The sequence below is a fragment of the Nitrosospira sp. Nsp13 genome, from assembly GCF_900101945.1.
GTDB classification, from domain to species: Bacteria; Pseudomonadota; Gammaproteobacteria; order Burkholderiales; family Nitrosomonadaceae; genus Nitrosospira; species Nitrosospira multiformis_D.
Genome location: NZ_FMVD01000001.1, coordinates 461056 through 518512 on the forward strand (window position 1 = coordinate 461056; position 57457 = coordinate 518512).

Here is a 57457-nt window from a genome sequence, read left to right on the forward strand (position 1 = left end):
GCGCCTCGATCCCCAGCACGGCATTGATGGTCGGCTTGATCAGATTCGAATCCTGCGGTGGAATACCCGCCTCTTTCAGGCGCCGGATTACCTCGACGCTGGTCTGCGCGCCGTCGTAATAATCGCAATCCGTATCCGAATCCAGACGCCACTTCGGCTGATTGCGAATATCCCGGCAGATCCCGCTGTATGCCTCGACCGATATGTCCGCCGCTATCTCCGCCGTATCCACCCTGCCAGTATCCAGGATCATGCGCGCCAGCCTTTCATGCTGATGCCGCGCACACTACCGGCCGGCTTGTCGTCTTCGGTGGACACGGCAAAGTAGCGGAATGCGTCCGCGGCATGGCTATGGTGATCGTGCAGCGGCCTGCCACTGAGCTGCCTTGTGGCCGGATCGACATCGAACCGGTAATGCCGCAGGCTCTGCAGTCCTTCCGCACACTTCGCTTCATCGAAATAACAACGGTTGAATATCGTTCTGGCAGCGTTGATGCCATCGGAAATCGAGAGATTCGGCACTATCCTCACCTTGCGCCCGGCCGCGATCATGATTTCCTCCACGCTTCGACCCGTGGCCAGTGTTTTGGCCCTGGCATCATGCGGCAGCCAATCCATGCCATATAAATATCCCCTATCCTGCAGCACATTGATGTAGTGTTGTATTGGCATCTGATTGTTGCTGTAATAATCGATTAATCTGAGTTCGCCGCCGACAGTTTGCGCAAACCATATGCTGGTGTTGTCCGCCCAGCCCAGATCGAAGAAGGTATGCACCGGTTTTGCGGCGTCGTAAGGTACATGCCTGATACGGCCTTCTTCCTGGGCCAGCCTCAACTCCCTGGCGTAAATCGCGCCGTCCAGCGTCACACGGCAATGACCCTCCCAGACATTCAGGTACGCGTCGGGATCCCTGATTTTCAAGTCGTCCTTCTCGCGCAGCAACGTATCCGGAAACCACGGATTGTCATTCCAGTTGATCTTTACAACAACTGCTCCCGCCGGCGGATTGATAACAAACCGCTGATGCGTTTCGTCGGTCTCCAGCTCCGGGTTGTAGGTCACCCAGATTTCCGAACCTTGCTTGCGGACAGTGGGAACAAGCGTGTCCCAGCTTGGCTTGCTTACCGCCTGAGCTTCTTCCACCCAGACCCGGTCAATGCCCTCGAACGACTTTATCCGGGTGATGTTGTTACGCAACCCGGCAAACAAGAATTCGGAGCCGTTTCTACCCAGAATGATGTTGTTCTGCACCTCGTAAAATGATTCCAGGCCGATTTCAACAATCTGGGACTGCAACAAGTGATGCACCGACTCGATGATTGAATTCTGAAACTCACGTGCGCAGAGTATGCGCAGCGGTGCGGCGGCGGCTTGTATCAGCAATGCTCTGGCAACACTCCATGACTTTGCGCCGCCACGGCCGCCATATAAAATCTTGTACCTTGCCGCTTCGAACAGAAACCGGAGTTTTTCAGGAAATTCCGCCTTGTGCGCGGTCATGCCGCTATCGAATAGTCAGGAATCATGAGACCCAATACCTGGCTACTTGCCGGCAGCAAGCATTGCGACAAAGGCTACTTCGACCTTGTGCACGATCGGCTTGCCCGTATCGCCGTCTTCTCGCGTATTCAGCAATTTGTCACCGTATTTCTTGGGCGCGAGCCTCGCCGCATACCACTTGCGTGCGTCGATGCGGAGCTGGGAGCGTGCGATAACCTCGCGGTTCATCACTTCTTTTCCCTTCTCATCGGTATAGGTATCTTTTGATCCGTCATCCGAAATTTCTATGATTTCTTCGGCATAGGCATCCACGCAAAGCTCCTTCGCACGCAGGTATTGCTGCATGAGCACCGCATCGCTCGCCAGCCAGTTCCATAAGACCCGTTGACTGATACCAGTCTCCACACACATCGCCCGTGCCGATTTTCCCAGCGAAATACCGGTACAGATTGCGTCCACCAGTTCACGGGTTTTTATGGTCGGAGCCCCTCTTTTGCTGTTTGGGGCAGCATTTACCGGTTGCTTCGCTTTTTTCTGGAGTCTATGCTCATTCATGATCTGATTCTTTTAGCGGCAGACTGTTGCACCCCTTTACCGCCGCAAGCAATTTAATCTCGCATGCCCAGCGTTCTTCTATTTCGGCACGCAGCGCACGATTAATAGTCAAGGAGTCGTCCTTTGCGGATATGCGATCAACCGCGTAAGCTGATTTGCACTCTGCCGGTGTTTCAACCTGGCATAAAACGGCAACCGGCTTTTCGACCACCTGTGTCTGAATGACAGGTTTGCCTGCGCAACCACTCACCATTAATGCAAATAATGGCAGCGCCACGAGGCTAATGTGATAAGTCATGGCGTTGGCGGCTTTGCACATACTGTATTTGTTCCGTATTTATCATCTCGCATTGTTTGCCAGGTGTCGCTGCCGGAACTGGCCGAAGAGAGCGTATTTTTTTTGCGTTGCCGGTGTGTGTTGCCGCAGCGATTGCGGCTCCGCGCATCGCCTTGATCGCATCTTTTTCTCTTTTAGCGGTGGCTACTGTCAGTGCCTCCAGCGCCATGCGTACGGACTGAATATCAGTAGCGCATCTATCATTTGCCGCCGATAACATTGCATTGTTGGTATTAAGCCGCTGTATCTGTGCTGCCGCTCGCCAGTCACTAAATGCGAACCCGCCACCGAAGGCAAGCGCGGCAAGGACGGCAATCACTATTGCTGTAATCGCTGGACTAATCATTTACGTTACCTATGAAAAGAACCCCGCTCTGGGGCAGAAATAAAAAACCCGCGCATGGCGGGGCAGATAAGGAAAACCGCACGAAGCGGTTTCTGGATACAAGGCAAAAAAATACCCGCATAAGCGGGTTTGGGTACTACATAAACGCCCACACGGGGCAGGCAACAAAAAGCCCGTTTTGAACGGGCGGATAAGTGAATAAGCGGAAAATAAAAAACTCGCCTGAAGCGAGCTTTAAATATTGTGTTTGGACACAGAAATCCACAATATAGGTACGTATTATATAGCGTTACCGGCATTTGTCAAGCTATTTGTTGCCAAGATTTACGGTATTAATCCCATTCTGTTCAAAAATTGATTTTTCCCTCATCAATGCTATAAATAGCTGTATGTGAGCAGGCTAAGCTATAATTATTTGAAGTTATCTCATGGTTTTGAAATTCCTGAGTATTTTTAATACTTGAGCAATCCTGTGATCAAACATTTTGCGAAATATCTCGTGACCGTACTCGGTGTGGTCTATTCGAGCTATCCAGGCTACACAGCGGCGCAGGAAGCAAGCGGCATGGACGCGAATATGGGCGCATTTCCGGCGGAGATGCACCAGGGCATGGTTCAGAACAGTCCATTCATCTCCCCGGGAACCCTCCCGAATCACAATCCCTATACTGACAATCGTGTCCCTGGCGGCCCCACCCGCGGCGCTCCGCCCGGCACTCCGTTAATACTATTGCCGGTACCAGCCAATAGTATGTCCGGGATCAACACTCCGTACGGAACCCAGTTTCCCGGCAGTTACATGCCTGGTGGCACCCCCCTCCATCGATACAATGGTTATGTGGTGTGCGATCCTCCAGACCTGAACAAGGGGACAGCCACCGGGGCAGCGACGGGTGCAACGGCACAGCGTATCGTCAAGATTACGACAACAAGGTCTCCCTCTGCCCCCGGTCATCAGCAGCCTTGTCCTGTCTATACGGTAAATGGCGAGATCCAGCCGCCAAAAGGCTACACAACTACGACTACCGCTACACCATCGATTCGAAGTGTGCCCTAATAAAAAATAATTGACTCATCAAGGAGTGCGGGAATGGTTTTCATGACGATGACAATTTCCGGAATAATAAAAAATGCCTGCTTCACATGTGTTGCCCCCCACAGCACAAGTAGCCTTTTGGTCTTGTCCGCCGCAAGCTTCATCCCACAACATTGTCGTGCTCTCGACGATGCCACTGTACAGGTGCCTTCATGACACGCCTCTCCATTCCGCTTGAGAATTTGAAACCCCATTACGATGTTGTCGTCGTTGGTTCCGGCTACGGCGGTGCGATAACGGCCTCCCGTCTTGCACGTGCTGGAAAGCATGTTTGTCTGCTGGAACGTGGCAAGGAGTTTCAGCCGGGTGAATATCCCGATACACCCGTTGAGGCTGCTGCTGAAGTTCAGATGGATTTGCCCGGCAAGCATATAGGTAACGTGACGGGCCTGTATGATTTTCGTATCAACAGCGACATGAACGTTTTCATGGGCTGCGGTCTCGGGGGAACCTCGCTCGTTAACGCCAATGTATCGTTGCCGCCGGAGCCTCGTGTCATGCAGGATACCGCCTGGCCGCTGGCGCTTCGCACGGATGCCGATGAGCTGTTAGAGAAGGGTTTCGATCTTGCGCGCGAGATGCTGAAGCCGGTGCCCTACCCTGCGGATTTCCCGCCGCTCGCCAAGCTGGACGCGCTCGAAAAATCCGCGAATTCGTTTCTTCAGAATACGCCCAACGCTAAATTTTACCGTCCTCCCATCAATGTGAATTTCGACATCGACGGAATAAATCACGTGGGTGTTGAACAACATCCTTGCAAGCTCTGCGGCGACTGTGTCTCGGGTTGCAACTACAGCGCAAAGAATACGATTCTGATGAATTATCTACCCGATGCGCGCAATTTTGGTACGGACATTTTCTGTGAATGTGCCGTACGATGGGTGAAGCGCGCCGGCGATAAATGGATCGTCCATTTCGACTCGATCGGCGACGGCCGTGAAAAATTTGACGCTCCGACGCTGATAGTCAGCGCGGATGTGGTAGTAATTTCCGCCGGGACGCTGGGCTCCAATGAAATTCTGCTGCGTTCGCGCGAAAAGGGTCTGAAGGTTTCCAATCGGCTGGGTGATCGCTTTACGGCCAATGGGGACGTGATGGCTTTTGGCTACAACGGCGACACGGATATCAATGGGATCGGCTACGGCCCCCTGAAGCCGGAAGGCCGCGATCCGGTGGGACCATGCATCACCGGCATCATTGATCTGCGTGAGCAATCCCTGCTACAGGAGGGCATGGTGATCGAAGAAGGCGCCATTCCCGGCGCATTGGCATCATTGATCCCGGCTGCACTTTCTACAGCTGCGAAAGCGCTCGGTAGGGACACCGACACCGGCATCGCCGACAAAATCCGCGAGGAAGCGAGAAAGAGTAGAAGTCTCATACTGGGCGCCTATCATGGCGCGACCTGCAATACCCAGACCTATCTCGTGATGGCGCATGACGACAGTGCGGGGCGGCTGGAACTGGAGGATGATCGCGTGCGTGTGGTGTGGCCCGGGGCAGGAAAACAGCCCGGCCTGAAGAAGATCAACGATAATCTTGACGAGTGCACTCAGGCAAATGGCGGGACGTTGGTGCCAAACCCTATCTGGAGCAAGCTGTTCGGCCACGATTTAATCACCGTGCATCCGCTTGGCGGCTGCGTATTGGCCGACGACGCGGCTGAAGGCGTTGTGAATGAGCGTGGGCTGGTGTTCGCGGACACACACGGTACAGCCATCCATAAAGGATTATATGTCTCGGATGGATCGGTGATCCCGCTGCCGCTCGGAGTCAATCCGTTATTGACCATTTCAGCGGTGGCCGAGCGCTGCGCTGCGCTGATTGCAAAAGATTACGGCTGGCAAATTGATTACAGGCTACCGTCCATACCACCGGCGGCTGGCCCGGCACCCGCCGTCGGCGTGCAATTTACTGAAACCATGCGCGGTTTCTTCTCGGTGGAGGAGAAGAATGACTACCTGCGTGCCGAGGAACAAGGACGCAAGAACAACACGCCATTCGAGTTCACGCTCACGGTCACGGCGGATGACATCGACTTGCTGGTGACGGACGACCGCCATCCGGCCCGCATGGTTGGCACCGTGACGGCCCCCGTGCTGTCGGAGCAACCGCTTACGGTCACGAATGGGCAGTTTTCGTTACTGACCATAGACCCGGATCAGGTCAATGCGCACAAGATGAGCTATCGCATGAACATGACAACGGAGTCTGGAAAAACCTTTCTTTTTCTTGGCTTCAAGCAGGTTCACGATGAGAAAGAGCTGGATATTTGGCCCGACACCACGACGCTTTACATCACGGTATATGATGGCGCGGAGGATACCGCACCGGTGCTGGGGAAGGGCATCCTGCACATTCTGCCAGCGGATTTTGCCAGGCAAATCGCCACAATACGCGTGTTGAATGCACCTGACACAAAAGCGCGTTTCAAGGCATTGGCAAAGTTTGCCAAATATTTTGTGGGGGTCCTGGCCGATACATATGGCGGCATTGCTGCGCGCGATAGCGTATTCGATCCCGGCGCCCCGCCGCGCAAAAAGCGTCCGTTGCGTGTGAATGAGCCTGAGGTCCACTTTTTCAATACTGACGATGGCGTGACGCTGAAGCTCACGCGCTATCGTGGCGGCGATAAAGGCCCTGTGATCCTCGCACACGGGCTGGGTGTGAGCAGCCTGATTTTCAGCATCGATACCATCGAGACCAATCTCCTGGAATTCCTTTTTAGTCACGGGTATGACGTATGGCTACTGGATTTTCGGGCGAGTATCGATCTGGTTTCAGCCAAGACCCAGTTCACAGGGGATGATATCGCTTTGCATGACTATCCCGCCGCTGTTGCGAAGGTACGGCAACTCAGCGGCGCGCCGAGCGTGCAAATGGTGGTCCATTGCTTCGGTTCGACCACATTCTTCATGGCAATGCTTGCGGGCTTGCAGGGTGTGCGCTCGGTAGTCGCATCGCAAATTGCCGCCCACACTGTCGTCACCGGCATAAACAAGTTGAAAACGGGCCTCTATCTACCGGATCTTCTGGACAACCTGGGTATAAAGTCGCTCAACGCATACGTGGATAGTAATGCCGACTGGCAGGACAAGCTATTCAATGCGGTACTGAAACTATATCCGGTGGAGTTCGAGGAGCGTTCCCGCAGCCCGGTGGATAGGCGGATCATGTTCATGTATGGCGTGCTGTATGAGCATGACCAGTTGAATAGGGCAACATTCGACGCATTGCATGAGATGTTCGGCATCGCCAACATGAGTTCATTCGATCACCTCGCACGTATCGCCCGCGCCGGTCATCTGGTCAATGCAAATGGCGACGAAGTTTACCTGGGGCATTTCGATCGACTCGCACTTCCCATCACGTTCATCCATGGCGCCGAGAATGAGACGTTCCTGCCAAAAAGTACGGAATTAACCTATAACGCACTGCGTGAAGCGAACGATCCTGACGGAGGCAAGAAGCTCTACAAACGCCATGTCATTCCGAACTATGGGCATATCGACTGTATCTTTGGTAAAAACGCGGTTGATGATGTATATCCGCTTATTCTTGATCATCTGGAATCCAATTGAACCGGAATGGGAGACAAGGGAGAAGTCAGTACAAAGTAATTTCTGGGGGAAGACCATAATGAATGCCGCAACGACGACAAGTAGCCGCAGTAGTTTTCGCTCCACCTGTCTTGCTGCCTGCATGGCCGGATTTCTGGCCTTGTCTGGCTGCGCCAGTTTTCAGATCACCATACCGGATTCCGATCCCATCAAGCCCAAGGGCCATACCGAGGGGTATCTGAAGAAGACCATGCACGCCTACTTCTGGGGACTGGTGCTTGATCCGCAGGTTCTCTCGGCGGAATGCGAGGGCCAGGGCATCAATGACGTTATTGTCTACCGCTCATTGGCGCATGACCTGGCAGGTGTTGTTACCCTGGGTTTATGGATGCCAACAGAGGTTTATTACCGTTGCAAGGCTCCTCCAACGAGGCCCGGGGTGTTGCCATCGCCGTCGAAGCGATCGAAATCACGGCAGCTTTCCTTCTTGAAGCAGATCATTGAAAGCAAAGAAAGAATAGGAGAAATAAATCATGCCCAATGGACACGGACGCAGTTTCTTCAGGCCGCAGACGCTCGAAACGGGACGGCATCAATCTTATGAACAAACGCTCGAGGGAGAATACGCTTTTAACATAGACCGGGGCGGCAAGCCACCCTTCGAAACCTACAACGATGCGACCAGGGAATTGCAGGATATCATCCAGGCCTGTCTTCAGGATGGGGCGTCACTACGGGCGCATGGCAGTCTCTGGTCGTTGAGCACGGTCGCTGTCACGGATGGCCGCCTGATCGATACCACAGCCCTGCGGCTGGCGTTCGAAGTGCCCAAGGACCTGACGAATCCCGCTTATAAGGGCGATGCAGCGAAATTGCGCTTCGTCGAGTGCGGCAACTCGGTTGCCGCATTGAACGACTATCTCTTTGCCGCTGGTTTGTCGATCAAGGGCTGCGGCTCCAACAATGGCCAGACCATTGCCGGTGCCCTGTCAACGGGAACGCATGGCGGCGCCTATAAGTTTGGCGCCATGCAGGAGATGGTTGTCGGCTTGCACCTCATCACCGGGCCGGACAAGCACGTTTACCTGGAACGGAAATCCTTCCCTGTCATGCAATCCGCCTTTGCCGAAAGCATCGGTGCCGATTTCATCCAGGACGATACGTTGTTCAATGCCGCGCTGGTTAGCTTTGGCTCATTCGGAATCATACACGGTATCATGATCGAGACGCGCGAGTTGTTCCTCCTCAATGCCGTGCGCTTCCGGCACCCTTACGATGCCACACTCAAAGCGGCGATCGCTGCTTGCGATCCGACACACATTCCCCTGCCGGCGGAAGCCGATGCCGCCCCCAGGGACAAACCCTATCATTTCGAGATCTTCTTCAACCCCAACGAAGGCACGCCCCCTGACGAGGCCATCGTTCTCATCATGTATGAGGGAATTTACGACCCGGACAACTACAATCCGCCGGAATGGAACGAGGGTGAGCCCGGTTTGGGCGCATCGGGATTGGATATCATGGGAGCGGTGGTGGGCATGATACCCAGCCCGCTCAATAAATTGGCCCTGCCATTGCTGAACAGTCAGGTGAACCAGCAGTTCGCGCCTTACTTTAAGCAGGCGCTCATTCGCGACCTCTTCCGTGGCGAAAAAACGCTGGGCAAGACCCTTGCCTGCGGCGTCGGCATGCCGGTGGCGCGCGCAGTCGAGGCAATGGAAATTGCCTTCAATGCCTATAAGGATTCAAACGCTGTTTTGCCGGTCATCCTCTCGCACCGTTTCGTCAAGGGCACCAAGGCGTTGCTTGGATTCACCCGCTTTGACACCACCGCGATCATGGAACTGGATGCGGTCAATACGCCGGAAACCCGCGCGTTCTACAACCGGATCTGGAACGAACTGGACGCGGCAGGCATCCCCTTTACGCTGCACTGGGGTAAATACAATGACTTCCTTACCCCTGATCGCGTGCGCAACCGCTATGGTAATGCCGCCGTCGATCAGTGGATCGCCAGTCGCGGAACCCTGCTGGAAAATGCGGCAGTGCGGCAGATCTTCAACAACAGTTTCACCACCCGCGTGGGGTTGGCGACCTGATTCTCAATCCCGTTTCACGGCAATCCAGGAAGTGACATCACCCGCCTTGGCCCGGCCATTGCTGTGGGGAACCGTGCGTACCACGGAACCTGTTATGGTAGGACGCTGATTGATTCCATTGGACCACATCGGAGTAAAGAAACCCACATAGTCATAAACCTGCCCATAAGAATCCTTGGTATCGCCGATCCCCCGGAATCTTACCGTGCAAGGCAAAACGAAGGTCGTCCAGCCCGATAACCGGAATTGATAAGTATCGCCGAAGGACAGGCGCCCCGCAAACACTTCTGGAGCAAATTCTTCGATGATGAGTTCTCCCCTGCCGAACTCAAGCGCATTGAAGTCCTTCGAAACGTCGGGCTCGTTGATAAAACTTCTGTACGTCCAGCTTCCCAGGATTGAATGTGGAGGCAAAATACAGTTTTGCATGGTCATGGTTCGAACCTCTTGATTTTGGTTGTAAAGCTCACTGGCGTTTTTCCCGCTGGTGAGACCGAAGGAGTTGTACCCTGCGAGTATGCTCTAAGCGCCTGATATCCCAATGAGCGCAATAACTATGGCAAAAGTAGTGGCCCATGGCGCTAGCGCATCCCCGGTGATGCCGGCAGTGGCGGATAGGGAATCAGAAACGGTGGCGGTGGCGGAAACGGGGGCATAGGTGGATAGGGGATCAACTCCGGTTCCTCGTACGGATGACATGGCTGCTCTGGTTGATCCGGTTGACTGGGCTGCCCTGGTTGATCCGGTTGACTGGGCTGCCCTGGTTGACCCGGTTGACTGGGCTGACTCGGCTGATTCGGCTGACTCGGCTGATTCGGCTGATTCGGCTGATTCGGTTGACTGGGCTGACCTGGTTGACTGGGCTGACCCGGTTGACTGGGCTGACCCGGTTGACTGGGCTGACCCGGTTGGGTCGGTTGGGTCGATTGGGTGGGCTGACCTGCTTGCGTGCCCATGCTCACATCAAGGGCAGCAAGGACAGCGGCTATAGGATTAGCCAAGCCGTAAGGGTCTTGCGGATCACCGGCAAAGTAGAGAGCGACGGCCTCATTGGCCTCATTGAGTATTACAGAGCCAGAATCGCCGTTGTCGCCGAACTTCACATTCCGGGTTGGGTCGGGCTTAATCCCGATTTGATTGGTTAGCTGGATCTGGCCAATACCATGCCCAAAGTCGAGATTTACGCTGAGTTCGTCCGTATCAACAATGCCGTATGTAAGCCCCGTGGTCCGTCCGCGCTTCCGCACGGTCTCACCGATGGTTGCCTTATTGGTACCTGATATTCTCCCGATATCGATGATCTCTCCATCCGTCTCGCGGGCCAGAACCTCCGCCACGGCACAATCAACCTGGTCGCCGAATACTCCCCGCTTCAACACCGCCACTTCCGACTGGGGGCATGTGGCGCCATCAATTCGGGAGGGTTGCGCAATAGAGTCGCCGACGGACCACGACTTGTCGATGCACAAGACATGGAAGTTGCTCAGGATCATGGGCTTCCCGGTCGCATTATCCGAGACTATGGCTCCCAGCGTCCCACCCCAGGTCATTCTATCCACCAGGCGGCACGGGCCGATGCTAATCCCACCCTTTAAAACAGGATACTCCTTCATATCTGCCTCCAGCACAAGATCAAGAGCATTCACGGCCAGAGGATGCAATACGAACCTGCGTTCGATCACGTCGGTGGGAAATCCCTCAATGGCTTGGGGAATAGCGTCTGCGGGCGCAACATCCCGCTTCTTCTCGACAAGCACACGAATCGCCAACGTACTCGTGGGCCGGCCTCCGATTTCCTTATAACCTATGTCTACTCCAGTGACACCCGGACGATTCAATAGGCTTTTTTCCACGGCTGCCTTAGCCTGTTTTAGTTTAGGATCAATCTCTGCCATAGCTGTGCCTCCAGTATTGGTCCGCAAAAATGGTTTTTTCACAGGCCATTCTAATCAATGATGAATCGGCTGCCGCTCGAATGAATCTCAATTAAGATCAATGAGCCCTACGCGGGTGTGCCTCCGGATGCAATGCCTCGTCCGATGGTCAGAAGCAGTTTTTCAGTCTCTGCGGCGTGCGTGTCGGCAACCGCTGGATCCTCTAGTCTCTCGTGGAGACCGGCAGGCGCTCCTTCCCCTGCGTTTGGCATCTTCCCCATCCATCTGCCCTTCCAGAAATCGTTCCCGAAAACACCATGAACCACTTTCCAGTTCTCAACCCGGTCGTCGACCCAACCGTAGAATTTCCAGTACACGGGATTTATCTGCATCGAATAAAAGTCGGGGAGATAGTCGTACATCGGGTCATCCCACTCGACTGGAATTGTCTCGACCTCGGGACCGGGATCGGGACGCCTACCACCGGGTACAGCTGACCATCTCCGCTTTACGGTGTCATGTACCGTAGAGTGGATAAGCGAGCCCAGCGTGCCCAGACTTATATCCTTCAAAAAACCGGGGTCTGTAAACAGGCTCTCCCACGGCTTGAGGTACTTCTCGAAGGTAAGATCTGTCTTGGATCGCGTCATGAATTGGGTGACTACCGGGAACTCTCCGGGATCAAACCACGGTGCTGGAACAGGAAAGTCTGCATCACCAGGAGACGGTATCTCCAGCCAGCCTTCTATACGCGGGTAATCTGGATCGCCGGCCTGCGTCAGTATCTTGTTCGCGTATCGGATAGCCTGACGGTGCATATACAGGTAGTCCTCGCCAGAGTCATTGTTTACGAACGGTTCTCCACTTTCATCCCGGGCTGGCCGGGGCGGCTCCCACCCAGCCGTGCGCAGCTCCTCCTGCAGATCCTTTGGATAATTTACCCAGTTATCGCGCACCTCATGCCAAAGGTAGTTATGCATTCGGCGTGCGCGGACCGCCATCGTATCGACAAGCTGCTTCGGAATGGGTGGGTTCACCGTATCTTCCCCTGATTTAACAAGCGCTCTCAGAAAATGTGTAGAGAGCGTGTAAAGGATACCAATCCTGATTACCAGCAACCATGCTGGGCTTCCAGGGCTGGATAGCCGCCATAGCCGCGCTGTGCCTCCAGGGCGGGGTAGCCACCATAACCGCGCTGTGCCTCCAGGGCCGGGTAACCACCGTAGCCGCGTGTCGCCTCCAGGGCTGGGTAACCGCCATAGCCGCGCTGTGCCTCCAGGGCTGGGTAACCACCGTAGCCGCGTTGCGCCTCCAGGGCCGGGTAACCACCGTAGCCGCGTTGCGCCTCCAGGGCCGGGTAACCGCCGTAGCCGCGTGTCGCCTCCAGGGCTGGGTAACCGCCATAGCCACGCTGTGCCTCCAGGGCGGGGTAACCGCCATAGCCGCGCTGTGCCTCCAGGGCTGGGTAACCACCGTAGCCGCGTTGCGCCTCCAGGGCTGGGTAACCACCGTAGCCACGTTGCGCCTCCAGGGCGGGGTAGCCACCATAACCGCGCTGTGCCTCCAGGGCCGGGTAACCGCCGTAGCCGCGTGCCGCCTGGGGATTGCCTTCCATCTGTGGGTAACCGTTCATAAGAATCTCCTTCATTTATGATAAATTGATGTTTAAAAAATTTTCCTCATTGTCAATTCCGCAAGCCTCCTTCATGCGTTGCAAAAATAAGCGTGAAGCGCCACTCCATCTACCAAGACTCCATAGAAAACTGTGGCATGAATGGATTACGCTGAAAAACACCAGTCTGGGCAATTAGATTGGCGACCTGCTGCGATTCGGCCATGGGAGAAACCTCATGCCCTGCAATTCCGTGCAATGCATGGGGAGCGGCCATCTCCTCGTGGCCGGGCATCTTCCCTGTCCATGTCCCCTTCCAGAAGTTATTTCCAAACACACCATTGGCGAGCTTCCAGCCCTCAACCCGGTCATCGATCCAGCCATGCAGCTTCCAGAATATCGGGTTAACGTGGCTGGAGTAGGTATCTCCCAGAAAATTGTACCGGGGGTCATCCCATTCCATGCCGATCACTTCGCCTTTCAGGGGATCGATTTCTCCCGTGGATTGCAGTGGATCGGGGCGAACAGAACCGGATGAAGCCGCCCACCTCATATGCATCGCGTTATGGATTGTCATCTCCATTATTACGCCGAGTTTGCCAAGGGTCACGCTACGCAGGAATACGGGATCAATGAACGTTTTTTGCCAGAAGCGAAAGCGTTTCTCGTAAAAGACATTGGATTTAATCCGGTCGATATTCGCGAACTGAGCTTGTCCGCTTGTCGGGTCAAACCAGGCGGGCGGCACGGGGTAACTTGGGTCATCGGGTGGAGGTGCCTCCAGCCAACCCTGCACTCGCGGATAATTTGGATCACCAACCTGCTTCAGGATAGCATTGACGTCCGCGATCATTTGCCGGTGCATATAAAGAAAATCCTCGCCGGAATCGTTTTCGAGATTCGGATTACCGCTTTCATCCATTACCGGCCGGGGCGGTCTCCAGCCCAAGTCATCGATCTTCTGTTGGATATCGCGCGGGTACCGGTGCCAGTTGTTCCGAACTTCGTGCCAAAGCCAGTGGTGCATGCGGTGCTCGCGACTCGCCATCATTTCGCTGACTTCTTTCGGAAGCGGATGATCGTTGCGACCCGCTACACAAGCCGGGCATTCCGCAGTATGTTGATGATTATGCTGATGCCCCCCTGAATGAACATGGCTGGGAGCTATATGGTGCGGTTGAGCATCAGGAGTGGCGGCGCTCATATGATGCAGTTGAGGATGCAAATTGGCGGCACTCACGGCTTTCCCTTTGAATTCATAGTAATGCCATAAACATGATAGTTCGTCATCACCGATTCTCCGTTAGCCAAAATCCCTTATTTCATCTACGGGCGACATGTACACCACTCGCTATAATTAAAAAACAGGAACGAATATTAGAAATCCGGCCAGGCTTCTTCTGTGCGGTAGCACACAGTCAGAAAATTCTTTTGATAGGATGAGTGACAGGCCTGAAATCTGCTTCTGATAAATACTTCTCAGCGGAAAAATTCTAGAGCTCTGCCTTATGACAAACGGGATGTTATTAGCATATTAAATCCGGAACACCAAAAAAATCGCTGGAAGCAATCGGGGAGCTGGAATGGGAGAGTAGTACAGATGAGTATATTTTAAGAACAAAACCCGAAAATTCTTCGGGTAGTTTCTTTACATTGTGGAGGAACCAAACACCATCTCCCCCACATAACTCAAAATAAAAAAAATTGGCAAGCGAATAAAAAAATGGGGAGAAGTTATGCCGCCAATAAAAACTAAAAAAAAACGGCGCAACACGACAAAAGAAGCAAAACATGGAACCGCTAAACCTAAATCCGGTAGTTGACCCCTCATTTAATAGATCAGTGTTATGATTAATAACAATATTTCGTATTATTTGACTTTCATCTTCTGGGAGAGGCCCGCTACGGGGTTAAAAAAACGGCCTGATAAGAGAGAATCAGCAAAGGCTTTTGAGCTCCTCAGCTAATGGGTCCCTATCATGTTGACGAGGTGAGCACCTCGTCAATCTGTAGCAGCTTGAAACAGAAAGAAATACGATTACTGCACGGGCGTAAGCCGTATTACCCGCGGGTCGTCGGCAAACTCCAGCAGCATGCGCCGCACGCGCTCCTGCCATGCTTCGGCGAAGGCGGCACGCTGGGAATCGTCAGCGTTGTCCTGCAGGATGGCGGCTAAACGCCCCCCCTGAGCCGGATCGCTCGGTACCAGCGAAACATCCAGGCTCACCGCCACGCTGGTGCCGGTATCGAGGCGCTTGAAGGTAATCGCATCACCTTCGCGGTGATCGGCGAAACTGAGCAATCCTCTGCGTTTAAAACGTCCCTGGATACCATGAAAGCCGTTATCGGCGGCCGCGCCGGTGAGCAAAGTCAGCACTTGCGCGACGACACCGGTGGTACCTTCCTTTTCCGGTGCGGGCATATGCACGGCAATGGCACCACGCTCGGCAGGTTCGTCCGGATAAAGCGCCGCCAGCGCCGCACGTCCCATCAGAAACGCACCGGCGACGGTGGGGCAGGAATGGCCAGCCAGACGTACCGCATCCTCATAGTGATATTCGAGCACGCCATCACGGGAGGCGCCCAGCGTAGCGGCAAATGGATCGTGGGTAAGCACCACCGGCGCCTGTTCATAGAAATCGGGAAAATTCATGCGGATCTCCTTGCTGAGTTGGTTGAATAAGTTGAAGTTGATCGGAAACGCCGCTTAAGGATCGGCATCGGTAACAACATCGGTAATACAGGGATGGGACTGCAATTGTGGAAAAAGCGTGCGTTCCTCATAGCGCACGTGTGCGCTGATAAGGTCAGCGAAGCGCCGCAGGCGCGCAGCAGGTTCAAGCGCGCACGGACCAGCGGCAAGTATACGCAGTTCGGCATGTTCAGCGAGCACACGCGTTACCGCCTGGGGATCGAGTGTATCCTGCGCGATTCGTATCAGCCGTTCCTCCTTCTCGAAATGCGCGGCCATCAGTGTATGCCAATGAGCCTCGATGGAGGCCATTGCCGCGGTCATCGCGACCGCACGGGCCATCGCGTCGTTCTCGTTTTCATTAGCCGCGCGCCGTGCGGTACGCGCCATGACCAGCGAGGTATGATGTTCGCGCGACAACGAAAGCAAGGCACCAGTCCGGGGCATTCAGAAATTAACCACAATGAAAGGATTCGCGGATCGGACGACTCATTCCCTCATGGTTTTCAGCGCCTGCGCCCATTTGTACAACTCATTCAGCAACGTCGCACCTGAATTCTTGTGATGCTCGCCCGGCAGAAAATTTTCGTTGTCATCGAGGTGGCTGGAAACATTCTGCACCGTGACAGCCTCCACCATCGGCATCATTTTCAACGTGGTCAAAGTGAGTTTTTCTATCAGTGCGGAACGCATGCCGCCCGAGACTCCACCATAACTGACAATCCCGGCCGGCTTGTAGTTCCATTCCTTGTAGACGTAATTCAGTGCATTCAAAAGCGAAGGTGGCGGTCCGAAGTTGTATTCCGGCGTCACGAACACATAGGCATCGGCGGCATTGACGCTGGCGGCCCATTTCTTGGTATGCGCGTGGTGGTAGTTCTGGCGGATGGGATGTTCCGGTTCATCGTATACCGGAAGATTGAATTCGGCGAGGTCGACCAGCACGGCGTCAAACTTGCCATCCAGCACTGCGAGTTCGTGAAACCAGTTGGCGACGGGAGGTCCGACACGGCCCGGCCGCGTGCTGCAGATGATGGTATGAAGTTTAAGAGTCATGATTTTCCTTATTAAACCTGAATCCGGCAGTTGACCGCTCATTTATGAGTTTAGTTCTATGATTCATAAAGATTTTATGCATCATTTGAGACCCACCTTTTGGGTGAGTCCGCTACAGGGTGATTGGTTTAACCCGCTAAATTGTTTTCACCCAGTCATTTTTTCGCTTTGATTAACCCCGGAATACCATATTGAATTCTGCCACCATGAAATCGGGCTCCTCCGGTGCTGGCGGGCTCAGTTTTACGATCAACGCTTCCGGATTGGACGCACTCTGAAGGAATGGGTCCGTCTTGTGGTAGGGATCTCCCTCGAAATACATTTATGTTATCAATTCATCATGGCGGCCCCTGACATCGAAATGAATGTGTGCCGGCCTCCTTCTGGTGGGGGTGACGGGATAGGGGGGCGGTTTTATGGTCTTGAACTGGTAACGGCCATCGGTGCCAGTGGTCACCGCGCCGAAACCGTCGAAATTGGGATCGAGCGGTGCCGGGTTCGTATCGTCGGGGTGGGCATAGCGCCCCACCGCGTTGGCTTGCCAGATTTCGACATCCGCTCCCGCGACGGGCTTACCAGCGGGGTCGATCACGCGGCCCTTGACGATGAGAAGCTGTCCCTTGGCGCGCCCCGACCCGCCGGGTACGCGCGTCAGGTCTCCGGTGCGATTGGGCTTGCTCATAATGGGATAAAAAGGCCCAAGGATCTGGTCTGCGTCCGGTTCAGAGCCATTTGCGTAAAAGCGGAACCAGCCAGTGGCAGTATGCCCGCAGCGAGCAATGCTGCTGATGCTTTCAGAATAGTGCGGCGACCATGCATTGGTCTATCAGACTTCATATTGAGACTCTCTTTTTAGAATCAACCATAATATATATAATTTATTCATAAATAAAATGTTACTAATATAATCCGAGATTCTACATTAAGAATTTGAATAGATCACCGCCCAATGGTAATACCGGCGGAGCCGGACTGTGCTCAGGACTCCACCTGGGATATTCCCCCTTGCTTGCCGGGACGCCATGTGCCGCTAATATATTGCCCATTGAAACCCGAGTATGGGGGGCCGCTTCCATTTGTTGCCGCGCTAGATTCGTTTGCCATCGTTGCTCCCGCTGTTGTTTGGTAAAAAATGAAATCGGAGAATCAAACAAAATCCCTGTTGTAACGCCATGAGCCGAAAAAAATGAAGGGAGCAGGCGTTGCCCGCTCATCCGCCTAATGAATAAATTTGAATCCGGCGTTGGTGCCGTTGCCCAGAACGTATCCAAGCTGGATATGAAAATATCCTAACGCCTCAAGCTGACGAGCGTTGGCAAGGGGACCTGCATCGACCGCATCGAATCCGATTGCCCTGCCAAAATCCAGCGCCATGCTACGGGCTTGCTGGTCATCGCTTGCGGCAAACAGAGTGAGCTGCTGCCCCAACACGCTGCCTGTATCCATATGTTGTGCAAAGACGGTATTGAAGGCTTTGACGACGCGTGCCTTCGGGGCTTTCCTTTGGAGCGCTTCAGCGCCGCTGGTTGAAAAACCCAGTGCCAGTCGCATGTCTTGAGTCAATGCATTGGTCACATCCACAACCACTTTCCCGTCAATTGCATCTGCCAGCTCATGCAGCACGGTGTCGATTGCAGTGTAGGGAACCGCGATCATCACGGCCTCGCCCCAGTTTGCGGTTTCCTTTACCGTTTCCTTGCGGCTGTTACGAACCTCATAGCCGGCCCGGGCCAGGCCCCGGTTAAGTGCGCCGCCAACATTTCCACTTCCTATAATCGCAATTTTCTGCACCATATCATCCTCCTTATTGTCCGAATACGATCTGACTTGCCGTCCGGCGGCCGGGCTAGACGCCGACTCTCGTCGCCAATTCCATTGCAAGCTTCCTGAGCGTTTGGCCTTCTTCCAGGCCGTCGAGGAAGCGCTGGGGAATGCCAGCCAGCCCGGTTTGGGCTCCGGCTAACGCTCCGGTCAAAATGGTGCGCGCCTGGTTTTGCCCTCCGCCATTCAGGGCGTGCAGCACAGCCGATTCAAAGTCTTGAGGGAAGCGGGCAGCCAGGTAGTAGGCTGCGGGAAGCTGGTGATAGATGGCGCAAGGCATGCCGTATACGAGGGACACCTTCCACGCGGGTTCTATTGCGATGGCGGGATCTGTCGCGGCGGTGGAAACATACGATGGCGTCAGCAATGCGTCAGGTGACGCAAACCTTCCCGCGCGAGGAGGATCCGGATCGCCGGGGCGGGGCGGTTGCAGATCCGAGTGCGTCACTGCGTGAAAAGGCAGTTGACCCGATTTCACCAATTGCATCATGGTACCGGAGAGGTTCTTGTCGAGCTTTTGTCCCTGGACCAGAAGGCCGAGCACGGCTCCGTAAGCGACTGTCATCGATAGCACAACATCGTCGACTTGGGTAAGGCGGGCATTATTCGAAATAACGGTGGCCAGCTCGTGGGGCTGCATCGCGTAGCGAACCGCCAGGGCGAGCGTGCGTTCGATGGCTTCGGTTGTATCGGCATTGCCGCCTGTTTGTCCCCAGGGCAGTTTCTCCTGGACGCGCTTGCGCCAGGCGTTGCGGATGGATTGGCTGGTGTATCCGCCGGGTCCGTTCGCTGGAGTGCCGTCAAGCAAGGGAAAGAGCTCTTCGTCCATCCGCCTGCAGAAATCCGCTTCGTCATAACCACCTTGATCGACGAGCGAGCGGAGCATAAGCCTGAGAATAATGCCTGCCTGCGACAACTGGCCTGCTTTCAGGCCTTCATGGTAACGGCCGGGCTTGGGATCCGTATATGTTGTGATCCAGTCACCATAGTCGCGGTGAAGCTCATCCAGGTCATAATACCAGTGAGGTCCAACGCCCAGGGCGTCTCCGATAAAGGCGCCCATGATGGCGCCGGCAGCACGATCTTGAAGGGCGGCATCGGTCATTTTCAGATCCTCCCAGGCAGCGCGCTTGTCACCCGCAAGACACCGGTCCACCCAGCCTTGCAGGAATATTTTGCTGCGCCCATTTCCGATATTTCCAGCTTCATCATAACGACTCTCCTAAGTTGGGGGTGATTGCAGTGCCTTAATACGTATGCACGTATGCAGACTGAAGGCATTCGAGATCGATGTTCCTGATGGGACGTATTCCAGCCAGCGCCCGGTTAGTCCGGTTTCAAGGCGAATCGGCCGCTGCCCAGAAATATGATTGCTAGCCCTGACAAAAGGAAAAACCCCTGCAACTCCAATGCCCAGCCACCCATATTTGTAAGCGTGAATATCTGCGCCCGGTGAGCCAATGCTAGCGCAAATAGCATGTTGCCGGCAATGAGCAAACCCCCAATCCGTGAATAGATTCCAAGGATAACCATCAGGGCGCCCACTACCTCGCCAAAATAAACGCCATAGGCCAGCAACGACGGCAAGCTGATGGATGCGAGCATGTTGCGGATTGAGTCGAGAGATCCGGGATTCAGTATCTTGTGTACACCATGAAGCAGCATCAGGACGCCGACCATCATGCGTACGATCAGCTTACCTATATCATCAAAGCGGGATTGATTAAGCATGGAATTTCACCTCTCTTGGTTCAGTTATAGGGAGCAAGATTGCATCCCCTTCAATATGTAACCTTCGCACCCGTTACTTCTGATCCACCACCAATACGTCATGCCGGTCGGTACCTGTCACCAGTCCCGGCGCGTTCCGAATCAGTCAGTGGTAGATATATGCAAGGTCTCGGACGACCAAATGCGCGTCCGGCTCGCTCGCGCGCCACGTGGCGACAAACTGATCGGCGAGCTGACTGGATTGGTCACCGGAAGGAAAGATGCTTGAATTGAGTTGCAGGGTTCTCATGGAATTTCTCTCCATCAATGAAAGTAATGATATTTAACTTCTTATCTATCAGATAAAAAAGTACAATAATCTGGTATAGATCATCTATTTATTAGATAGGTTATGATGGCGCCTCATATCACCCTGGAGCAATGGCGATCATTGATCGCGGTCGTGGACGCTGGCGGATACGCCCAAGCAGCGGAAACGCTGTTCAAAAGTCAATCCGCCGTTACCTATGCGGTGCAAAAAATAGAATCCCTGCTTGGGGTGAAGGCGTTCGAGATTCAAGGGCGCAAGGCGATCCTCACGCCGACCGGACAGATGCTCTACCGGCGTGCGCTGGCGCTGGTGGATGAGGCAAATGATCTGGAGCGGGCGGCCCACACGCTGTCGGCCGGCTGGGAAGCGGTCATACACATCGCCGCTGAAATCCTCTTTCCCTCTCGCCTGCTATTGGCTTGTCTGGAGCGTTTTGGTCAGGAAAGCCCCCGTACGCGGGTCGAGCTGATCGAATCCGTGATTGGCGGCACTTCGGATGCGCTACTCAATGGGGAGGCGGATCTGGCGATTCTGCCGCAGCTGCCACCCGGATTTCTTGGCGATCTCTTGATGCGGATACGATTGCTCGCGGTGGCTCATGCCGATCATCCCTTGCATCATCATGGCCGGGAATTGACCTATCGGGACCTGCGCGCCTATCGCCATCTGGTAGTACGGGATTCGGGTGCCAAGCGCGATCAACGTGCGGTAACCGTCGAGGTGGATCAGCGCTGGACGGTGGGTCAGGTCGCCACGTCGATTCAGGCAGTCTGCATGGGATATGGCTTTGCCTGGCTGCCGGAGGAGCATATTCGCGAAGAATTGCGGACAGGGATGCTCCGACCACTGCCGTTGCGGGAAGGTGGAACGCGCGAGGTACCGCTCTACTTGGTTCTGGCCAATCCGGACTTTGCCGGTCCCGGGGCAAGACGTCTGGTGGAGATCATCAGAAAGTCGGTAGAAGAGGAATACGTATCTGAAGAATCAGAATCTTCAGTTCAATTGTACAGAGGTCTTTTCTCGAAATAATTCTTATAAATATTCAAGCTGAATATGAGTTTCGAGAAGGAAACTAGGGCGTTTGGCACCTGTGATAGAAGATTATTGACCGCTTTCCCATAACCCCAAGTAATGCAGTAAGGATTTTTTGTTGCTGCTATGTTCCATAGAAAACCTCCATCTTTCTTCAATACAGCGCCATCATTCAACCGAGCCCTCATATGGAAAAGGCTAAGGGAATAAGATCACCACCCAATGGTAATTCCCGGTGAAGCCGGACTGTGCTCAGGGCTCCACCTGGGATTCCAGCCGGATAATCGGTTTGATCGTGCCTCCCTTCTCGCTGTCTTCAGCCGCCTGATTGATCTGCTCCAGCGTATAGAATTTCACCAGTTTGTCGAACGGAAAACGTCCCTGCGTATAAAGCGCGACCAGAGCGGGGATAAAGAGATCCGGCTTACCGTCGCCCTCGATGATCCCGATAATACGCTTGCCTGTCGTCATTACGCCATTCACATCGAAACTCGCCTCGGTCCCCAGGGCTGGCGCCCCCACGATGCCGCAGGTGCCACGTATGGCGAGCGCATCGATGGCCTGGCGCAGTACCGCCGGGCGGCCGCTCGATTCGAGCGTAAAATCGGCGCCGCCGCCAGTTATTTCCCGCACGGCTTCAACCGGATCGGTCTCGCGGCTATTTACGGTATGGGTCGCCCCAAGTTCCATGGCCAGCGCCAGGCGAGACGGCACCACATCCACCGCGATAATGATAGCGGCACCCGCCACGCGTGCGGCCATCACGGCGCTCAATCCCACCGCGCCGCCGCCGAACGCCGCGAAACTGCTGCCTGGATTGACTTTAAGCGCGTTCATCACGGCTCCCGCGCCGGTTTGAATACCGCAGCCAAGCGGGCCGAGCAGTTCCAGCGGAGCATCCTTTGGCACCTTGATGACGTTGCGCTCGTGGATCAGCGCAAAAGTGCCAAACGATGACTGTCCGAAGAAATGGTCGTGGATCGGCCCGCCCGCATCTCGGGTAGCCGTGCTGCCGTCTTCACGGGTGCCGCCGAAATTAAGCGCATAGAAGTTTTCGCAATAGGTCAGATCGCCGCGCAAGCAGGGTTTGCAGTGGCCGCACCACATATAGGTCAGCACGACGTGATCGCCTACCGTCACTTTCTTCACGCCGCCGCCGACCTGCTCCACCACGCCTGAGCCTTCGTGTCCGAGTACGATGGGCAGAGGCACGTCATAGAGCTGGTCGCGTGCCACCATGTCCGTGTGGCACATGCCGGCTGCAACCACCCGTACCAGCACCTCGTCAGGGCGCGGCTCATCCAGACTGAGCGTCTCGATCTGGAAAGGACCGCCCTTCCGGCGTATCGTTGCCGCCTTGATTTCTCTCATCCCTGGCCTCCGATATTCATTATTTGATTACTTCCTGAAAAATGATCTCTGGCGCGGCGCGGTCATGAGCCGTGGTACCCAATAGCGGTACTCACTGGCAACAGTCCGGCGTCACCCCGAGTAAAGGAAAACGCGATAGGCGTGCGCCCCCTCTAAACCTCCAGCGGCTAAATTTCTACAGCCGAATGCCCGATTTCCCCGGAGCGAGGATTCCGTTGGGGTCCAACGCCTTTTTAAGAATCTTGTTGACGTTGCGCTGCACCGGGCCGTAGGTATCAGCCACCTTGTCCATGAACGCAGTATTGACCCGGTAGATTCCGTATCCCTGCGCTGAAAACGTCGTCACCAGCTCGTCGAAGCACTGGTAGGCCGCCTTCACCTGTTCCGGGTTGGTCTTATCGTACAAGACATCGACGACATGATGCATGTCACGCATGCCGACAATGAATTCGCCGGAATAATCCAGTCCGTACTTGCCGAGAATCTGCTTGGTCAGGGACATCTGCTTGAGCGTCTCGCTGCCGCGCGCCTGGGAAACCGGCGCGAACCACATCGAGCCGCCGCCGCCGCGCCAGTTGTAGAGGGAAAATTCCGTCAGCGTCATATCCCCGCGCATGAGCTTGGCGCGGTAAACAAATGCGGGGTCCTCAGCCGCCTCTTTCTCGGTCAGGATCTTTGCCTTGCCGGATTTGCTGAATGCCTGCGTCACGATCTTCCAGTTCACGTCGATCTGTTCCTGTGTGCCGTAAAGCGCCGCATACACGTTCCAGATTCCCAGTTTGTGGTCCTTGGTGATCTTGCGCACCGCCTCGTCCGTAATCGATCCGGGCCCGGTCACATAGTCGCTGCGCCGCGCCTTCACCGGCGCTTCGTATAACGCATGGGCGATGACGACGGCGTTGGGTATCACGCCGTTGATGCGCAGCGGCCGGATGATTTCCACGATCTCCACAATGTCCTCTTCATGCTCGTACTGGATAACAAACGGCTTGAAAGCGGGTGGAGCGGGCATGAGCCAGAAGCCGAATTTGGTGACAATGCCATAGTTGGACTGGGTGAAGATTCCATCCAGATAAGGACCGTAGCCCCACTTGAATACCTGCCAGGTGTTGGAGTTCGGCATCGATCCCATGCCGGTGCGCAGCACTTCGCCATTCGCCAGCACCACTTCCATGCCGCAGGCAAACATGAAATGCTCGCCATAGGGCGTATAGCCTACCCCCCGGTCCAGCGTATTGCCGACCGGCCCTGCAATCGCCGAGGGAGCCGGCATGGATAGCCATAAGCCCAGCTTGTGTTCGGCGATATGGTCGTAGAGCTGTTTATAGGTGACCCCGGGCTCGACCAGGGCGTAGGCCAGGTCTTTGTCGACTTCGAGAATGCGGTTCATGCGCTTGAGGTCGAGTACGACCTGGCCGCGTTCAGCCGGCGCCGCGGAGCCGTAGCCCAGATTTTTGCCGGTTGAGATAGGCCAGACAGGTACTTTGTACTGGTTGCAGATACCCACAATCTTCTGGATCTGCTCCACCGTTGTGGCCATGAGCGCCGCGGAAGGGGCATGTTCGGAGTCCGGCACCGGCATCATGGTTTTGATGTAAGGTGCAAGCTGTTCCGCGCTGGTGAGAACGGATGCCTCGCCAAGAACACCGCGAAATGCCTTGATGGCGGCATCAAAGGTTTGTTCGGATACCCCCTTGGGCAGTGCAATATATTTACCGGCCATTGTTTGTTCTCCTTGGTGCTACGCTAAATGTCGATTACGAATGAGGTGAACCGCTCCCCCGGGCCGGTTGGTCCACTGTGCCCATTCGCTTTATCCTTACTTGGCCGGTGCACGAACGCGCGGCTGGAGCAGGATTCCTGAAGCGCACTCGTGCCTAGCGCCGCAGCCATGACGGCATAACCCACCGATTCCACCCAGCCAGCAGATTGAGGTTGCCCAGCCCCCCTCCTTGCGCCTGCTTCGTGGGTGGATACCTGCCGGGAAACAGGTGTCCATCCTCCCGCTGTGTTCCAGCCAAGCGATTCGCATCCGTCCGAAGGCGAAAGGCCGGAACAATGGAGATGGATGGCATCCGGTCCATCGAGCCGGTAAGCCAGGAAGCCTGGCCGATAGGTAAAAGAACCGGGGTTAGGCCCGCTTGCCGCTATGCTATCCGCCCGCATCTGCGTGGAAGAATGCTCTGCGGAAAGAAAATTCTCTACGATGGAAAAACTGCCCTGATTCTCGATGAGCCGGGAGGCAAGAATACCTCCCGCGCTGTGCATCGGCGATGCGGCGGCCCATACGTGGCGAAGCTCGGGAATACCGGGGGAAATACCGTGCATGAAGGCGTCATCACCGGAAGACGCGTGTGAACCCAGCAAGATCAGCCTGGCACCGGCATTGCGCGCCAGTTCCATGAAAATCGCCGCGCTGCCATCGTCCATCACGGCAATCCACCGCGTATCACGGGACTTTTCCAGCAATCCGGCCGCTCTCTCATAGTCATTGAGCAGCCCGCCTGTCAGCTTTACCACCTGCGGTGCGTCAAGCCCCGCCACCCCTGCCCCAGTTGTCGCCCCGCTCTCCGTAGCCATATATCGGGCATTGGCGGCATAGGCCGTGCGGATGCCGGCGGCAAATTCGGCATCCAGGGGCGTGTTTCCCAGCAGCAAGCCGAATCTTCCGGCCCTCCCGGCGGGCGCGCTGGCGAATGTCCCCGGAGGAATGCCCAGCGCCAGCAGCGCGCCCCCCGTCAATACGCCTTTCATGAGATTGCGCCGATTAATGTCCATGGATCAGGCCTCCTCCGCCGGTTGATTAGTTTTTCGAAATATACTCAGCCAGTTTTGCCAGCGACTCATCGTCGATTTCCGAAGGGCGGAAGGACGGCATCGCCCGGTTTCCATTTCGCACGATGGTACGGATGTACGCCGCGGGAAGATCGCGGCCTCGAATGACAGGCCCGACGTTGGATTCGTGGCAATACCCGCAGATCTTGGCGTAGACTTCGGCCCCATCTTTCCAGACGAAGCCGCGAGAGGGAACGTCCTGCGGCGCTGCCCAAGCACTATTTGCCGTAATAACAATAACGGTCGCTATCGCCAGCATCAAACCGGATGTTGCGCCTCCCGGTTTTGTCATCTTCATGCTCCACCTCCCGGAAAGTTCATATTGAAACATAAACCTGTACGACTTGCCTGCCAACCGCAGCAGGAGACTTGATAAGCCCATTAATGAGTTTTGGCTAGACTATTACAAAACGGCAGAATTTGTCTATCCACACTTTATTATAATCGCCGTTTTATGTGTAATTCTTATATAATCAAGATATAATGAGAACGGTACGTATTATTAGTGACATTAACGTTGTCAGTGTTATTCGGCAGCGAGAAGGCCCGGTACGCTCCGACGCTACCGATGCACGTAATTAATTAATTATAAATATAATAATATTTTTTAAAACTCAAGAACTCGATTAAATCAGCATGCCAACAGGAAAATATCGTGTCACGTAGAAGTAACAATCATCTGAAACCGGCACGCGGTTTGGCCGCTATCCAGCTCAAACAAACCGCGAAAATCAGGCAAAAACGCTATTATGGTTCATTTACAAAGGCGCTGAATAGCGGGTTAATCTGCTTTGGCGTGGGCATTGCCATGGGCCTCCCGCATAACGTTTCAGCCGAGCCCCCCGCCAGCGCCGCGGCTCCCGCCGGGACCGCCGTTCACGCATACGATATCTCTTCGGGCTCGCTGGAAACAGCGCTTGATCAGTTTGCGAAACAGGCGGGCATCAACGTCACGTTCAACACCGCAGACGTACAAGGAATGGCGGCACGCGAACTGAAAGGCAGCTTTACCGAGCAAGCCGGGCTGAACCGCCTGCTGTCCGGAAGCGGTCTTGAAGCAGTGGCGCAAGCCGGCGGGTATGCCATCAGAAAATCTACCACGGCAGCTAATCAACCCATGATATTGCCTCCGGTCAATGTCACTGCGCATCCCATAACAGGCCCCACGGATGGCTATATGGCCACGAAAAGTTACAGTGCTACCAGGACAGATACTCCCCTGCGCGATGTCCCGCAATCGATTACTGTGGTGACGCGGGATCTGATTAAAGATCAAAACATGCTGAGCATGGGCGACGTGGTGCGTTATGTGCCGGGCGTCGGCATCTCGCAAGGGGAAGGCAATCGCGATGCGGTAATTTTTCGCGGCAATAATTCCACAGGCGATTTCTATGTGGATGGGCTGCGCGATGACGTTCAGTATTTTCGCGATCTCTACAACATCGACCGGGTTGAGGTCCTGAAGGGTTCCAATGGCATGATGTTCGGCCGTGGCGGCGCGGGCGGCGTGATCAATCGCGTAACCAAGGAAGCCGGCTGGACGCCGATTACTGAAATTTCGGCACAGTATGGGTCTTTCAGCCAGAAAAGGGTGACGGTCGACATCGGCCGGGCCATTAACGAGGTGGCCGCGTTTCGCCTCAATGCCATGTACGAGCACTCGAACAGCTTCCGTAATGGCGTGGACCTGGAGCGTGGCGGGGTCAATCCCACCTTTACCATAAAGCCCAGCGCGCAAACCAAAATTGTTGTGGGCGGGGAATATTTTACCGACAACCGCGTAGGTGATCGGGGTATCCCGTCTTTTGGAACCGTATCCGGCGTCGTGGATTCAGGCCGCCCAGCCGATACCCACCGCTCGACATTCTTCGGCGATCCGAACCGCAGCCCCAACAGTGTTAACGTCTGGGCATTGAACTCGCTGGTCGAGCATGCGTTCGACAATGGGCTCACTGTCCGTAATCGCACACGTTATGCCAGTTACGATAAGTTTTATCAGAATGTATTTCCCAATGGGCCGGCAACGGCTCAAAGTGCCTTGGGAACGGTAAATGTTCAGGCCTATAACGATGCGACCCAGCGCGATAATATTTTCAATCAGACGGATTTTCTCTATACCCTGAATACCGGTCCGGTGAAGCATGAAATCATGACCGGCGTGGAATATGGCCGCCAGGTTACGGATAATTTCCGCAACAACGGTTATTTCAATAACAATTTTACCAACCCCGGCAGAACTTCAACCGTACCTTTTTTTAACCCGATCAGCCTGACTCCTCTCACATTCAGGCCCGACCCCACCGGCGGTGCCAGTGGTGGCACCGCTACCGCCAATAATCATGGCGTTGTTGAGGTGGTGGGTGTGTATCTGCAGGATCAGATCACATTGCACCCCCAGCTTAAAGCGGTCCTGGGCATACGCTACGATAATTTCGATACAAAATTCCGCAACAACAACACGGGACAGCTATTCCATACCAATGATGGATTGGTTTCGCCCAGAGCGGGCCTGATTTACAAGCCAATCGAAACGATGTCGATTTATGGCAACTATAGCCTGGCCTATGTACCGCGCGCCGGTGACCAGCTTACCTCGCTGACACTGAGCAATGCGGCGCTTAAACCGGAACAGTTCATGAATCTGGAGCTGGGCGCAAAGTGGGATATCCGTCCAGATCTGGCTCTTACCACGGCGTTGTATCAACTGGAGCGCAACAATGTCATCGCGCCCGTTCCCAATGAGCCCGCCCAAACCATGCTGGTCGACGGTCAGCGTGCCAGAGGGGCTGAAATTGGTTTGATGGGCCGCATCACCCCGCAATGGAGCGTCATGGGGGGCTACGCCTACACGGATGCCGAGATCACGCGCGCAATCACTGGCGCGCAAGCGGGAGCGGTCGTGGCGCAAGTCCCCAAACATACCTTCTCGATGTGGAATCGCTATGATTTCGCGCCCTGGCTGGGTTTGGGGCTTGGGGTGGTTTATCGCAGCAGCATGTACGCCGCGCTTGACAATACCGTACTATTGCCGGGCTTCACGCGACTGGATTCGGCGATGTTCGTACGACTCAACAAGACCTTGCGCGTCCAGGCAAATATCGAAAATCTCGCCGATATCGAATATGTTGCGTCCGCTCACAACAACAACAATATCCTGCCGGGTGCACCGCGCATTTATCGTTTGACGGTTGTCGCCAACTTTTAGGCTCATTCACAGACCAGACTCGAACCGGTAGTTTTTGGTAGGATGGATGGAGCATCGCTCTCCCATCCTATCGAAGATCATACAGCGGTATTTACATAAATGATCTACCGTGCACCTCCCGGGTGCATGGGAAATATTACTCCTTCCTGCCGTGCTCTTCTATCAGCGACAGCAATTGTTTGAAATCGATGGGCTTTGTCATGTGAACATCGAAGCCGGCTTCTTTTGCCAGCTTCTTATCCTTTTCCTGACCCCATCCTGTAGCCGCAAACAGACGCATATTCGCACCCCAGGGCGCCGATCGAATTTGGCGCGCTACTTCATAGCCATTGAGATAAGGCATGCCAATATCCAGCAATACGATATCGGGCAGAAATCGTGCCGCCGCCTCCAGCGCCGCACGGCCATCGTGAACGGCAGTTGTTTCATGCCCGCCGCGCTGCAGCAACATCGAGATTGCAGTAGCCGCCGACATATTGTCGTCTGCAACAAGAATCCGGTATTTTGCCTTGAATGCATGAGCTCCAGAATCCGGAGCGGACTGCATCACCCCTGAAGGAGATATCTGCGCGGCGATCTCCGTCGGCTTTGCCAGCGGCAACCCGACGCGAAAAGTACTGCCCTGCCCAAGCCCCCTGCTCTCGGCACGCGCCCAGCCACCATGCAGCGCGGCAATGGCGCGCACCAAGGCAAGTCCAATGCCCAGTCCAGCGGCGGTTCGATCACTTGTGGATTTTCTCTGTGAAAACATACCGAATATTTCCTCGGTAAACGATGGGTCAATACCGATACCGTTGTCCGTAACGCTTACCACTACGCCTTCGGCAGTTGTGTTGACATCCAGGGCGATCCTGCCTCCGGGGTCGGTATATTTCGCCGCATTGGCCAACAGATTGGTGAAAATCTGGTTAAGCCGCATCGGGTCGCCATAAACCACTACCGATGAAGGGGGGGTCGTTACCGATAATATGTGATGGGCCGTATCGATATGGGGCCGCATGACTTCCACAGCGGCGTCTATGATCGAAGCCAGCGTCACGCACTGCTTATGAAGCGTCATTCGTCCCAGCGACAAGCGCGAAATATCCAGAAGATCATCCAGGAGAACCTTCATGGCCCTGCACTGACGCTGTACGATCCGTATGGCTTTTTCGCGCTCCCTGCTGCCCAGATCAGGTGATTCCATTAACATGGCTGAGCTGTCGATCGCCGCCAGAGGATTGCGCAACTCATGTGAAAGTGTGGCAATAAACTCGTCTTTCCGCCGATCCGCCTCCTGCAGTTTCTCGGTTATGCGCAGGCGCTCGATAAAATCAGAGGCCTGCCGCGCATAGAGATCGAGCATGCTCAGTTCGTGTTCGGCTGGGATATGGGGCAAACGGAAATGCGTGGTGAGCATGCCCAGCGGTTGACCATCGCGGCTGAACAAGGGTGTGGACTGGACAGCCCTGTAACCCGCCTTATCGGCGGCTGCGCGGTAACCCGCATAGCGTTCGTCTGCCCGGACATCCTCGATCATCCACCGTTGCCGGCTGGCCAGCGCGCGGGAGCAAGCAGCGTCCCCATCCGCATCGACGGTTCTGAATTGATCGAGAAAATCCTGTTCAAAGCCGTGGTGAGCAGCAATGGTCAATAGTTTGTTTACCGGATCATACAACTGAACAACGCCCATATCGGCGCGAAGCAAGACAACGGCCGCTCCCAATATTTCTCTTAGTGCAGTCGGCAAATCGGAGGTATCAACCAGACGCGAACTGAGTTCGTGCAGACAATTAAGAGAAGCAATCTCGGCTTCAAGCTGGTTTTGGGCATTTCGCAGCGCCTCCTCGATCTGTCCCCGTTCCTGGATCTGATTCCGCAATGTTTTATTGACATGTGACAACGCCGTGGTGCGCTCATCCACTCGCTTTTCAAGCAAGTCACGCGCATCCATGCTCTTATTAATGGAGCACATAATGTGGTAAGCCGCGGAGGCAAAGCGCGACAGGCTGGTCATCAGACGGACATCTTCCCTGTCGAATTTGCGCTCGATTGAGTGCTGGATTACCCAAACGGTGCCCACGGGCCTGTTCCCATCATGGAACGGCAGGATCAAAGCCTCCACTATCCGTGGCTCCATGTTCTTCAGCGGGGCGAAATAGCTGCCCGGTTCCAGAAACAGAATTGGCGAATTTTGCTCCAGCACAATGCCGCACGGGCTTTCGGCATAAGGTATCCGGGCTCCCGCATTGCTCGCGAACGACCCGGCACAGGCATGCCACCGGAAAGCTTTGCTATCGGATTCGAGGATACTGATGCCGGCGGATCCGGCATGGCACAGCTCAAGGGCGATCTCCGCCAGTTTCTGCAAAAGATTGCGGGGCCGGTTCGAAAGCTCATCAGCCAAGATTACGAGCGCGCGGTTTTCAGCCTCGAAATCTTCAGTACGAGATGAGCGCTTCAACAGCAAATCCATTCCGAAGACTAGCTCCGGTGGAAACCGGGATGAATCGGGCGGTGGCAAATCACTACGATCATTGTTAATCAATTTTCACCTCCTGATCGAATATTGCCCGTTGGGGATACTATTTTTTACAATGTCGCCCTTTTTGTGTTTTCTCAGTTTCGTTATATACCCAGGCCAAGTCTCGCTTCTGTGCGGAAGCGCGCATAACAAAAGCCGAGCCGGAGAAGTCATCGAAGAAAAAATTTTCCTTTCATTGAGACTCAAATATAATTACCATTCTCATTCTCAACGAGAATGACTCTCTATCTCGCCTAATGAGGGCGCGCCATCATTAGGGAGGCCCGCAACTCGCCAACCGCCCGCCAGCCCGTTCCCGGGCAAGCCAGCCGATTCAGCAAACATTATTCGCGCCTGGATTTGCGATGGATTTATCAATCGGGTTACAAACCGGCAACAGCATTATTTTGCCCCATCGTTCATGCTGCGTCACACCCATAAAGGAGAGAAAATGAACATGACCCGTAAACACGAAAGCAGTGCCTGGTTGTTGGGTGTTTTCCTTTTAATCGCGATACCGGTTCACGCTGCCGGATACAAGCAGACCAATCTGGTTGCGAGTACAGATGCCTACGGCGCAAGCATCGTCGATCCGAGTCTTATCAATGCCTGGGGAATTGCGACCCGCCCCGCCGGTCTGGGCGGGCATTTCTGGGTAGAAAGCAACGGTGGCGGAACGACAAACCAGTTCGTTGGAGATGTAGGAGGAGTTCCCCTGTTCGCGGACGATCTCCGGCTGGTGACGGTTCCCGGCCCCACAACGGGGAACGTTGTCTCTCCCGGAACACCGACAGGTGTAGTATTCAACCCTGGCGCGCAATTCACCATTACGCAGGGATCCATCACCGAACCGGCCAAGTTCATTTTCGTAACGGATACCGGCACCATTTCCGCGTGGACGGAACGCAAGAATCCCGACAGAAGCTTCGATCGTCCGGCGTTCGCCAAGCTCGTCGTCGACCGGTCATCGGCAGGTGCCCATTATTTCGGCATCGCGATGGGTCCCGGTGATGACCGCATCCATGTAGCGAATTTCGGACCTCATGCCGGAATCCAGAGCTTTAACAGCGCATTCGCCGAGACTAGTGCGCCCGGCGCATTTACAAATCCCTTCTCGGCATCGGCACCCACCCAGCCGGGTAGCTATGCGCCCTTCAACATCCAGGCACTGACCGGTCCCGACGGCACAAGTCTCTTTGTACCTTATGCCAAAACACAGGAAAATCCCGCCCAGCCGGGACAAATTCTGGGCGGCGAGGAGGTAAGCGGGGCGGGCCTTGGGCGGCTTGCACAGTTCGACACGTCGGGTACCCTGTTGCATACCTGGGATGATCGTGGGCTGCTGAACGCCCCCTGGGGCGTCGCATTCGCACCGGATGGCTTCGGCATCTACAGCGGCGATCTGCTGGTGGGCAATTTCGGCGATGGCAGCATCGTGGCATTCGACCCCGCCACCCATACGGCGATCGATTATCTACGCGATGCACAGGGCAACATCATATCAATCGACGGGCTGTGGGGACTGCAATTCGGCAATGGCGCAAGCCTCGGCAGAGCTGACGCGCTTTATTTCGCGGCGGGGCCGCGCGATGAAACCGAAGGTCTCTTTGGCAAGCTTGAAGTTGCGCCGATTCCCGAACCCGAAACCTGGGCGCTATTTGTCGCGGGCCTCGTTCTTCTCAGCTCCGTCACCGGGCGGTGTGCGCGCAATTCAGCGCATACGGCCCCGGTCAGAACGTAGGTTGGGTTAGCGCAGCGTAAACCAACAAGAGGTAACCCGCCGGATACGCACTTAGGTCACTTGAACAGTGTTGAACCTGCATCCGGTGGTTGCAACCCTCACGGCTCCATATAAATCATCCATGACACGCCAAAGCGGTCGGCTACCATACCGAAGCGTGGCGAATAGAAAGTTTTAGCCAACGGCATCTGCACCTGCCCGCCCTCGGCCAGCGCAGCGAATAGCCGGTCGGCCTCAGCCTCGCTGGAGACGATGAGCGACAATGAGAAGCCCTGGAAGCTCGGCCGTCCCTGGCAGTGACCGTCGGAAGCCATCACCGTGGTATCACCGATGCGGAAGCTCGCATGCATTACCTTATTTTCGGAACCAGCAGGAGGCATACAGGATTCACCGGATTTTCCGGCTTCACTGGATTCAGCGGGTTCAGGAGGCGCGTCCTTGAAGCGCATGAGCATCGTCACCTCGGCACCGAGTGCGCCGCGATAAAACTCCAGTGCTTCTTCGCAGCGGCCATCAAAGAATAGATAGGTTTGAACTTGCATGATGTCTCCTTCAAGGTTGTAAGTAAACTTAAGGAACGTCCATTCAGCCGTGATGCGACTACTGCCTGCCGGCTATCTGCGCACGCATGCGCTCCTCCGACTGCCTGAGCTCGGGCGTGAATTCGTCACCGAAGTCCTCCGCCTCGAATACCTGGCGAATCTCGATCTCGGACTCCCCTTCAAGAGGATTGGGACAGCGCTTGACCCACTCGATCGCCTCCTCCTTCGATTTCACCTGGAACAGCCAGTAACCGGCGATCAGTTCTTTCGTCTCGGTGAAAGGCCCGTCAATTACCGTACGTTTGTCTCCGGAAAACTTGACACGGGCACCCTTCGAGCTCGGCTGAAGCCCTTCGCCCGCGAGCATCACACCGGCCTTCACCAGTTCCTCGTTGTACTTCCCCATATCCGTGAGTAGCTTCTCGCTCGGCATGACGCCTGCTTCTGTGCTCTTGTCAGCTCTGATCATTACCATGAATCGCATTGTTGCACCTCCATTTGGTTTCGGGTTGGGAGCCAGGCTTCCCGGACGAACTCGGCGGGATAAACCAGGCTCTATCTCTATGTCGAACGAGGACCCACGAAATCGACAAGCTGAACGGTTTTTTTATGAATTGTCCGGGTAGAGCCCTGTCATGGCTCATCGAGGCTGATTTTCACCGTCTTGCAAAGATAACTGAGTTCAGCCGCTTCTCACTTCATTTTCCGTGTGTCGACACCTGTACCAGATAATCGGCAAGATTATCAAAGGACTCGTTCCAGCCTCCCTCATGCGAATCACGATCTTCGACCGATTTGAAGATTGCTTGACGGAAGACTTGTGTTGTCTTGCCGTCGTGCTCGGTGAGACTTACCGTCACCAGCGTTTCATGACCGGGTTTGCCTTCCTCATCCTCCCAGGTATGAGTAAAGACAAGCTGCTCCGGTTCCACAATCTCCCGATAGAAACCTCGAACCCAATAATCTTTGCCCTCTGGAGAACGCATGCAGACCCGCCAGGCACCTCCCGACCGAATGTCTGACTGGTGGAAAGGCGTGGTGAAACCGCGTGGACAGCACCAGCGTGCGAGATGCTCAGGCTGAGTCCAGGCCTTGAAGATCAGGCTGCGCGGTGCATCGAAGATGCGAGTGATGACGAGTATTCGTTCCGCCGATTCCGTGGCCGGCTCATTTTTTTCACTCATATTTCTTCTCCTTTATCCTAAATCCGGTGGTTGAACGGGTGCGCGGCTCAAAAAATGAAAATCAAGTGGCACAATTCTAGACTGACAAATGAGCGGTCAATCACTGGATTTAGGTTCATTTTGCAACTCAAGTAAGTAATCGTCGAGGCGATGAAAACTCTGCTCCCAGAAGAGCCGGTAGTGCTCGAGCCAATCTGTCGCTTCCGCGAGCGGCTTTGCCTCCAATCGGCACGGTCGCCACTGTGCCGAGCGGCCACGAACGATCAACCGGGCACGTTCCAGTACTTTGAGGTGCTTGGAAACAGCGGGCAGACTCATTGCGAAAGGTGCGGCCAACTCCTTGACGGAGGCCTCACCGATGGCGAGGCGAGCCAGGATCGCCCGCCGGGTAGGATCGGCAAGTGCGGCAAAGGTATTACTGAGTTGATCAGGTGGCATAAATATTAAACCAGACAGTTAATTAACCTGATAGTAAAATAAACTTTTGGAAGGATCTTGTCAAGCCTCCATCCGAATATGCGGCATATTTGCCGGAAGGATCACTGTTTACAAAAAGGTATGAGCAAAGAGCGGATCCCATCCCTACTTGGTCCACTCAGGAAGCGGATCAACAATACCTGTAATTTCTTACAGCTATTCAAGAAATACATTTTATTGTCCAATGGCTTGGTCGCTCAATCCCTAAGCCGGCACAATGGGTGGAAAGCGTACCGATGCTATCGTTTGTTTAGCTGGCTCACTCACTTGGCTTGCTGATCGGCTTAATGGCGGCTGTGATAGTCCGGGGTGTTTGAGGTTGAAGTAGTGGTAATAGGCTTGGAGGAAGAGGAAGAACCCAAGAAGAAATAACCGGGTCATGGCCCTGCCTGGTTTTAGGCCAGACAGGGTCTTATGCTTTCCAGTTCAAATACTTGCCATGAATTTAGCCATTATCAAATACGATACCGAAAAATATGATTTTCGCGCATGGGCTTCGTCTGTGCTGGGTTTTGAACCACTCGAGAATATTCATGAGCGAGCCGATTTGAAAGCTTATGAGGATGTGGCCGCGCAAATCAATACTTGCCGTGACGAATTGACCAGCGGCTTTGGCCATTGCAAGTCAATTTATATGGATTTCATTCAATCGGTCATCGCACCGTTTTACGGCGGCGTCAATTCATACCAGATTCCGCCGTCTTTCCGTTTTCATTTCAGCGGAAAGGGGAGTAGCGCCTTTCACCGGGATAGGGATTACGGTGTCAATCCCGGTCATCTCAACGTCTGGATACCGTTGACACAGGTCCGAGGCTCCAACAGTATCTGGATTGAAAGCGAAGAGGGCCTGAGCGACTTCTCACCAGTCGAACTTGAATATGGCCAGGCACTGATCTTCGACGGTCCCAATCTGTGTCATGGTAGCGTCTTCAATGACACCCCTTCCTCTCGTGTCAGCATGGATTTCAGATTTTCTCCATGCCGCGCTCGGGACTAAGGGAACGTCATATTTTTTGCCTATGGCAAGGTGATCTATCTGTTCAGGTCGATCACTACAGGCAATTGGCAACACGTCTTTGGCTATCTGGAATTAAACTGCAGTTACACCAGTTCGATCTGTATTTTGCGCCCTACCAGGGTGGCGGCGCGTTGCAGGCTTGATAGCGTTACATCGCTGGCCGGATTGAGAAGGCGATCCACCTGCGAGCGGCTGGTTTTTAATAACGTGGCCATCTGGCTTTTCGTAAGCGACTGCGCCTTCATTGCCTCCACGAGTTGCCAGACGATGACTGCTTTGATGGCTCTGGTTTGGACTTCCTCAAGAACGCCTTCCTCTTCCAGGAAATCATTGAGGGTTGATCCGATATGCGTACTGCTCATTTTTCCAGCTCCTTACTTTCATCGGGACTCATCAGCATAAGTCTTTTCCCGGATACGAAGCATAATCCGCCGCGTCCACCATGGTTATACCGCCACGGCAATCAATCCGCTCGAGATAGCAACCCCATCAAATTGAGGATCAGGCGAGGGTAAAAAACATTTGTAGATCATAAAGTTAAACTAAAAATGAGTGATCGGTTGCCGGTTTTCAGAACATTAACGATGAGACTTTTAAATAGGCCATCGCCATCGGTGAACGAATTTCCGCAGAAATTTCATCATTCAATGAAGACTTGCCGGAATGCCGGAAAAGCGTGTCATCAGTCCGTTGGCATCGATACCCGCTCTACCAGCCATATATAACGCCGCCTGGATATCAAGACTATCGGATGCGGGATGCAGGACAAGCAGATGAAGGTGATGGGCGATTGCCGACCGCGTGGCAGGATCAGGAGGGCACCGCCGTTTGGCGGTAAGCCATGACAAGGCTGCTAACAGCAGACTGACCGAAGGTTTATGCTCGTCTTTGGAATTTTGCATATTCGAGTGATCTGAGACGCACATCCACCGGTTTATCAATGGTTAAAGTCTGGCGCACGGCCAAGAACTGGGTTGCGGATCATTCTGCCGTGAGACACAGATCTTCAATGATGACCCGTGAATTTATTGCCCAAGCCATGCTATCAGCGATACTAAACGATAATGATAATGATTGTCAATTCGATTAATGCTGCCCGGCTTAAACGCGGATAATCCATTGGAATGTGGAATGATGGTGAGGCGGGTTGCTAGGGCCTGTTAACACTTATTTCGCACACGCGTTTTTTGTGCGCAACCCGAAGGGACGGGACGGATTTCATCCAGCCCTTCGTTATTCGCCGCTTACGGAGGCCTGCTCCGCCGCGCGGCTCATGCCTCGTGCTGGACGCCGTCGCGGGGTGCGAAATAAGTGTTAACAGACCCTAGACAACTTTGCCAGTTGGGAGAAATCCATAGCTTGGACTATGGACGCCGGGCAAGCGGCAAGATTTTCGCAACCTGATCGCCAGTGCTTGCGTAGACGATGAAGTCACCTGATGGATTCTCTTGGGCTGGATTCAGCCGTGGTAACTTCTTATGCTGGTTTCCGCACAGACCTGGACATGAGAGGGAAGTATATTTTCCACTGGGGCGGACCGCTTTGCTGCCTGGCTTCTAGCGAAGCCAGAGAGTGAAATCGCCAATCAATCAATAAGGAGACCCCATGAATACTGAATACGATATGCAATCATGTATCGAGGCGTGCACGCATTGCCACCAGACCTGCCTGGAAACAGCCATGAACCATTGCCTCGAAACAGGCGGCAAACACGTCGAGCCCGGGCATTTCCGTCTGATGATAAACTGCGCCGGGTTTTGCCAAACCTCAGCCAATTTCATGCTGAGTGGCTCGGATTTCAGTAATCAGGTCTGTGCAGTTTGCGTGGGCATCTGCGAAGCCTGTGCCGACAGCTGTGAAGAAGTTGGCGGCATGGATGACTGCGTTGCAGCCTGCCGCGAATGTGCCGAGAGTTGCCGCGAAATGTCCGGCACAAGCTGATCGAACGTAGGGCTAGGTTGATAATACAAGGTCGCGCCAGTGGGGCTCTTGCAGCACATTTCCTTTGAACATGCATGCCTCGAAAGTGAAATCCCCGGGTACCCTGCGCTGCCCAGAAAATCGGACTTATACAGTCCCCTGACACCGGTCAAGCGGCGCGGGTCTCTCTCCTGGATGTTCGTTCGTAATATCTTTATGCGGCGCGGACCCGATTATGGCCTTTGCTTCTTCACGCGTCTCCTGTATTTTGGTAGCACGATCTTCTATTTACTCTTCAGCCCTGTTGCCATGCGTCTCGTCGGCGACGATCCCACCTTCATCCACTAATTGATTCGCTGACTGCCCGGATGATTGATCCGCTTTATTTTTCAGAGAATTCTCCCGTTTTAATCATCAATCTTGATAAGTTTGCCATTTTCGCCAACCTCAATCTCCAATTCCTTGCCATCGCGCCTCTTTACCTTCGCTTCGTAAACTGTCACCGATTTTCCATCTTTTGTCTCCGTTTCCTTCTCGATCTCCTCAATTTTTCCCCCACCCGCGTGTTTGGTTATTGTCTTCTGAACAGCGGCAGGAACCTGAGACCATTGGATCTTCTCCTCCTTTCCGGCGAAGCTGGAGGCAGCGTATGCCATCGTGATCGGAAGAGCGATTAATAGAAGCGCTTTCTTCATGGTAGTCTCCTGAATAGTCAATATATGTATTAAAAAATATCTACAAGTCGTGAGAAGTTGTGGCTTGTATGATTAAGCGTAGCAAGCTGACAGCGCGCTGACGTACTCTGCATCTCTCCTGACGGAGCGCGGACAGCAGCTGGTAGTTAAAGCTTCAATAACGCTTTACTAACCTCGCTGTTTGATTTTCGATTTCTCAAAAGATATATACACCAAGTCAATGATCGCAGAGATAGCCTCTGGTGAACTCTCCTTATTCCTTTTTACGTCAGCCTCAAGTATCTATCTGTAACAAGGAAAAATTCAAACCAGCCTGAGCGTGACTTGCTTGATTCAGCATAGTAAAGAATATTTTCAAGTCAAGGCGGGGGGAAGCAGCCTGTTTACGCCCTCATATGGGCTCCCCTAAGTGGAAAGGGGACAGGATGATATGTAGCGAAGGAGGTTGAGAAGCAACGCTGTATCTTGCCTGCGTCAACCGGGCTTGTAACCCTGCTGCAGGGATAAGGATGATCCGATCGTGGAGTCTTCCTCCCGTCGCTCGGGATTTTCTAACCTGATCCGGTGAAATATCCAGGCTCTACCCTACACTGCCCCTATAGTGAAGCAATCAACTCCTTCAGGAGCTTGAAATCCACCGGCTTCGTCAGATGATGATCGAAGCCGGCCTCCTCAGACTGACGGCGATCTTCTTCCTGGCCCCAGCCAGTCAGGGCGATCATCTTGATATCGTCATATTGCGGTTGCTCGCGAATACGGCGCGCCACCTCGTAACCATTCATTCCCGGCATACCGATGTCCATCAGGATCACATTTGGCTGGTAATCAGGGAGCGCCGCCAGCGCCGCCAGGCCGCTATTGACAACCCGGACGTTAACGCCTATTGACTCAAGCAGCATGGAAAGAACTTCGGCCGCGTCATGATTATCATCGACCACCAGTACGCGCAGGCCCTTCGGCGGAAGACCCGCTTTCTCCGGCTCGGCACTTTTTCCGCGAGCGGATACCTCCGACAAAGGCAGACGTACAATGAATTCGCTGCCTCGATCCTTCCCTTCGCTTATGGCCTCAATGGTGCCGCCGTGCATTTGCAGAAGGCGATAAACCAGGTTGAGTCCGATACCCAGGCCTTCCTGTGCACCGATACCGTTGCGGCGCTCCTGCGCAAACATATCGAACAGCCGCGGCAGCATGCCGGCCAGAATACCGATACCGTTATCGCGCACGGATACCACTGCGCTATTGCCTTCCTGGCGGGCAGTCAGCCAGATCTGCCCACCCGTTTTGGTGTAACGGACCGCGTTGTTGAGCAGATTGGTAAATACCTGCTCCAGGCGTACGATGTCAGCGAGAACAATTAAAGGCGCTTCAGGAATAAATACGCTCAGTTTATGCTCCTTTTCGTTAATCAGCGGCATGCTCGCTTCCACCGCGTTGCGCAGTACAACAGCCAAAGCGGTTGGTGTTGGCCGCAGCTCGATTTTTCCACTGGTGATGCGTGATATTTCCAGCAGATCATCTACCAGTCGGATCATATAATTGACTTGCCGGTTTATGACCGGCAGCAGGCGGGGAAGCGCCGTAATACCATCCGGCCGCGCGATGAGCGCCAGTGCGTTGGAAATTGGCGCAAGCGGATTGCGCAGTTCATGCGCCAGCGTGGCCAGAAACTCATCCTTGCGGCGGTCGGTTTCGCGTAAGGCCGTTTCCGCATTGACAGTATCCGTGATGTCTATCGATATGCCAACATGACCCGCATACTCATCGGTGGCGGTAAACCAGGGCAGCGCGTAGGATTCCAGCCAGCGCCATTCACCCTTCGCGGTCTTGATCCGCACCCGCTGCCGAAAACGCGAGCGATCGCGTAATGCCTGTTCGAACGCGGCCACATAGCCGATGACGTCATCCGGATGAATAATTGAATGCCAGGCGGTACCCATCAGGGCTTTCTCACTCGCTCCGATCATCTCCACATACCGCTGATTAACATAAACGTTATTCCCCTGCGCATCCACCTGCCAGGTCAGCGCGGGCGATGCTTCCGCCACGGCGCGAAACCTTGCTTCACTCTCGCGCAGACTCTGCTCGATGCGCTTGCGCCTGGTTATATCAATCACATATTCAACGCCCTCGTGCTCGCTGATTTGCTTCGCGGCGAGCAAAGCCCACCAGCGCGAGCCATCCTTGCGGAGGAATTCCTTTTCATAGGGAGTGGTGCGTCCCGTGGCCTTGAACTCCTCGATAGCCCGCTGCGAAACCGAAACCCATTCCGGCGGTGTCATCTCATCGCAGCGCAACCGTCCCGCCCTCTCATCCTCGCGGCTGAAGCCGCTCATCGTCAGAAATGCATCATTGGCTTCGGTAATCTGGCCTTCCGTATCCAGGAAAATGATACCGACTGTATCGATTTCCAATGCGCGGCGAGAACGCTCCTCGCTCTCACGCAGTGCGATTTCAGCACTTTTGCGCTTTTGCACGTGTGCGGTAACATCGATGCCATGGCCCAGAATGTACTGGCAGGCGCCATGTTCGTCGAAAAGAGGCAGGTAGCTGACGTCGACAAAGCGCTCTTCCGATTGTCCGCCCGGTGTGCGTATGACTTTCACCGGCTGTTCGAATCCCACGAATGGCTCGCCGGAGGCCATTACCTGAATGAGGCTGTGCTGGATACCGTCGTGCGCCGCCTCCGGAAGCGCTTCGAAGGCTGGGCGGCCGATCAGCTCGCGGTGACCGACAAGTTGATAGAACGCCTCATTGGCAAACTCAAAAACGAACTCCGGCCCCTTGAGTACATACAGGAATGATGGCGCGTTACGAAATACTTCTTCGAACAATTGAATCCGTTGTGCTTGCAGCGCCCCATGTAGACGGATACGCTCCGCTTCGAGCGTGCGCGCACGGACCAATTCGGTCGTCTCGTTTACCGTTACCAGCACCCCCCCCGGCGTACTCGTACCTATGCCATCTCCATGATTGGAAACATCGCCGGGGATGGGGCTATAGGTAAGCCTGAAAAAACCCTCTTTAAGTATTCCGCTGCGTTTAACAGTGAGCGCTTGATCCTCGAAAATAAACGATTCACGTCGCTGCATCACGCCTTCGCAGACCGGCGCGAGGAAATTCCATACCTCGGGCCAGAACTCACTGACTGGCTGGCCCAGGCAGGCAGGATGCTCGGCACCCATCCAATCCCGGCAACTATCGTTGTAAATCTGTACGAGTTTCGGCCCTAAAAACAACATGGCGGGTGACGGCAGCAACAGTACGATATTGATCGCGATCTGGAGATTGCACGGCCATGTCTGGATTGGCCCCAGGCCTGATTCAGTCCAGTCATGAACATGGATGATCTCCCCCATTTCGCTGCCGCGCAGCCAGTCCGGGATTTCCGGCTTATTCATGAATATTCATTCCTGTGTTTCTGGTGAAGGGTGTTTCTGGTGATGGTTATGACACAGGAGATAATGCTTCCGTGAACCGTTCTCATTTCCTGCTCAGATTAACACAATTATACGTAATATCCCTCCTTGATCGTGCGGAGAAACGCTTGCTACGATGCCTCATTGACCGGAATGTAAATAGGGTTATACTCCGAGAAATAGTTAAGGATAGGGATGATCCTAAATCTGGTAGTTGACCGCTTATTTAAAAGATCAGTCTATGATTAATGGCAATATTTCGTATTATTTTGACTCTCGCTTTTTGGGTAGGGCCGCTACGGGGTGAACTGTACAGTTCTTTGCAGCCCAGGCTGCGCCGCAACTTCTTGGGATGGAACGGCCATTCTGCGTCGTTGCGTCTTGCCCTGCACCCCAAAAACCGCGTACTTCACTCTGTCCAACTACCGGATTCAAGATGATAGACGATAACGAAGAAAAACTGCTGCGCTCCGTTGCGTTGCAAACCTGCAATACCATACTCCTCGCACGTCAACGGGCCGAGAACGAACTCAAACAAGCCAAAAAATCGCTGGAGGAGAAAGCCAGACGGCTCGATCACTCTCTATCGATCCTGCGCGCCACCATAGAATCCACCGCCGATGGAATTCTGGTTACCGACCAGGATGGCCTGGTACTTCGCTTCAACGAACTGTATCTGCAAATGTGGCAGATCCCCCGGGATATCCCGAACTTGAGCGACCACAGGCAACTGCTGAAATTTTGCTGCAAGTGTGCGAAAAATCCTCAATGGCTTATGGAAGAGACAGAAGGAATTTACACATCCTGGCCCGCGGATAGTTATGACGTACTGGAACTCGCCGATGGCAGAGTATTCGAGCAGTTTTCCAAAATTCAGTATATTGAGAATCAGAGTATTGGCCGTGTCTGGAGCTTCAGGGATATCACTGCACGCAGGCATGCTGAAGATGCGCTACGGGAAAGCGGAGAGCGGCAGCACTTCATGGCCGAATCGATGCCCCTGAAAATATTTACCGCCCGAGCTGACGGTGTTGTGGATTATTTTAACCAGCAATGGAAAGACTACACTGGACTGCCCCTTGAGCAGATGGAATGCTGGGAAAACACAAAACTCATTCATCCCGATGACCTGGATGAGAATACCCGGCGCTGGCGCCACTCTCTTGCCACGGGAGAACCTTTCCAGATGGAAATCCGCCTCCGGCAGGCGGACGGCGGCTACCGCTGGCATCTGACCCGGGCTCATGCCAAGTGCGACGCACTGGGAAAGGTATCGATGTGGGTGTGTTCGAGCACAGATATCGACAGCATAAAGCGGGCGGATGAAGAAAAGAAACAGCTTCTTGAGAGCGAACGGGCCGCAAGGAACGAAGCCGAGCGAGCCAACCGGATGAAGGATGAGTTTCTGGCCACACTGTCTCATGAGCTCAGAACACCGCTTAATGCGATTCTCGGATGGGCACAGCTCATTTCGCAAGGGACAATGAATCAGGAAACCGTTCGACGGGGGCTCGAGACCATCGAAAGAAATGCGCGCATGCAAAATAAGCTTATCGAAGACCTTCTTGAGATGAGCAGCATCATCTCCGGGAAAATAAGACTTGATGTGCAACAGCTGAATCTTGCCAGCATAGCCGAAGCGGCGTTGGAGTCGTTGGCCCCGGCGGCGGAGGCCAAGGATATTCATCTGATAAAAAAGATTGATCCCGCCGCCGGGCTGGTCTCGGGCGATTATAACCGGCTCCAGCAGATAATCTGGAACCTTCTTTCCAATGCGGTCAAGTTTACGCCAAAGGGTGGCAATATCGAGGTTATCGTTGAGCGGGTGGCTTCATATCTTGAGATTACGGTAAAAGATTCGGGCATAGGCGTAAAGCCCGAGTTCCTGGCATACATTTTTGACCGGTTCCGTCAGGCCGATTCTTCGCTTACCCGGCACTACGGCGGCCTCGGTCTGGGACTTTCCATTGTGAAGCAGCTGGTAGCGCTTCATGGAGGAACAGTCCATGCGGAAAGTGCCGGCGAGGGGTTGGGCGCATCGTTTATCGTGAGCCTGCCGCTCGCATCCGTCGGCGACAGGAGAGATCAACGTATGGCGGCATCGGCGGCCCAGGCTCCGCGCAACCGGTACATTACGCTCTCCGGCATAAGAATCCTGGTCATTGACGACGAGACGGATTCCCGCGAGCTTATCAATGAAGTGCTGACGGAATGCGATGCCGACGTAATCACCGCCGCCAGCGCCGCGGAGGGATTGGAGCTCCTGCAGAGCAGCAGGCCGGATGTCATCATAAGTGACATCGGCATGCCGGAAAAAGATGGATACCAGCTCATTCGCGAAGTGAGGAATCTTCCCGCAGCTCACGGCGGAAAAACGCCCGCCATTGCCCTTACCGCGTTTGCCCGGTCCGAAGACCGGACCCGTGCGATGATTGCCGGATATCAGATGCATCTTTCCAAACCTGTTGAATCGCATGAACTGATTGCCACCATCGGGAGTCTGAGCAAATGGACGCGAAAGCCACGGATAGAGGGGGAAGCTTGAATTCTCGGAAATTATGATGACGATCATACCCACCGAGCCCATCGGCAGCATCCCGAGACCGCCTGAATTAATCGAGGCGTTCGCTAACGGTGACCCCATGGATCCGAAGCTGGAGTCCCTCTACGATATCGCAATACGGGATACCATCCAAAGATTCGAGGCGACGGGTTCGCCAGTCATTACCGATGGTGAACAGAGGAAATACCACAATTTCATCACTTATTGCGTCGATGGGCTCGAAAATACGACTCCCGATGGTTTCATCATTCCGTTCGAGGCAGGCCACCACCGTCGTATGCCGCAGCTCGCATCAGGACCATTTCGTTACCGGATCTATGCGGATCGTTTTCTGGAAAAAGCCATGCGGTACACGCGCGTTCCCGTCAAACAGGCGGTTATTTCACCTTCCGCCTTGAGCCTTATGTATCCGGCCGAAGAGATTCCCAGATATTCGCGCGCGGAGTTCATTGACGATCTTATTCGCGAGCATGAAACAGAAGTTCGTCGTTGTCTTGATAAGGGTGCGCACAAGGTTCAGATCGACTTCACCGAGGGACGGCTCGCGCTGAAACTTGATCCCACGGGGAGGCTCCTCAATAGTTTTATCGATCTGAATAACCTGGCGCTCTCGCGTTTTACCTCCGCAGAACTTACGCGGATTGGAATACATACGTGCCCGGGTAGCGACCGGGATTCGACGCACAGTGCCGATGTCGATTATGCCGAGTTGTTACCCAGTCTGTTTCAATTGAAAGCGGGAAATTTTTATATCTCGCTGGCGCGTGAGCGGGATTACGTACGGGTGCTGAAGATCATTCGCGCCCATATGAAACCGGATCATCGGATTTTTATTGGCGTCGTCGATCCCATCAATCCGCAAATCGAAAACCCGGAACAAATCCGGGATCGCATTCTCGAAGCAGCCGGGTATATTCCCATCGATCAGCTAGGCACGACGGATGACTGTGGTTTCTCGCCTTTCTGCGATGACACCTCCACAAGCCGCGACACAGCCTTCGAGAAGATACAGGCGCGCGTGCTCGGCACCGCCCTCGCATCAAGGGTACTGACGAGTGGTCAACATGGCCGATGAGAAGTGGATTGTATGACGGACCCCCTGCAGCAGAAGTAGATCGGGCTAGTGTAGCGTAACCCGGCCATTCACTCACTACGTGGCAAAATAACGAGTTTATTTTGCCATCAACCCACCTCAAAACCTATGCGCCGCTGGATTCTGATCGGAGTATCCGCCTGCGTTGCCGCCATCATACTTGGCGCGATTGGCGTGGGCGAATTGCTGAGCGGCGCGGCGCCCACCGCCGTAGATTCCCTGTCCGGCCCGGTGTCGTCCGATTTTCCAGTCGAATCCGTGCAGATCCCCCTCAATGCCGGCTCCCGTGACACCGGTTCCGGCGTGCACGGCTGGTTGAGACGCGGCGCACACGGCGGCGGCATGATATTGTTGGTTCATTCGATCCGCAGCAATCGCGTCGAGATGCTTAGCCGGGCCAAATTCCTGAATGCGCGGGGATACAGTGTTCTTCTTATCGATCTTCAGGCGCATGGCGAGACACCCGGCGAACGGATCACCTTTGGCGCGCTTGAATCAGAGAATGTGGAGGCCGCCGTGGCCTTTCTGCGAGAGAATTTCCCGTCTGAAAGGATTGCCGCCATTGGCGTTTCGCTGGGTGCGGCCGCTATCGTGCTGGCGAGCCATCCGTTAAGGCTTGACGCCGTGGTGCTCGAATCGCTGCACCCCACTATTGAAGAAGCCGTCGAAAACCGGTTGAGACTCCACCTTGGCGAGCTGGGACCGGCGCTTTCCCCGCTCCTGCTATGGCAACTAACGTTTCGCCTGAATATTTCGCCCGAGGCGTTGAATCCCATTACCCGCATAGGCGACCTCGATACGCCTTTGCTGCTGATATCCGGCACCGATGATCGGCATACGACTGTCGCGGAAACCAGGCGGTTGTTTGAGGCCGCCCGGCAACCAAAAGAAATGTGGATAGTACCTGGAGGCGGACACTTCAACATGCATGCCTACGCAGGCAGGGAATATGAAGATCGCATACTGGATTTTCTTGATTCTTATATACGTGAACGGAAGAAATAACCGTCTATCTATTCAGGATTTCCGCATATTGTTATGCTATGCTTAATTATGTGAATGTTCTGGCACCATGGGCCTGTGCGGGATGGTTAAGCATAGCGTCACTCATCGAAGCCAGTGACGCGATTCAGTTTGGAGAAGTGTGGAATTAACCAATAATGGGGTTGCATCTGCTCTATCCCATCCTACCGAAAATCGTATGGAGGCACATGGTTTATGGATATGGCATTACAATTCCTGCCCTTGATCCAGGCTTGACCTCATGAATTTCCCGGCACTACGAGGTTTTTGGGCATGAAGATATCCCTCGTGCCTCGTGCCGCGCCCAGCAGCTGTCTACGCATATGGGTTGGAATTCTTGCTTCCCAGGCGCCCTCCCTCACCTGGTTTCTTGACGGCAATCCTGTTGCCGCGGCCCGGATACACCCGCTTCGGCCGCTTGCAAGTGCCATCCCGGTGGAGTTTCGCGGTGCGCTGCCGGCAGATAATTTTACTGGCGTATTCGAGATCGACGGCCTCCAATCGGGCACCGCCTATAAAATATCCCTCAGTGCAAGCGCCCCTGGCACGACAGCGAGCGCCGAACTGCGCACGAGAACACTTCCCTCCAGCGTTCCCAGTGTCCTTGAGAGTACGTTCAACGTCCTGCTGGCCTCATGTTTTTACCAGGGAGAAGACAAAGCGGGGCTGGCTGGTATTTTCGCGAATCAGCTGAACGGCGCGGTGCGTCCTGATTTGACGCTGCTGCTAGGCGATCAGGTTTACCTGGATTTGCCCACGCTAGCGAATTTCCCAAATAACAAGGCCGCGCTTGCACGCAGGTTTGAAAGCAGCTACCGCGCAAACTGGCAGAGAGAAGAGGGTTATTCGCAATTATTCAAGGTTGCGCCCACCGCGGCCATACCCGATGACCACGAATACTGGAATAATTTTCCGCACTCCAGTCCGTTTATACAAAATAGCTGGACACAATCCGGACGCGATAACTGGACCGCAGCTGCGGCTGCATTGTATAAGGCTTTTCAATTCTCCTACGAACCCGACACCTATCATCATGGAGGCCCGGCCGAGCTGGGCGACGCATCGGTCATCAATGTTGAGCCGCTGTCATTCTTTATGGCGGATGGAAGATCGAAGCGTGACCCCAATCTGGCTACGATACTGACGGCAAGGGCGAGAAAACAACTTGATCATTGGATTTCCGATACGATACAGCAACGGCGGATAGGAGTGTTCATTACCGGGCAATCGATGCTCGGTTTGCCGGTGGGGGGATTGAGAGGCAGGGTCGCCGATTACCAGTTGGCGAACTATGGCGACTTCAGTGACCTCACGAATGCGCTGGGGCGGCTTGCCGAGGCCGGTCTCCCCGTCATTATGATCACCGGCGATGTGCACTGGGGGCGGCTCGCGGCAGCCCGGGACGCACGCACCGGACGGGAGTCGATATTCGAAATTATCTCCTCTCCCACGTCGCTTGTCAGTACCGTGGCAAAAGATCAGCTGCTCGCCCTCCGGGGAGCGATTGCCGGCCGAACCGAGGCGTGGCCGCGCCATTCCAGTCCAGGGCCGGTACCGGAATTTCTGTGGTTCAGCGATTTTGGTTCACGATTTGTCTGCTCTCGGGGTCACGAGCAGCGTGGCAACCATTTTGTATTGCTTTCGTTCACGCGCAGCGGTGCCGGCATAAATTTGCGCACGACTTACTATCCGATTCACCAAGACTTCAGCCAACGCAGGCCGCAAGCCGTGCGTGAAATCTCACTCATCCCCGCATAAGGAGAACAGATGCCTACGTTATCTTCCAGAGCCAAGTCGATCAACAAGGAATTCAAGGAGCACAAGAGGGCACGCGGAAAAACCAACGTAGACTGGTTGCGCGCTCACTGGCGAAATGACAGGGTAGCGATATTGCTGCTGGGCGGCACGGGCCTGGTTGATTTCCGTCTCAGGGTTGCGCAATCGCATTTTCGTAATGATCTGACGCCCAGCCACTGGTCGCATGTGGCATTGCTGGGGCAAGGCGAAGCCAAAGCCCTAGCCACGGCACCCTTGTATGAAATCTCCCTGATGCCCGCCGAGGGCTTTGGTTTTCCTCCGGCAAGCAATGGCGTACAAAAAACAGTTCTCGGCCGATATGCCGATCCCAAAAGCTTTCCCAACATCGCTATTCTTTATCTTCCGGCTTCAGTGACACCGAAAAAGCTCATGGATACGCTTGAGCAATTCCAGCAACAGCGTATCGTGCTTGATGCGGTGCAACTCCTGCTGGCGTGGCTGGGATATGTATGGGGCGCGGGGCGCACGGGAAATCCGCTACTGGACGGAATGGGGATTCCCTCGGCCGCCATGCTCGAAACCGTAACCGGCGCTGAGGGATTCGACCTCACCCCGGGCCTCGAAAGCCGCGCGAGCTGCCCGGAAGCCATTTGGCAATCGGCGCGCTGGTGGCACGATTATCACAAGGAAAACAAGGAAGGCGCAATTACTGGCGCTTTTTGTACGACCCACTACCTGCCGACTTAAAAAATACGGTTTCCGGTAGGATGGGTGGAGCAAGGCGCAACCCATCATTGTGCACACTCAAACAACCACATCAAGCGCCTGAGCGATATCCTCAATGATATCGTCGATATGCTCTATGCCCACCGATATCCTGACAAGACCCTCCGACACCCCTGAGGCCCTCAGTTCATCCGGGTTCAGTTGCCGATGGGTGGTTGATGCGGGATGACAGGCGAGTGATTTTGCATCGCCAATATTAACCAGACGCAAGATCATCTTCAACGCATCAATGAACTGGCCGCCCGAGGCCGCCCCACCCCTGATCTCGAAGCTCAGTATCCCCGAGGCTTTTCCTTTGCTTAGCTTATTGCACAGCTCATGATATTTGCTGCTAGGCAATCCCGCATAATTGACCCGTTCCACTTTTGGGTGGCCTTCCAGATACTGCGCGACTTTCAGGGCATTCTCACAGTGCCGTTCCATCCTCAAACCCAGCGTTTCCAGGCCTTGCAGTATTAAAAATGCGCTATGCGGTGACAAAGCCGCACCGGTATTACGCAGCGGCACGACCCGGCAGCGGCCGATAAAGGCGGCATTTTCAAATGCTTCCGTATACACCACACCGTGATACGAAGGATCGGCTTCATTCAGCAAGGGGAAGCGTGCCTTGTGCTGAACCCAATCGAATTTTCCCGAATCAACGATCATTCCTCCTACAGTCGTGCCATGCCCCCAATATATTTCGTCAGCGAGTGCACCACTATATCCGCCCCAAACTTGAAAGGCTGGCAAAGATAGGGGGTGGAAACCGTACTATCGACGATGAGCGGCACCTCATGCCTATGCGCAATGTCCGCCAGTTTTTCGATATCGACGATATTTCCCGCGGGATTTCCGATGGACTCGCAAAAAACCGCCCGGGTATTACTGTCGATATTCCGCTCGATACCCTCATAGTCATCGTACGACACCATGCGCGACGCGATGCCTTGTCGCGGGAACGTATGCGCAAACAAATTGTAAGTGCCCCCATAAAGCTGACTGGTACTCACAATATTGTCGCCGGTGCTGGCGATGCATTGAATCGCATAAGTGATTGCCGCCATGCCCGAGGCCACGGCCAGCGCACCAACGCCCTCCTCCATCTCCGCGATGCGCTGCTCCAGCACCGCGTTGGTGGGATTCATGATGCGAGTATAAATATTTCCCGGCACCTTTAGATCAAATAGATCGGCGCCATGTTGCGTGTTGTCAAACGTATAGGATGTTGTCTGATAAATGGGAACCGCCGCAGCTCTCGTCGTCGGTTCGGATTTGTATCCATGGTGCAATGCCAGCGATTCCAGTTTCATACGATCCTCTCCTGTTTAACTATGGTGCGCAATACTACGAATTTCGTCATTCGGGTTTGATCCGGGATCGGGGCCAAACCAGTGGTGGGCAGGCTATGAACGCTATCGGATACTTACCTACCATTTCTCCGCGTAAGGCCGAAGGTCGAGTTCGAATGTCCAGGCTTGTTTGTCCTGCTGCGTGAGAAAGTAGACGGATTCCGCAATCCGGGAGGGTTCCATAAAGAATTCATCCAGCTTGTCAGGCATCAGCTGCCTGGTTCGCGGCAGATTCACGATCCCGTCGAGTATGACATAGCTGACGTGAATATTCTCTGGCCAGAGATATCTGGCCAGAGACTGGACGAGCCCCCGTTGACCGGCCTTCGCGGATGCGAAGGGAACAAAATGGGCTCCGCCCTTGATGGATGCGGTCGCACCGATGGCGATGATATGACCGGCTCCCGCAGCGCGCATATCGGGGAGCACCTCCTTTACCGCGAGAAACAGCCCCCTGCAATTAACTTCCCAGGCAGACTGGAAATCCGCCAGCGTGGCGTCGTCGATATTGGCAAAAGCGCCTGCACCCGCGTTGTACACAAGAACGTCAATCGAGCCAAGTTGCTGCTGGATTTGAGCAAAAACTTTGGGTGCGGCTTCGGGGTCCCGGACATCGTACCCGAATGGCCTGGACCCCTTGATAGTCGCCGCAATGTCATTCAATTTCTGTTGGTTACGCGCGCAAAGGGCTACCTGGTAACCATTGGCGGAAAACTGGCTTGCGATCGCGGCACCGTTACCCGGACCCACTCCAACAACCACGCAGACACCTTTATTCATATCAGGAGATCTCCGAATGAGTCCTCCGCGGAACGCGCTGCCATGGAATCGGGATGATCACAGGCGTTTGACACAGACGTTTGATATAGGCGGTGGAAATCGTAGCTTAGTCTACGGCGCCAGGGAGCGCAACATGGCGCATACACGAGTTTACCGCAATTTGTATACCCCTAACCCCTGTAAGGCCCCCGGTCAACCGGGGGCCTTACAGTGTTTCTTAGAATGGGGTCAGGAAAGACACTCCGCCAATACCCACTGCTGAACCATCCCACAGGCGCTGTGCAAACCGGTCTCCCTGCGTCTCGCTATCGTCGCCGAATACGCGTGCGACCCTGTTCTTATGGAAGCTTGATAATTGCTTCCGGAACGGAATGACAACCGACGTATCGTTCCCATACAGCGTCTGATGCAACGTTGGCAACAGGTGCCAGGGCGTGGTGGGCCTGGCGTGATGCGCATTGTGATACCCGAAGTTGAGAGTGAGCAGATTCAACCACGGATGCTTGATCGAAATCAGGTTGCTGAATGTATGGGATTCCTCATAGTCCCGGTCGCCCCTGTGCTTGATCAGCTCCGCGTTATCCGCAAACGCCAGGACGCCATAGTTATGCTGGAATGCATCCATGAAACGCAACACGGTCAACAGGATGGTATAAGCCAGCACATAGCACAGATAGGCCATCGGTGAGTAGAGGAACAGCGCCAGAAGCAGGCTGAAGCGGATCACTGCTACCCGCATTATACGCAGCCGTTGATCCTTCTTTTCCTTGAAGACGAATGGAGCAAGGATAAGCACGCTATGCATGATCAATTCCACGGCGGGCACATATAGCCACTCCAATACCTCTACCATTTTGCGTTGGGCCGGATGCCTGGCGAGATAGCCTCTGTAGTCGAGCGTCCCCACATCCGCATTATCCACATGGTGATGCATGTGTGTCATACGCAAATCCGCGTACGTGCCGTAACAGCCGCCGCTAAGCCAGTTTAATGCCTTCCCCACCACGGCATTGTGACGCGGCGACTTGAACAAGGTATTGTGCCCGCAGTCATGGATCAAATACGAAGCGATCACCATGCCATGCGCCATGGCGAGCGTGCCGGCCGCCATCAGGATCGGATTCAACGATAAAATAAGCCCGGCGCCGCCAAAATAAGCCAACTGGCAGTAAAACAGCGCTGAAATGTTCGGCAGCAGTCCGCCTTGATAGCGAAACCAGGTTTTCTCGATCCTGTTAATCATTGTCGTCACCCCTCTTTTCCGGGTACTGCTATGGAAACTTCAACGATCCATCCAGCAATGCCCCTATAGAAGTAATTATACATGTAAAATTACATGTATAAAAGAGATATAATAATATCTACGGATAATTAAGAATTCTGCAAGGTGCAACCGAGGGGTATGAGAATGAGCAAACCCGATAGACCCGCGAATGCAAGACGCCGTGAGTTTATTCAATTACTGAACAGCACGGATCAATACTGGATGGATGTCCTGGGAGACAAGCTCTTCCATGACTTGAACTACTACGATCTTTTTACGCAGATGTGGCTGCGGCTGGACGGAACGACACGAGACACTTTTTATAAATCCGAGCTGCATCAACTCATGCCGAACATCAGTCAACGTACCGCCATCAAATATATTCAGATTGCAATTGATCATGGCTTGCTCATCGAGCACATGGATCCGGAAGATCTCCGCTCCAGACAGATAACCATGTCCGCCGGTCTCAAGAAAAAAATCGAGCTTTTTCTGGATTATTCCATTTCGGTATTTGAGGTGTTCCCCTTGCCGGTTTCCCGGCGGCGCAACTCTTGAAATGGATGATGACAATTGCTTGGACTCAGGTACCGGCCACTCTTGGCGGCTTATCCCATGACGAGCTTCATCGTGTCGTACTGCTCGTCCTCTTCTTCCTGGCTGCGGATGTATGCTCGAACAATATTCTCGTCTAATCCAACCGTCGAGATAAAATATCCGCGAGTCCAGAAATACTTGCCAGTGAAGTTCTTTTGCCTTCCAAACTTCTGTGCAATCTGAATCGCCCTCTTCTCTTTTAAATATCCCACGACATTTTGACACCACGTGACTTCGGCGGAATGTTCTTGGCTCAAAATCCCGCTGAGTACTGGTCGAGACAGTTTCAAATGCAGATTACTACACCTGACCCTCACTATATTCCATCATAGCCTGCTGTCCCTAACATCTTGAAAACACGCCAAACTCCTGGGTGACGCCGCACTTCTTTCGTCTGAAACCTGACGAACTATAAGATAAGACGTCGTTCGCAGCGTTGAATAAAATCACTTGCAATTAACAAGCAAACTGCTATAGTTAAACCTCTTGCAAAGTGCAAGTACTTATTTGTGACGCGATAGAATACACCCCCTAATAAAGCATTTACTTAAAATTAAACTGCAATGCAGAAGGAATGTTCCATGTACGATCAATCAAATGTCGAGCGCACGCTGTACGGATTCTGGCTCTCACCTTATATGAGTCAGGTCGCGCACTTCCTCTCGGAAACGGGTCTGACTTATCGCTATGAACGAGTGTCTCCCTATCAGGGGAGCACGCTCACGCCAGAGCACATAAAACGAAATCCTCTTGGGAAAATCCCCACTCTCAGGGATGTCAGCGGGGTTGATATTTCGGAAAGTCACGCAATCTGTCGTTATCTCGCGAGAGTCTATCCAGAAGCACGAAAGTTTTATCCCATTGATGATCCGAGGCTCTGTGCAGAGGTCGACGCCAAGAATGACTTCATCACTTTCTCCATTGCAGGTCCATTCTTCAACTGGTTTGTTGTCAGCGCATATTTTCCAAAAGCATGGAAACTCAAAATTGAAAAAGAAGCACATATCTATAATCTTTGTTCTGTCTTGCTAAGTAAAATGTGGCTGCCCCGACTCGTTAATGGCTCAAAAATGGAGCCGTTCCTGCTTGGCAAAGAGCCTTTTTTGCCAGATTTCCAGCTGTTCTACACGCTCGAGCTTAGCCAAATGTTTTCTGAACTGTTTGAAATACCCGAGATGCATCTGTTTCGAGACGATCCGGCATTACAGACGTTTTACGATGCCATGTGCGAGCGTTCTTCTACCCGTAAAATATTGGCGGCTAAAGAATTGGAACTGGATGTTACGAAGAAGGAACTCTACGGTGGTTTTGGTGCTGCCTATCTTGACAAGCATATCGACAGACGAATTCTTGGAGGGATATTCGGACGTGAAGTCTGACTTATAGAACAAGTTGATACGTGTGTATTCCAGCAATTGGGGCGCATGCCCTACGCACGACTGCAATGATTCATTATGCGAATATTTTTCTTGCTGCAATAGTGCCGCTGATTGCACTACTGCTGCTTACCCTGCTTGGTTATAAGCCTATGAAATCGCGATCAGGTAAAGAATTGACGGGCAATTGGTGGCCCTAAGGACGATCTAAAAAGTACGGTGCTGGAAACCCTCGACTGCAAAAGGAATGTTTTTTTACCTTTCGTTACACAACCGCCTATTTCAGGCTGAATAAATCACACCCTGCTTTATTGATCTACACTAATTGCACAATGCAAGTATAATTTTCGAATTGTAAAAGCAGGTTAATCTGTAGGCAAGGGCAAAGTTATGACAAACCAGATCCGCCGTTCTCCCTGCCCAGTCAGCTGTGCCCTGGATATATTGGGCGATAAATGGACGCTGCTTGTCGTTCGTGATCTTATTTTTCTCCGTAAGCGATACTTCGGGGATTTTCAAAATTCCCCAGAAAAAATCGCTACCAATATCCTTTCCGATCGACTGAGAAAACTGGAGGCCGCTGGTATGGTTCTACGGCAACCTGATCCCGATCACGGCTGCAGGATAATCTACGCTGTTACCGAAAAATGCCTGGATCTGGTGCCTACCATCATGGAACTGATACGTTGGGGTGCAAAACATGCTCCTGGAAGTAACCCCCACGAGAATCTGGTTCAACGATTCGAACAGGATCCGATGGAATTCATGGCGGAAATACGACTGTCTCTACGTAAAGAGAATGAAGCGAATAAAGAATAGAGGAATCAGATGTTCGAGGTGTTCCCCTCGCCGGTGTCCCGGCGGAACAACTCGTGCAATGGATGATGGATCATTTGCTTCGACTGAGGTATCGGATTGCCAGGTTAACGTAGCGTAACCCGGCAATCCGGCAAGCACCCATGACATGATTTATACGTAAGTACACCCAAGCGCGGCGATATCGCGCGTGGCCGCCTCATCCTTCGCCAGCCGCCACAGCCTTTGAGAATCCCATAAGCCGGGCCATATTGTCCTGCAATACTTTTCCGGTTACATTCATCAGACGCGATTCAGAAAAGTCCCTGCTTGATTTCCTGAAGATCTTTTCTATACTGGTACTTGTCACGCCGATTAATGTTGATGTCATTCCATTTCAGAAGGAGATAATCATGGCGAAGGAAAAAAAATCAGAAAACGTCACTACGCTAGTCCTGGGTGAAGAAAACATACTGACAACCAGGGCGGTGGGTGAGGAAGCGCCAATGACCACACTCGCGATAGGCGAAGAGGACAAGAGCTTAAAGGAAAAGGACCAGTTTACAACCCTGGTGCTGGGTGAGGAAAATCCGGCCACCAAGGTCCCCAAGGGAACCAAAGCCAAACCGCTGCCGACAACGAAACCAAAAGGTGAAGAGGGGCCAACGCCCACGACACTCGCGATAGGTGAAGAGGGACCTACCACGCTGCTTAAAGGTGAGGAAAGTCCGACCACCAGGGCAAAAGGCGAAGAAGGGCCTCAGACAACCTTCGCTCTCGGTGAGGAAGGTCCGTCCACCCTCCTGAAAGGGGAAGAGAGTCCGTCAACCGGGGAAAAGGGTGAAGAAATACCCGCCCCCACTACCAAGCTAAAGGGTGAGGAAGGTCTTACGACACTGGTCGTTGGAGAGGAAGGCAAGGGTACCAAGGGAGGGCCCGGCGAGGGCAATCCGTTCGGCGAATTCTGATGCTGCTTATTTCGGGCGGGGAACATGATCCCAATATTGCGCATCTGCTCAAGATCACACGCAAGCGCAAGATACCTACCTCGAAAATCTTGTTTGGACCCAATACGCATCCCTCGATACATTGGGATATTCAAGCCAACCGGTTGCTGCTTGACGGCATGCAGCTTGAGCCGGGTGCGGCATTTCTACGCTATGACGTATTCAATCATATGGCAGACGCCCGCGAGCAAACAGCTTTTCGTGCTCATGCCTGGTACGCCGCGATTGCGGGCTGGATTGCCTCGCGGATCGATATACGTGCCTTCAACAGAAGTGGAGAACCCAATGTCCTGAAGCCCGCCATTCTACGCATGGCGTTGGAGTCAGGCATGAACGTTCCGCGTTCGCTGATATCGAATGACATTGAAAGAATTAATGAAGAAACCGGCGGTGACTTCACGAAATGGATCGGCAAGCCGGTTTGTGGGGGCGAATACACGCAGATACTGGACGATTTGATAGGGAAAGTCGCGCAGCGCGGAGGCGCGGCGGCGGCACCCGCCATTATCCAGGAGCGGCTGGTCTCGCCTGACGTCAGGATATTCCGTGT

General features: G+C 53.9%; 55 protein-coding genes and 2 pseudogenes (2 of these 57 running past the window's edge). 19 read left to right on the plus strand and 38 right to left on the minus strand.

All coding sequences use genetic code 11. The features are described from left to right. The 5 genes in view from BLO43_RS02120 to BLO43_RS02140 are tightly spaced (at most 42 nt apart) and all read right to left on the minus strand, a layout consistent with a single transcriptional unit that may run on beyond the window. Positions 1–253 carry the beginning of a portal protein gene (locus tag BLO43_RS02120; protein ID WP_090905557.1) on the minus strand. It extends 1595 nt beyond the left edge of the window, so only the first 253 of its 1848 coding nucleotides appear in the window; it begins with the start codon at positions 251–253; its stop codon lies beyond the left edge, outside the window. Then, positions 250–1503, minus strand: coding sequence for a PBSX family phage terminase large subunit (locus BLO43_RS02125; RefSeq protein WP_090905559.1), 1254 nt, complete (start codon positions 1501–1503; stop codon positions 250–252). Before BLO43_RS02125 ends, BLO43_RS02120 begins: the two co-directional genes overlap by 4 nt. Before the next feature lie 42 nt (positions 1504–1545). After that, entirely contained in the window at positions 1546–2058 is a 513-nt protein-coding gene (locus tag BLO43_RS02130; protein ID WP_090905561.1) for a terminase small subunit-like protein, read from the minus strand. Next, positions 2051–2356: a hypothetical protein gene (locus BLO43_RS02135; protein WP_090905563.1), complete on the minus strand. Its 306-nt coding sequence runs from the start codon at positions 2354–2356 to the stop codon at positions 2051–2053. The genes BLO43_RS02130 and BLO43_RS02135 overlap by 8 nt, the downstream gene beginning before the upstream one ends. Beyond that, entirely contained in the window at positions 2340–2741 is a 402-nt protein-coding gene (locus tag BLO43_RS02140) for a hypothetical protein (protein ID WP_090905565.1), read from the minus strand. Before BLO43_RS02140 ends, BLO43_RS02135 begins: the two co-directional genes overlap by 17 nt. A 472-nt stretch (positions 2742–3213) precedes the next feature. Between BLO43_RS02140 and BLO43_RS02145 the strand changes: the two genes are divergently transcribed. Next, positions 3214–3798, plus strand: coding sequence for a hypothetical protein (locus BLO43_RS02145; RefSeq protein ID WP_090905567.1), 585 nt, complete (start codon positions 3214–3216; stop codon positions 3796–3798). Here BLO43_RS02145 and BLO43_RS16645 read toward each other — a convergent pair. After that, positions 3795–3941 carry a hypothetical protein gene (locus tag BLO43_RS16645; RefSeq protein WP_175443818.1) on the minus strand — a complete coding sequence of 49 codons (147 nt, stop codon included), beginning with the start codon at positions 3939–3941 and terminating at the stop codon, positions 3795–3797. The two genes, BLO43_RS02145 and BLO43_RS16645, sit on opposite strands and share 4 nt — an antisense overlap. A gap of 48 nt (positions 3942–3989) precedes the next feature. Here BLO43_RS16645 and BLO43_RS02150 point away from each other — a divergent pair, with 48 nt between their 5' ends. Genes BLO43_RS02150 through BLO43_RS02160 form a run of 3 tightly spaced genes read left to right on the plus strand, consistent with a single transcriptional unit; the run spans position 3990 to position 9496 of the window. Continuing rightward, positions 3990–7418, plus strand: a complete 3429-nt coding sequence (locus BLO43_RS02150) for an alpha/beta fold hydrolase (RefSeq protein ID WP_090905569.1) — start codon at positions 3990–3992, stop codon at positions 7416–7418. Positions 7419–7476: 58 nt separating this feature from the next. After that, positions 7477–8001 carry a Bor/Iss family lipoprotein gene (locus BLO43_RS02155; RefSeq protein ID WP_139149217.1) on the plus strand — a complete coding sequence of 175 codons (525 nt, stop codon included), beginning with the start codon at positions 7477–7479 and terminating at the stop codon, positions 7999–8001. Next, positions 7931–9496 carry an FAD-binding protein gene (locus BLO43_RS02160; RefSeq protein WP_090905573.1) on the plus strand — a complete coding sequence of 522 codons (1566 nt, stop codon included), beginning with the start codon at positions 7931–7933 and terminating at the stop codon, positions 9494–9496. The genes BLO43_RS02155 and BLO43_RS02160 overlap by 71 nt, the downstream gene beginning before the upstream one ends. A 3-nt stretch (positions 9497–9499) precedes the next feature. Here BLO43_RS02160 and BLO43_RS02165 read toward each other — a convergent pair whose 3' ends face one another. The 14 genes from BLO43_RS02165 to BLO43_RS02230 all read right to left on the minus strand — a co-directional run bounded on the left by BLO43_RS02165 (position 9500) and on the right by BLO43_RS02230 (position 20571). Further along, positions 9500–9925 (minus strand): hypothetical protein, encoded by a 426-nt coding sequence (locus BLO43_RS02165; protein WP_090905849.1) that lies wholly within the window; start codon positions 9923–9925, stop codon positions 9500–9502. Positions 9926–10077: 152 nt separating this feature from the next. After that, entirely contained in the window at positions 10078–11391 is a 1314-nt protein-coding gene (locus tag BLO43_RS16650; RefSeq protein ID WP_175443819.1) for a chymotrypsin family serine protease, read from the minus strand. Between the two features lie 107 nt (positions 11392–11498). Further along, positions 11499–12407 (minus strand): hypothetical protein, encoded by a 909-nt coding sequence (locus BLO43_RS02175; protein WP_139149218.1) that lies wholly within the window; start codon positions 12405–12407, stop codon positions 11499–11501. 71 nt (positions 12408–12478) lie between these two features. Then, the gene (locus BLO43_RS02180; protein WP_090905575.1) at positions 12479–13003 is read right to left on the minus strand and encodes a hypothetical protein; all 525 of its coding nucleotides are present in this window, start codon (positions 13001–13003) and stop codon (positions 12479–12481) included. A gap of 109 nt (positions 13004–13112) precedes the next feature. Further along, positions 13113–14222, minus strand: a complete 1110-nt coding sequence (locus tag BLO43_RS02185; RefSeq protein ID WP_217628009.1) for a hypothetical protein — start codon at positions 14220–14222, stop codon at positions 13113–13115. A gap of 798 nt (positions 14223–15020) precedes the next feature. Next, the gene (locus BLO43_RS02190) at positions 15021–15635 is read right to left on the minus strand and encodes an FmdE family protein (RefSeq protein WP_090905576.1); all 615 of its coding nucleotides are present in this window, start codon (positions 15633–15635) and stop codon (positions 15021–15023) included. 54 nt (positions 15636–15689) lie between these two features. Further along, positions 15690–16121, minus strand: a complete 432-nt coding sequence (locus tag BLO43_RS02195; protein WP_090905577.1) for a hypothetical protein — start codon at positions 16119–16121, stop codon at positions 15690–15692. Between the two features lie 42 nt (positions 16122–16163). Beyond that, positions 16164–16730 (minus strand): NADPH-dependent FMN reductase, encoded by a 567-nt coding sequence (locus BLO43_RS02200; RefSeq protein ID WP_090905578.1) that lies wholly within the window; start codon positions 16728–16730, stop codon positions 16164–16166. 322 nt (positions 16731–17052) lie between these two features. Further along, positions 17053–17520 carry a dioxygenase family protein gene (locus BLO43_RS02205; protein WP_368086127.1) on the minus strand — a complete coding sequence of 156 codons (468 nt, stop codon included), beginning with the start codon at positions 17518–17520 and terminating at the stop codon, positions 17053–17055. Positions 17521–17708: 188 nt separating this feature from the next. Next, complete coding sequence (locus BLO43_RS17140; RefSeq protein WP_302847659.1) at positions 17709–17834, minus strand: hypothetical protein; 126 nt, start codon at positions 17832–17834, stop codon at positions 17709–17711. A gap of 114 nt (positions 17835–17948) precedes the next feature. Continuing rightward, positions 17949–18524, minus strand: a complete 576-nt coding sequence (locus BLO43_RS02215; RefSeq protein ID WP_090905581.1) for an NADPH-dependent F420 reductase — start codon at positions 18522–18524, stop codon at positions 17949–17951. A 52-nt stretch (positions 18525–18576) separates the two neighbouring features. Then, the gene (locus BLO43_RS02220; RefSeq protein ID WP_090905582.1) at positions 18577–19656 is read right to left on the minus strand and encodes an ADP-ribosylglycohydrolase family protein; all 1080 of its coding nucleotides are present in this window, start codon (positions 19654–19656) and stop codon (positions 18577–18579) included. 221 nt (positions 19657–19877) lie between these two features. After that, positions 19878–20282, minus strand: coding sequence for a DoxX family protein (locus tag BLO43_RS02225; RefSeq protein ID WP_090905583.1), 405 nt, complete (start codon positions 20280–20282; stop codon positions 19878–19880). A gap of 145 nt (positions 20283–20427) precedes the next feature. Beyond that, positions 20428–20571 (minus strand): NADPH-dependent FMN reductase family protein, encoded by a 144-nt coding sequence (locus tag BLO43_RS02230; protein WP_139149219.1) that lies wholly within the window; start codon positions 20569–20571, stop codon positions 20428–20430. Between the two features lie 102 nt (positions 20572–20673). On the opposite strand from BLO43_RS02230, the gene BLO43_RS02235 reads away from it, so the two are divergent. Further along, complete coding sequence (locus BLO43_RS02235; RefSeq protein WP_254773284.1) at positions 20674–21621, plus strand: LysR family transcriptional regulator; 948 nt, start codon at positions 20674–20676, stop codon at positions 21619–21621. A gap of 255 nt (positions 21622–21876) precedes the next feature. Here the strand turns inward: BLO43_RS02235 and BLO43_RS02240 are convergent, their stop codons facing one another. The 4 genes from BLO43_RS02240 to BLO43_RS02255 form a co-directional block, all read right to left on the minus strand. Then, positions 21877–22995: an NAD(P)-dependent alcohol dehydrogenase gene (locus tag BLO43_RS02240; protein ID WP_090905584.1), complete on the minus strand. Its 1119-nt coding sequence runs from the start codon at positions 22993–22995 to the stop codon at positions 21877–21879. A 175-nt stretch (positions 22996–23170) separates the two neighbouring features. Beyond that, a complete protein-coding gene (locus tag BLO43_RS02245) occupies positions 23171–24718 on the minus strand; it encodes an FAD-binding oxidoreductase (RefSeq protein ID WP_090905585.1) in 1548 nt (515 codons plus the stop codon). Between the two features lie 23 nt (positions 24719–24741). Then, entirely contained in the window at positions 24742–25773 is a 1032-nt protein-coding gene (locus tag BLO43_RS02250; protein ID WP_090905586.1) for a hypothetical protein, read from the minus strand. 25 nt (positions 25774–25798) lie between these two features. Beyond that, entirely contained in the window at positions 25799–26128 is a 330-nt protein-coding gene (locus BLO43_RS02255) for a c-type cytochrome (protein ID WP_090905587.1), read from the minus strand. Between the two features lie 357 nt (positions 26129–26485). Here BLO43_RS02255 and BLO43_RS02260 point away from each other — a divergent pair, with 357 nt between their 5' ends. Continuing rightward, positions 26486–29035: a TonB-dependent siderophore receptor gene (locus tag BLO43_RS02260; protein ID WP_090905588.1), complete on the plus strand. Its 2550-nt coding sequence runs from the start codon at positions 26486–26488 to the stop codon at positions 29033–29035. A 136-nt stretch (positions 29036–29171) separates the two neighbouring features. On the opposite strand, the gene BLO43_RS02265 is transcribed toward BLO43_RS02260, so the two are convergent. Next, positions 29172–31562 (minus strand): hybrid sensor histidine kinase/response regulator, encoded by a 2391-nt coding sequence (locus BLO43_RS02265; protein ID WP_139149220.1) that lies wholly within the window; start codon positions 31560–31562, stop codon positions 29172–29174. Positions 31563–31989: 427 nt separating this feature from the next. Here BLO43_RS02265 and BLO43_RS02270 point away from each other — a divergent pair, with 427 nt between their 5' ends. Then, the gene (locus BLO43_RS02270; protein WP_175443820.1) at positions 31990–33279 is read left to right on the plus strand and encodes a TIGR03118 family protein; all 1290 of its coding nucleotides are present in this window, start codon (positions 31990–31992) and stop codon (positions 33277–33279) included. Positions 33280–33377: 98 nt separating this feature from the next. On the opposite strand, the gene BLO43_RS02275 is transcribed toward BLO43_RS02270, so the two are convergent. The 4 genes from BLO43_RS02275 to BLO43_RS02290 form a co-directional block, all read right to left on the minus strand. Then, positions 33378–33821, minus strand: coding sequence for a VOC family protein (locus tag BLO43_RS02275; RefSeq protein ID WP_090905591.1), 444 nt, complete (start codon positions 33819–33821; stop codon positions 33378–33380). A 58-nt stretch (positions 33822–33879) separates the two neighbouring features. Next, positions 33880–34305 (minus strand): YciI family protein, encoded by a 426-nt coding sequence (locus tag BLO43_RS02280; RefSeq protein ID WP_090905592.1) that lies wholly within the window; start codon positions 34303–34305, stop codon positions 33880–33882. Positions 34306–34519: 214 nt separating this feature from the next. Then, on the minus strand, positions 34520–35005 hold the full coding sequence (locus BLO43_RS02285; protein WP_090905593.1) for an SRPBCC domain-containing protein: 486 nt from the start codon (positions 35003–35005) through the stop codon (positions 34520–34522). Positions 35006–35101: 96 nt separating this feature from the next. Beyond that, positions 35102–35443, minus strand: coding sequence for an ArsR/SmtB family transcription factor (locus BLO43_RS02290; protein WP_090905594.1), 342 nt, complete (start codon positions 35441–35443; stop codon positions 35102–35104). 478 nt (positions 35444–35921) lie between these two features. Between BLO43_RS02290 and BLO43_RS02295 the strand changes: the two genes are divergently transcribed. Continuing rightward, complete coding sequence (locus tag BLO43_RS02295; RefSeq protein WP_090905595.1) at positions 35922–36479, plus strand: phytanoyl-CoA dioxygenase family protein; 558 nt, start codon at positions 35922–35924, stop codon at positions 36477–36479. Positions 36480–36583: 104 nt separating this feature from the next. Here the strand turns inward: BLO43_RS02295 and BLO43_RS02300 are convergent, their stop codons facing one another. Further along, positions 36584–36862 carry an XRE family transcriptional regulator gene (locus BLO43_RS02300; protein WP_090905596.1) on the minus strand — a complete coding sequence of 93 codons (279 nt, stop codon included), beginning with the start codon at positions 36860–36862 and terminating at the stop codon, positions 36584–36586. 282 nt (positions 36863–37144) lie between these two features. Next, positions 37145–37402, minus strand: a complete 258-nt coding sequence (locus BLO43_RS02305) for a hypothetical protein (protein WP_090905597.1) — start codon at positions 37400–37402, stop codon at positions 37145–37147. Between the two features lie 703 nt (positions 37403–38105). Between BLO43_RS02305 and BLO43_RS02310 the strand changes: the two genes are divergently transcribed. Further along, positions 38106–38441, plus strand: coding sequence for a four-helix bundle copper-binding protein (locus BLO43_RS02310; RefSeq protein WP_090905598.1), 336 nt, complete (start codon positions 38106–38108; stop codon positions 38439–38441). A gap of 386 nt (positions 38442–38827) precedes the next feature. On the opposite strand, the gene BLO43_RS02315 is transcribed toward BLO43_RS02310, so the two are convergent. Beyond that, a complete protein-coding gene (locus BLO43_RS02315) occupies positions 38828–39115 on the minus strand; it encodes a hypothetical protein (protein WP_090905599.1) in 288 nt (95 codons plus the stop codon). 596 nt (positions 39116–39711) lie between these two features. Then, positions 39712–42516, minus strand: coding sequence for a hybrid sensor histidine kinase/response regulator (locus BLO43_RS02320; protein ID WP_090905600.1), 2805 nt, complete (start codon positions 42514–42516; stop codon positions 39712–39714). A 454-nt stretch (positions 42517–42970) separates the two neighbouring features. On the opposite strand from BLO43_RS02320, the gene BLO43_RS02325 reads away from it, so the two are divergent. The 5 genes from BLO43_RS02325 to BLO43_RS02345 all read left to right on the plus strand — a co-directional run bounded on the left by BLO43_RS02325 (position 42971) and on the right by BLO43_RS02345 (position 49718). After that, complete coding sequence (locus tag BLO43_RS02325) at positions 42971–45079, plus strand: PAS domain-containing hybrid sensor histidine kinase/response regulator (RefSeq protein WP_090905601.1); 2109 nt, start codon at positions 42971–42973, stop codon at positions 45077–45079. A 13-nt stretch (positions 45080–45092) separates the two neighbouring features. Continuing rightward, positions 45093–46172 (plus strand): cobalamin-independent methionine synthase II family protein, encoded by a 1080-nt coding sequence (locus BLO43_RS02330; protein WP_217628010.1) that lies wholly within the window; start codon positions 45093–45095, stop codon positions 46170–46172. Positions 46173–46298: 126 nt separating this feature from the next. Continuing rightward, complete coding sequence (locus tag BLO43_RS02335; protein ID WP_090905603.1) at positions 46299–47195, plus strand: alpha/beta hydrolase; 897 nt, start codon at positions 46299–46301, stop codon at positions 47193–47195. 291 nt (positions 47196–47486) lie between these two features. Next, positions 47487–48971, plus strand: a complete 1485-nt coding sequence (locus BLO43_RS02340; protein ID WP_090905604.1) for an alkaline phosphatase D family protein — start codon at positions 47487–47489, stop codon at positions 48969–48971. Positions 48972–48980: 9 nt separating this feature from the next. Further along, on the plus strand, positions 48981–49718 hold the full coding sequence (locus BLO43_RS02345; protein WP_090905605.1) for a hypothetical protein: 738 nt from the start codon (positions 48981–48983) through the stop codon (positions 49716–49718). A 57-nt stretch (positions 49719–49775) separates the two neighbouring features. On the opposite strand, the pseudogene BLO43_RS02350 reads toward BLO43_RS02345, so the two are convergent. The 3 genes and pseudogenes from BLO43_RS02350 to BLO43_RS02360 all read right to left on the minus strand — a co-directional run bounded on the left by BLO43_RS02350 (position 49776) and on the right by BLO43_RS02360 (position 53111). Then, a pseudogene (locus BLO43_RS02350) lies at positions 49776–51049 on the minus strand (O-acetylhomoserine aminocarboxypropyltransferase/cysteine synthase family protein). 117 nt (positions 51050–51166) lie between these two features. Next, positions 51167–51868 (minus strand): SDR family NAD(P)-dependent oxidoreductase, encoded by a 702-nt coding sequence (locus tag BLO43_RS02355; protein WP_090905606.1) that lies wholly within the window; start codon positions 51866–51868, stop codon positions 51167–51169. A gap of 217 nt (positions 51869–52085) precedes the next feature. Beyond that, entirely contained in the window at positions 52086–53111 is a 1026-nt protein-coding gene (locus tag BLO43_RS02360) for a fatty acid desaturase (protein WP_090905607.1), read from the minus strand. Positions 53112–53276: 165 nt separating this feature from the next. On the opposite strand from BLO43_RS02360, the gene BLO43_RS02365 reads away from it, so the two are divergent. Then, positions 53277–53690: a MarR family transcriptional regulator gene (locus BLO43_RS02365; RefSeq protein ID WP_254773285.1), complete on the plus strand. Its 414-nt coding sequence runs from the start codon at positions 53277–53279 to the stop codon at positions 53688–53690. A gap of 50 nt (positions 53691–53740) precedes the next feature. Here BLO43_RS02365 and BLO43_RS02370 read toward each other — a convergent pair. Further along, positions 53741–53947, minus strand: a pseudogene (locus tag BLO43_RS02370) (transposase); the annotation flags it as partial. Between the two features lie 363 nt (positions 53948–54310). Here BLO43_RS02370 and BLO43_RS02375 point away from each other — a divergent pair. Beyond that, positions 54311–55108, plus strand: a complete 798-nt coding sequence (locus BLO43_RS02375) for a glutathione S-transferase family protein (RefSeq protein WP_175443821.1) — start codon at positions 54311–54313, stop codon at positions 55106–55108. A gap of 387 nt (positions 55109–55495) precedes the next feature. Next, positions 55496–55924 (plus strand): winged helix-turn-helix transcriptional regulator, encoded by a 429-nt coding sequence (locus tag BLO43_RS02380; RefSeq protein ID WP_090905609.1) that lies wholly within the window; start codon positions 55496–55498, stop codon positions 55922–55924. A gap of 196 nt (positions 55925–56120) precedes the next feature. Here BLO43_RS02380 and BLO43_RS16655 read toward each other — a convergent pair whose 3' ends face one another. Beyond that, positions 56121–56291: a hypothetical protein gene (locus tag BLO43_RS16655; RefSeq protein ID WP_175443822.1), complete on the minus strand. Its 171-nt coding sequence runs from the start codon at positions 56289–56291 to the stop codon at positions 56121–56123. 22 nt (positions 56292–56313) lie between these two features. On the opposite strand from BLO43_RS16655, the gene BLO43_RS02385 reads away from it, so the two are divergent. Together BLO43_RS02385 and BLO43_RS02390 are read left to right on the plus strand one after the other, a co-directional pair. After that, positions 56314–56868, plus strand: a complete 555-nt coding sequence (locus BLO43_RS02385; protein ID WP_090905610.1) for a hypothetical protein — start codon at positions 56314–56316, stop codon at positions 56866–56868. Then, on the plus strand, positions 56868–57457 hold the 5' portion of the coding sequence (locus BLO43_RS02390) for an ATP-grasp domain-containing protein (RefSeq protein ID WP_090905611.1). The gene runs 295 nt beyond the window's last position; 590 of the gene's 885 nt are visible here — the first part of the coding sequence; the start codon lies at positions 56868–56870; its stop codon lies beyond the right edge, outside the window. Before BLO43_RS02385 ends, BLO43_RS02390 begins: the two co-directional genes overlap by 1 nt.

Bases quoted from the DNA above. Each gene is read 5' to 3' on its own strand.
- BLO43_RS02125 (WP_090905559.1), bottom strand. From the start codon at position 1,503: ATGACCGCGCACAAGGCGGAATTTCCTGAAAAACTCCGGTTTCTGTTC.
- BLO43_RS02130 (WP_090905561.1), bottom strand. From the start codon at position 2,058: ATGAATGAGCATAGACTCCAGAAAAAAGCGAAGCAACCGGTAAATGCT.
- BLO43_RS02135 (WP_090905563.1), bottom strand. From the start codon at position 2,356: ATGACTTATCACATTAGCCTCGTGGCGCTGCCATTATTTGCATTAATG.
- BLO43_RS02140 (WP_090905565.1), bottom strand. From the start codon at position 2,741: ATGATTAGTCCAGCGATTACAGCAATAGTGATTGCCGTCCTTGCCGCG.
- BLO43_RS16645 (WP_175443818.1), bottom strand. From the start codon at position 3,941: ATGAAGCTTGCGGCGGACAAGACCAAAAGGCTACTTGTGCTGTGGGGG.
- BLO43_RS02150 (WP_090905569.1), top strand. From the start codon at position 3,990: ATGACACGCCTCTCCATTCCGCTTGAGAATTTGAAACCCCATTACGAT.
- BLO43_RS02155 (WP_139149217.1), top strand. From the start codon at position 7,477: ATGAATGCCGCAACGACGACAAGTAGCCGCAGTAGTTTTCGCTCCACC.
- BLO43_RS02160 (WP_090905573.1), top strand. From the start codon at position 7,931: ATGCCCAATGGACACGGACGCAGTTTCTTCAGGCCGCAGACGCTCGAA.
- BLO43_RS02165 (WP_090905849.1), bottom strand. From the start codon at position 9,925: ATGCAAAACTGTATTTTGCCTCCACATTCAATCCTGGGAAGCTGGACG.
- BLO43_RS16650 (WP_175443819.1), bottom strand. From the start codon at position 11,391: ATGGCAGAGATTGATCCTAAACTAAAACAGGCTAAGGCAGCCGTGGAA.
- BLO43_RS02180 (WP_090905575.1), bottom strand. From the start codon at position 13,003: ATGAACGGTTACCCACAGATGGAAGGCAATCCCCAGGCGGCACGCGGC.
- BLO43_RS02190 (WP_090905576.1), bottom strand. From the start codon at position 15,635: ATGAATTTTCCCGATTTCTATGAACAGGCGCCGGTGGTGCTTACCCAC.
- BLO43_RS02195 (WP_090905577.1), bottom strand. From the start codon at position 16,121: ATGCCCCGGACTGGTGCCTTGCTTTCGTTGTCGCGCGAACATCATACC.
- BLO43_RS02200 (WP_090905578.1), bottom strand. From the start codon at position 16,730: ATGACTCTTAAACTTCATACCATCATCTGCAGCACGCGGCCGGGCCGT.
- BLO43_RS17140 (WP_302847659.1), bottom strand. From the start codon at position 17,834: ATGGCAAACGAATCTAGCGCGGCAACAAATGGAAGCGGCCCCCCATAC.
- BLO43_RS02215 (WP_090905581.1), bottom strand. From the start codon at position 18,524: ATGGTGCAGAAAATTGCGATTATAGGAAGTGGAAATGTTGGCGGCGCA.
- BLO43_RS02220 (WP_090905582.1), bottom strand. From the start codon at position 19,656: ATGACCGATGCCGCCCTTCAAGATCGTGCTGCCGGCGCCATCATGGGC.
- BLO43_RS02225 (WP_090905583.1), bottom strand. From the start codon at position 20,282: ATGCTTAATCAATCCCGCTTTGATGATATAGGTAAGCTGATCGTACGC.
- BLO43_RS02230 (WP_139149219.1), bottom strand. From the start codon at position 20,571: ATGAGAACCCTGCAACTCAATTCAAGCATCTTTCCTTCCGGTGACCAA.
- BLO43_RS02235 (WP_254773284.1), top strand. From the start codon at position 20,674: ATGATGGCGCCTCATATCACCCTGGAGCAATGGCGATCATTGATCGCG.
- BLO43_RS02240 (WP_090905584.1), bottom strand. From the start codon at position 22,995: ATGAGAGAAATCAAGGCGGCAACGATACGCCGGAAGGGCGGTCCTTTC.
- BLO43_RS02245 (WP_090905585.1), bottom strand. From the start codon at position 24,718: ATGGCCGGTAAATATATTGCACTGCCCAAGGGGGTATCCGAACAAACC.
- BLO43_RS02250 (WP_090905586.1), bottom strand. From the start codon at position 25,773: ATGGACATTAATCGGCGCAATCTCATGAAAGGCGTATTGACGGGGGGC.
- BLO43_RS02255 (WP_090905587.1), bottom strand. From the start codon at position 26,128: ATGAAGATGACAAAACCGGGAGGCGCAACATCCGGTTTGATGCTGGCG.
- BLO43_RS02270 (WP_175443820.1), top strand. From the start codon at position 31,990: ATGAACATGACCCGTAAACACGAAAGCAGTGCCTGGTTGTTGGGTGTT.
- BLO43_RS02275 (WP_090905591.1), bottom strand. From the start codon at position 33,821: ATGCAAGTTCAAACCTATCTATTCTTTGATGGCCGCTGCGAAGAAGCA.
- BLO43_RS02280 (WP_090905592.1), bottom strand. From the start codon at position 34,305: ATGCGATTCATGGTAATGATCAGAGCTGACAAGAGCACAGAAGCAGGC.
- BLO43_RS02285 (WP_090905593.1), bottom strand. From the start codon at position 35,005: ATGAGTGAAAAAAATGAGCCGGCCACGGAATCGGCGGAACGAATACTC.
- BLO43_RS02290 (WP_090905594.1), bottom strand. From the start codon at position 35,443: ATGCCACCTGATCAACTCAGTAATACCTTTGCCGCACTTGCCGATCCT.
- BLO43_RS02295 (WP_090905595.1), top strand. From the start codon at position 35,922: ATGAATTTAGCCATTATCAAATACGATACCGAAAAATATGATTTTCGC.
- BLO43_RS02300 (WP_090905596.1), bottom strand. From the start codon at position 36,862: ATGAGCAGTACGCATATCGGATCAACCCTCAATGATTTCCTGGAAGAG.
- BLO43_RS02305 (WP_090905597.1), bottom strand. From the start codon at position 37,402: ATGCAAAATTCCAAAGACGAGCATAAACCTTCGGTCAGTCTGCTGTTA.
- BLO43_RS02310 (WP_090905598.1), top strand. From the start codon at position 38,106: ATGAATACTGAATACGATATGCAATCATGTATCGAGGCGTGCACGCAT.
- BLO43_RS02315 (WP_090905599.1), bottom strand. From the start codon at position 39,115: ATGAAGAAAGCGCTTCTATTAATCGCTCTTCCGATCACGATGGCATAC.
- BLO43_RS02320 (WP_090905600.1), bottom strand. From the start codon at position 42,516: ATGAATAAGCCGGAAATCCCGGACTGGCTGCGCGGCAGCGAAATGGGG.
- BLO43_RS02325 (WP_090905601.1), top strand. From the start codon at position 42,971: ATGATAGACGATAACGAAGAAAAACTGCTGCGCTCCGTTGCGTTGCAA.
- BLO43_RS02330 (WP_217628010.1), top strand. From the start codon at position 45,093: ATGATGACGATCATACCCACCGAGCCCATCGGCAGCATCCCGAGACCG.
- BLO43_RS02335 (WP_090905603.1), top strand. From the start codon at position 46,299: ATGCGCCGCTGGATTCTGATCGGAGTATCCGCCTGCGTTGCCGCCATC.
- BLO43_RS02340 (WP_090905604.1), top strand. From the start codon at position 47,487: ATGAAGATATCCCTCGTGCCTCGTGCCGCGCCCAGCAGCTGTCTACGC.
- BLO43_RS02345 (WP_090905605.1), top strand. From the start codon at position 48,981: ATGCCTACGTTATCTTCCAGAGCCAAGTCGATCAACAAGGAATTCAAG.
- BLO43_RS02355 (WP_090905606.1), bottom strand. From the start codon at position 51,868: ATGAATAAAGGTGTCTGCGTGGTTGTTGGAGTGGGTCCGGGTAACGGT.
- BLO43_RS02360 (WP_090905607.1), bottom strand. From the start codon at position 53,111: ATGATTAACAGGATCGAGAAAACCTGGTTTCGCTATCAAGGCGGACTG.
- BLO43_RS02365 (WP_254773285.1), top strand. From the start codon at position 53,277: ATGAGCAAACCCGATAGACCCGCGAATGCAAGACGCCGTGAGTTTATT.
- BLO43_RS02375 (WP_175443821.1), top strand. From the start codon at position 54,311: ATGTACGATCAATCAAATGTCGAGCGCACGCTGTACGGATTCTGGCTC.
- BLO43_RS02380 (WP_090905609.1), top strand. From the start codon at position 55,496: ATGACAAACCAGATCCGCCGTTCTCCCTGCCCAGTCAGCTGTGCCCTG.
- BLO43_RS16655 (WP_175443822.1), bottom strand. From the start codon at position 56,291: ATGACATCAACATTAATCGGCGTGACAAGTACCAGTATAGAAAAGATC.
- BLO43_RS02385 (WP_090905610.1), top strand. From the start codon at position 56,314: ATGGCGAAGGAAAAAAAATCAGAAAACGTCACTACGCTAGTCCTGGGT.